At 37.3% G+C, this 57,671-nt stretch carries 57 protein-coding genes and 2 pseudogenes (2 of these 59 cut by a window edge); 39 read left to right on the top strand and 20 right to left on the bottom strand.

Features of this window, described 5'->3' with window-relative positions; genetic code table 11:
• Positions 1–419 carry the 3' portion of a YjjG family noncanonical pyrimidine nucleotidase gene (locus MKY81_RS00545; protein WP_341116188.1) on the top strand. Its footprint begins 286 nt before the window's first position, so only the last 419 of its 705 coding nucleotides appear in the window; its start codon lies beyond the left edge, outside the window; the stop codon is at positions 417–419.
• A gap of 111 nt (positions 420–530) precedes the next feature.
• Here the strand turns inward: MKY81_RS00545 and guaC are convergent, their stop codons facing one another.
• Complete coding sequence (guaC, locus tag MKY81_RS00540; RefSeq protein ID WP_341116186.1) at positions 531–1,514, bottom strand: GMP reductase; 984 nt, start codon at positions 1,512–1,514, stop codon at positions 531–533.
• Positions 1,515–1,884: 370 nt separating this feature from the next.
• Between guaC and MKY81_RS00535 the strand changes: the two genes are divergently transcribed.
• Positions 1,885–2,037 (top strand): hypothetical protein, encoded by a 153-nt coding sequence (locus MKY81_RS00535; protein WP_160331419.1) that lies wholly within the window; start codon positions 1,885–1,887, stop codon positions 2,035–2,037.
• A gap of 30 nt (positions 2,038–2,067) precedes the next feature.
• Here the strand turns inward: MKY81_RS00535 and MKY81_RS00530 are convergent, their stop codons facing one another.
• The gene (locus tag MKY81_RS00530) at positions 2,068–3,006 is read right to left on the bottom strand and encodes a bile acid:sodium symporter family protein (RefSeq protein ID WP_341116185.1); all 939 of its coding nucleotides are present in this window, start codon (positions 3,004–3,006) and stop codon (positions 2,068–2,070) included.
• Between the two features lie 198 nt (positions 3,007–3,204).
• Between MKY81_RS00530 and MKY81_RS00525 the strand changes: the two genes are divergently transcribed.
• From MKY81_RS00525 to MKY81_RS00470, 12 genes are all read left to right on the top strand, one after another.
• A complete protein-coding gene (locus MKY81_RS00525; protein ID WP_108073201.1) occupies positions 3,205–3,996 on the top strand; it encodes an IclR family transcriptional regulator in 792 nt (263 codons plus the stop codon).
• On the top strand, positions 3,997–5,010 hold the full coding sequence (locus MKY81_RS00520; RefSeq protein ID WP_107920474.1) for a DctP family TRAP transporter solute-binding subunit: 1,014 nt from the start codon (positions 3,997–3,999) through the stop codon (positions 5,008–5,010).
• 14 nt (positions 5,011–5,024) lie between these two features.
• Positions 5,025–5,513, top strand: coding sequence for a TRAP transporter small permease (locus MKY81_RS00515; RefSeq protein ID WP_107920473.1), 489 nt, complete (start codon positions 5,025–5,027; stop codon positions 5,511–5,513).
• Positions 5,510–6,847, top strand: a complete 1,338-nt coding sequence (locus MKY81_RS00510; protein WP_107920472.1) for a TRAP transporter large permease — start codon at positions 5,510–5,512, stop codon at positions 6,845–6,847. Before MKY81_RS00515 ends, MKY81_RS00510 begins: the two co-directional genes overlap by 4 nt.
• 56 nt (positions 6,848–6,903) lie before the next feature.
• Positions 6,904–7,674: an SDR family NAD(P)-dependent oxidoreductase gene (locus tag MKY81_RS00505; protein ID WP_107920471.1), complete on the top strand. Its 771-nt coding sequence runs from the start codon at positions 6,904–6,906 to the stop codon at positions 7,672–7,674.
• Positions 7,675–7,709: 35 nt separating this feature from the next.
• Positions 7,710–8,183, top strand: a complete 474-nt coding sequence (locus MKY81_RS00500) for a PPC domain-containing DNA-binding protein (RefSeq protein ID WP_107920470.1) — start codon at positions 7,710–7,712, stop codon at positions 8,181–8,183.
• Positions 8,184–9,665 (top strand): class I adenylate-forming enzyme family protein, encoded by a 1,482-nt coding sequence (locus MKY81_RS00495; protein ID WP_107920469.1) that lies wholly within the window; start codon positions 8,184–8,186, stop codon positions 9,663–9,665.
• On the top strand, positions 9,662–10,798 hold the full coding sequence (locus MKY81_RS00490) for a thiolase C-terminal domain-containing protein (RefSeq protein ID WP_107920468.1): 1,137 nt from the start codon (positions 9,662–9,664) through the stop codon (positions 10,796–10,798). The genes MKY81_RS00495 and MKY81_RS00490 overlap by 4 nt, the downstream gene beginning before the upstream one ends.
• Positions 10,799–10,802: 4 nt before the next feature.
• Positions 10,803–11,111, top strand: a complete 309-nt coding sequence (locus tag MKY81_RS00485; RefSeq protein ID WP_165797780.1) for a Zn-ribbon domain-containing OB-fold protein — start codon at positions 10,803–10,805, stop codon at positions 11,109–11,111.
• Positions 11,112–11,494: 383 nt separating this feature from the next.
• Complete coding sequence (locus MKY81_RS00480; RefSeq protein WP_341116168.1) at positions 11,495–11,905, top strand: hypothetical protein; 411 nt, start codon at positions 11,495–11,497, stop codon at positions 11,903–11,905.
• 273 nt (positions 11,906–12,178) lie between these two features.
• Complete coding sequence (locus MKY81_RS00475) at positions 12,179–13,459, top strand: MFS transporter (protein WP_341116166.1); 1,281 nt, start codon at positions 12,179–12,181, stop codon at positions 13,457–13,459.
• An 81-nt stretch (positions 13,460–13,540) separates the two neighbouring features.
• Positions 13,541–13,714, top strand: a complete 174-nt coding sequence (locus MKY81_RS00470; protein ID WP_341116165.1) for a hypothetical protein — start codon at positions 13,541–13,543, stop codon at positions 13,712–13,714.
• A 145-nt stretch (positions 13,715–13,859) separates the two neighbouring features.
• On the opposite strand, the gene MKY81_RS00465 is transcribed toward MKY81_RS00470, so the two are convergent.
• Positions 13,860–15,233 (bottom strand): sigma-54 interaction domain-containing protein, encoded by a 1,374-nt coding sequence (locus tag MKY81_RS00465; RefSeq protein ID WP_341116164.1) that lies wholly within the window; start codon positions 15,231–15,233, stop codon positions 13,860–13,862.
• Between the two features lie 197 nt (positions 15,234–15,430).
• Here MKY81_RS00465 and MKY81_RS00460 point away from each other — a divergent pair, with 197 nt between their 5' ends.
• From MKY81_RS00460 to MKY81_RS00435, 6 genes are all read left to right on the top strand, one after another.
• Positions 15,431–16,414 (top strand): proline racemase family protein, encoded by a 984-nt coding sequence (locus MKY81_RS00460; RefSeq protein WP_341116163.1) that lies wholly within the window; start codon positions 15,431–15,433, stop codon positions 16,412–16,414.
• Between the two features lie 15 nt (positions 16,415–16,429).
• Positions 16,430–17,419, top strand: a complete 990-nt coding sequence (locus MKY81_RS00455; protein ID WP_341116162.1) for a proline dehydrogenase family protein — start codon at positions 16,430–16,432, stop codon at positions 17,417–17,419.
• 113 nt (positions 17,420–17,532) lie between these two features.
• The gene (brnQ, locus tag MKY81_RS00450; RefSeq protein WP_107920760.1) at positions 17,533–18,888 is read left to right on the top strand and encodes a branched-chain amino acid transport system II carrier protein; all 1,356 of its coding nucleotides are present in this window, start codon (positions 17,533–17,535) and stop codon (positions 18,886–18,888) included.
• Positions 18,889–19,055: 167 nt separating this feature from the next.
• Positions 19,056–19,982, top strand: a complete 927-nt coding sequence (locus MKY81_RS00445; RefSeq protein ID WP_341116161.1) for a patatin-like phospholipase family protein — start codon at positions 19,056–19,058, stop codon at positions 19,980–19,982.
• Positions 19,983–20,092: 110 nt separating this feature from the next.
• Positions 20,093–21,688, top strand: a complete 1,596-nt coding sequence (locus tag MKY81_RS00440; RefSeq protein WP_341116160.1) for an amidohydrolase — start codon at positions 20,093–20,095, stop codon at positions 21,686–21,688.
• Between the two features lie 53 nt (positions 21,689–21,741).
• Positions 21,742–23,016, top strand: a complete 1,275-nt coding sequence (locus MKY81_RS00435) for a dicarboxylate/amino acid:cation symporter (protein WP_201030049.1) — start codon at positions 21,742–21,744, stop codon at positions 23,014–23,016.
• Between the two features lie 226 nt (positions 23,017–23,242).
• Here MKY81_RS00435 and MKY81_RS00430 read toward each other — a convergent pair whose 3' ends face one another.
• The 6 genes from MKY81_RS00430 to MKY81_RS00405 all read right to left on the bottom strand — a co-directional run bounded on the left by MKY81_RS00430 (position 23,243) and on the right by MKY81_RS00405 (position 28,919).
• Positions 23,243–23,584 (bottom strand): hypothetical protein, encoded by a 342-nt coding sequence (locus tag MKY81_RS00430; protein WP_107920763.1) that lies wholly within the window; start codon positions 23,582–23,584, stop codon positions 23,243–23,245.
• A 117-nt stretch (positions 23,585–23,701) separates the two neighbouring features.
• Positions 23,702–24,223, bottom strand: a complete 522-nt coding sequence (locus tag MKY81_RS00425) for a MerR family transcriptional regulator (protein WP_066228868.1) — start codon at positions 24,221–24,223, stop codon at positions 23,702–23,704.
• Between the two features lie 230 nt (positions 24,224–24,453).
• On the bottom strand, positions 24,454–25,866 hold the full coding sequence (locus tag MKY81_RS00420; RefSeq protein WP_341116155.1) for an Ig-like domain-containing protein: 1,413 nt from the start codon (positions 25,864–25,866) through the stop codon (positions 24,454–24,456).
• Positions 25,867–26,071: 205 nt separating this feature from the next.
• A complete protein-coding gene (locus tag MKY81_RS00415) occupies positions 26,072–26,965 on the bottom strand; it encodes a protein phosphatase 2C domain-containing protein (protein ID WP_341116153.1) in 894 nt (297 codons plus the stop codon).
• Positions 26,966–27,249: 284 nt separating this feature from the next.
• Positions 27,250–28,422, bottom strand: coding sequence for an aminotransferase (locus MKY81_RS00410; RefSeq protein ID WP_235598285.1), 1,173 nt, complete (start codon positions 28,420–28,422; stop codon positions 27,250–27,252).
• Complete coding sequence (locus MKY81_RS00405; RefSeq protein ID WP_066228876.1) at positions 28,419–28,919, bottom strand: Lrp/AsnC family transcriptional regulator; 501 nt, start codon at positions 28,917–28,919, stop codon at positions 28,419–28,421. Before MKY81_RS00405 ends, MKY81_RS00410 begins: the two co-directional genes overlap by 4 nt.
• Before the next feature lie 254 nt (positions 28,920–29,173).
• Between MKY81_RS00405 and MKY81_RS00400 the strand changes: the two genes are divergently transcribed.
• Entirely contained in the window at positions 29,174–30,907 is a 1,734-nt protein-coding gene (locus tag MKY81_RS00400) for a phospho-sugar mutase (protein ID WP_108073646.1), read from the top strand.
• A 394-nt stretch (positions 30,908–31,301) separates the two neighbouring features.
• On the opposite strand, the gene MKY81_RS00395 is transcribed toward MKY81_RS00400, so the two are convergent.
• Complete coding sequence (locus tag MKY81_RS00395; RefSeq protein WP_341116149.1) at positions 31,302–32,219, bottom strand: LCP family glycopolymer transferase; 918 nt, start codon at positions 32,217–32,219, stop codon at positions 31,302–31,304.
• Positions 32,220–32,517: 298 nt separating this feature from the next.
• Here MKY81_RS00395 and MKY81_RS00390 point away from each other — a divergent pair, with 298 nt between their 5' ends.
• Both MKY81_RS00390 and MKY81_RS00385 read left to right on the top strand, forming a co-directional pair.
• Positions 32,518–35,502, top strand: a complete 2,985-nt coding sequence (locus tag MKY81_RS00390; RefSeq protein WP_341116147.1) for an SH3 domain-containing protein — start codon at positions 32,518–32,520, stop codon at positions 35,500–35,502.
• Positions 35,503–35,678: 176 nt separating this feature from the next.
• Positions 35,679–36,350, top strand: coding sequence for a cell wall hydrolase (locus MKY81_RS00385; RefSeq protein ID WP_107920957.1), 672 nt, complete (start codon positions 35,679–35,681; stop codon positions 36,348–36,350).
• A 14-nt stretch (positions 36,351–36,364) separates the two neighbouring features.
• On the opposite strand, the gene MKY81_RS00380 is transcribed toward MKY81_RS00385, so the two are convergent.
• Positions 36,365–36,871: a hypothetical protein gene (locus MKY81_RS00380; protein WP_084347491.1), complete on the bottom strand. Its 507-nt coding sequence runs from the start codon at positions 36,869–36,871 to the stop codon at positions 36,365–36,367.
• Between the two features lie 321 nt (positions 36,872–37,192).
• Here MKY81_RS00380 and MKY81_RS00375 point away from each other — a divergent pair, with 321 nt between their 5' ends.
• The 4 genes from MKY81_RS00375 to MKY81_RS00360 all read left to right on the top strand — a co-directional run bounded on the left by MKY81_RS00375 (position 37,193) and on the right by MKY81_RS00360 (position 40,463).
• Positions 37,193–38,014, top strand: coding sequence for a basic amino acid ABC transporter substrate-binding protein (locus MKY81_RS00375; protein WP_341116146.1), 822 nt, complete (start codon positions 37,193–37,195; stop codon positions 38,012–38,014).
• Positions 38,015–38,093: 79 nt separating this feature from the next.
• Positions 38,094–38,750, top strand: a complete 657-nt coding sequence (locus tag MKY81_RS00370; RefSeq protein ID WP_108070233.1) for an amino acid ABC transporter permease — start codon at positions 38,094–38,096, stop codon at positions 38,748–38,750.
• Positions 38,747–39,469, top strand: a complete 723-nt coding sequence (locus MKY81_RS00365; RefSeq protein ID WP_108070231.1) for an amino acid ABC transporter ATP-binding protein — start codon at positions 38,747–38,749, stop codon at positions 39,467–39,469. Before MKY81_RS00370 ends, MKY81_RS00365 begins: the two co-directional genes overlap by 4 nt.
• Before the next feature lie 178 nt (positions 39,470–39,647).
• On the top strand, positions 39,648–40,463 hold the full coding sequence (locus MKY81_RS00360; protein WP_066228896.1) for a zinc ribbon domain-containing protein: 816 nt from the start codon (positions 39,648–39,650) through the stop codon (positions 40,461–40,463).
• Positions 40,464–40,498: 35 nt separating this feature from the next.
• On the opposite strand, the gene MKY81_RS00355 is transcribed toward MKY81_RS00360, so the two are convergent.
• The 3 genes from MKY81_RS00355 to ptsG are packed head-to-tail and all read right to left on the bottom strand — an operon-like array spanning position 40,499 to position 43,565.
• On the bottom strand, positions 40,499–41,314 hold the full coding sequence (locus tag MKY81_RS00355; protein WP_108070227.1) for a MurR/RpiR family transcriptional regulator: 816 nt from the start codon (positions 41,312–41,314) through the stop codon (positions 40,499–40,501).
• A 29-nt stretch (positions 41,315–41,343) separates the two neighbouring features.
• On the bottom strand, positions 41,344–42,027 hold the full coding sequence (locus MKY81_RS00350) for an N-acetylmannosamine-6-phosphate 2-epimerase (RefSeq protein WP_066229143.1): 684 nt from the start codon (positions 42,025–42,027) through the stop codon (positions 41,344–41,346).
• A gap of 2 nt (positions 42,028–42,029) precedes the next feature.
• The gene (gene ptsG / locus MKY81_RS00345) at positions 42,030–43,565 is read right to left on the bottom strand and encodes a glucose-specific PTS transporter subunit IIBC (protein WP_066228901.1); all 1,536 of its coding nucleotides are present in this window, start codon (positions 43,563–43,565) and stop codon (positions 42,030–42,032) included.
• A 186-nt stretch (positions 43,566–43,751) separates the two neighbouring features.
• Here ptsG and MKY81_RS00340 point away from each other — a divergent pair, with 186 nt between their 5' ends.
• Positions 43,752–44,246 (top strand): PTS sugar transporter subunit IIA, encoded by a 495-nt coding sequence (locus MKY81_RS00340; RefSeq protein WP_066228903.1) that lies wholly within the window; start codon positions 43,752–43,754, stop codon positions 44,244–44,246.
• Between the two features lie 89 nt (positions 44,247–44,335).
• Positions 44,336–45,088 (top strand): Cof-type HAD-IIB family hydrolase, encoded by a 753-nt coding sequence (locus MKY81_RS00335; protein ID WP_108070223.1) that lies wholly within the window; start codon positions 44,336–44,338, stop codon positions 45,086–45,088.
• A gap of 77 nt (positions 45,089–45,165) precedes the next feature.
• Here the strand turns inward: MKY81_RS00335 and MKY81_RS00330 are convergent, their stop codons facing one another.
• The gene (locus MKY81_RS00330) at positions 45,166–45,672 is read right to left on the bottom strand and encodes a DUF3189 family protein (protein WP_341116140.1); all 507 of its coding nucleotides are present in this window, start codon (positions 45,670–45,672) and stop codon (positions 45,166–45,168) included.
• A 270-nt stretch (positions 45,673–45,942) separates the two neighbouring features.
• Complete coding sequence (locus tag MKY81_RS00325) at positions 45,943–46,119, bottom strand: hypothetical protein (protein ID WP_181294587.1); 177 nt, start codon at positions 46,117–46,119, stop codon at positions 45,943–45,945.
• A 153-nt stretch (positions 46,120–46,272) separates the two neighbouring features.
• On the opposite strand from MKY81_RS00325, the gene MKY81_RS00320 reads away from it, so the two are divergent.
• On the top strand, positions 46,273–46,602 hold the full coding sequence (locus tag MKY81_RS00320) for a rhodanese-like domain-containing protein (RefSeq protein WP_066228908.1): 330 nt from the start codon (positions 46,273–46,275) through the stop codon (positions 46,600–46,602).
• Positions 46,595–46,957 (top strand): annotated as a pseudogene (locus MKY81_RS00315) (SDR family oxidoreductase); the annotation flags it as partial. The gene MKY81_RS00320 and the pseudogene MKY81_RS00315, both read left to right, overlap by 8 nt.
• 47 nt (positions 46,958–47,004) lie before the next feature.
• Here MKY81_RS00315 and MKY81_RS00310 read toward each other — a convergent pair.
• Together MKY81_RS00310 and MKY81_RS00305 are read right to left on the bottom strand one after the other, a co-directional pair.
• Positions 47,005–47,760, bottom strand: a complete 756-nt coding sequence (locus MKY81_RS00310; protein ID WP_341116139.1) for a MurR/RpiR family transcriptional regulator — start codon at positions 47,758–47,760, stop codon at positions 47,005–47,007.
• A gap of 539 nt (positions 47,761–48,299) precedes the next feature.
• Positions 48,300–49,742, bottom strand: coding sequence for a DDE-type integrase/transposase/recombinase (locus MKY81_RS00305; protein WP_108073408.1), 1,443 nt, complete (start codon positions 49,740–49,742; stop codon positions 48,300–48,302).
• Between the two features lie 167 nt (positions 49,743–49,909).
• Here MKY81_RS00305 and MKY81_RS00300 point away from each other — a divergent pair, with 167 nt between their 5' ends.
• The 6 genes from MKY81_RS00300 (at position 49,910) to MKY81_RS00275 (ending at position 54,744) form a co-directional block, all read left to right on the top strand.
• Positions 49,910–50,212, top strand: a complete 303-nt coding sequence (locus MKY81_RS00300) for a PTS sugar transporter subunit IIB (protein WP_066228914.1) — start codon at positions 49,910–49,912, stop codon at positions 50,210–50,212.
• A 76-nt stretch (positions 50,213–50,288) separates the two neighbouring features.
• On the top strand, positions 50,289–51,632 hold the full coding sequence (locus MKY81_RS00295) for a PTS sugar transporter subunit IIC (RefSeq protein WP_066228918.1): 1,344 nt from the start codon (positions 50,289–50,291) through the stop codon (positions 51,630–51,632).
• Positions 51,633–51,644: 12 nt separating this feature from the next.
• Complete coding sequence (locus MKY81_RS00290; protein ID WP_084347495.1) at positions 51,645–51,884, top strand: hypothetical protein; 240 nt, start codon at positions 51,645–51,647, stop codon at positions 51,882–51,884.
• 56 nt (positions 51,885–51,940) lie between these two features.
• Positions 51,941–52,837 (top strand): ROK family protein, encoded by an 897-nt coding sequence (locus tag MKY81_RS00285; RefSeq protein WP_181294586.1) that lies wholly within the window; start codon positions 51,941–51,943, stop codon positions 52,835–52,837.
• 179 nt (positions 52,838–53,016) lie between these two features.
• Positions 53,017–53,364 carry a PTS lactose/cellobiose transporter subunit IIA gene (locus tag MKY81_RS00280; RefSeq protein ID WP_066228924.1) on the top strand — a complete coding sequence of 116 codons (348 nt, stop codon included), beginning with the start codon at positions 53,017–53,019 and terminating at the stop codon, positions 53,362–53,364.
• 51 nt (positions 53,365–53,415) lie between these two features.
• On the top strand, positions 53,416–54,744 hold the full coding sequence (locus MKY81_RS00275) for a 6-phospho-beta-glucosidase (protein ID WP_341116132.1): 1,329 nt from the start codon (positions 53,416–53,418) through the stop codon (positions 54,742–54,744).
• 83 nt (positions 54,745–54,827) lie between these two features.
• Here MKY81_RS00275 and MKY81_RS00270 read toward each other — a convergent pair whose 3' ends face one another.
• Both MKY81_RS00270 and MKY81_RS00265 read right to left on the bottom strand, forming a co-directional pair.
• Entirely contained in the window at positions 54,828–55,043 is a 216-nt protein-coding gene (locus MKY81_RS00270) for a DUF3006 domain-containing protein (RefSeq protein WP_066228932.1), read from the bottom strand.
• Positions 55,044–55,374: 331 nt separating this feature from the next.
• Positions 55,375–56,205, bottom strand: a pseudogene (locus MKY81_RS00265) (ComEC/Rec2 family competence protein); the annotation flags it as partial.
• Positions 56,206–56,630: 425 nt separating this feature from the next.
• On the opposite strand from MKY81_RS00265, the gene MKY81_RS00260 reads away from it, so the two are divergent.
• Positions 56,631–57,413, top strand: a complete 783-nt coding sequence (locus MKY81_RS00260; protein ID WP_341116131.1) for a magnesium chelatase domain-containing protein — start codon at positions 56,631–56,633, stop codon at positions 57,411–57,413.
• Positions 57,376–57,671: the beginning of an ATP-binding protein gene (locus MKY81_RS00255; protein ID WP_341118723.1), read on the top strand. 499 nt of this gene lie beyond the right edge of the window; the window shows 296 of its 795 coding nt (coding positions 1–296); its start codon is at positions 57,376–57,378; its stop codon lies off the right edge, out of view. The genes MKY81_RS00260 and MKY81_RS00255 overlap by 38 nt, the downstream gene beginning before the upstream one ends.

The raw sequence follows: 57,671 nt of genomic DNA, 5'->3' as shown, positions 1-57,671 counted from the left end.
CTAAAGGACATCAGCTGATTGATGGAGCACTTGAACTAATAACTAATTTGCAGCAGCAATATGATCTCTATATAGTCACAAATGGTGTTTCTGAAACTCAATATAAACGCCTGCATGATTCTGGATTATATTCGCTGTTTAAGGATATTTTTGTTTCTGAAGATACCGGATATCAGAAACCAATGAAGGAATACTTTGATTATGTTTTTGCCAGAATTCCTCACTTCTCAAAGGAAAAAACGTTAATTATCGGGGATTCATTAAGTGCAGATATGCGGGGTGGATATGTTGCAGGAATAGACACATGCTGGTTTAATCCTAACATGAAGAGCAACAATACTGACGTTATACCAACGTATCAAATTCGGAAACTTGATGAATTATATCAAATTTTACAAGTAGAAATGAATGTCGTGTAAGGGGAAGGGCCTCAATCGACAATACTTGCTAGACAAATAGAAATGGGCACAGCTATTCTAAATGAAAAGTTGTGCCCGTTTGTATAATATAGGTCCAAACGATAAATAAATTTAGTACACCCGGTCCCCATTAAAGATTGAATTTTTTACAACGACATAGTCTACATTGCGGATAGCATCTAGTTTGCTTCCACCGGCGTATGAAATAGAGGATTGTAGATCCTGCTCCATTTCAATTAGTGTATCTTGTAATTTGCCTTTATGTTCTACGTGCATTTTCTTGCCTTCTACGTTTTTCTTTTCGCCCTTTTGAAATTCAGAAGCAGAGCCAAAGTATTCTTTATAAAGCTTTCCATCTTTCTCAAACGTCTCACCCGGAGATTCTTCGTGTCCCGCAAATAAGGATCCGATCATAACCATCGATGCACCGAAGCGAATCGATTTTGCAATATCCCCATGGGTACGAATACCGCCATCTGCAATAATTGGCTTGCTTGCTGCTTTTGCACACCAACGCAGCGCAGCTAATTGCCAACCACCTGTTCCAAACCCCGTTTTAATCTTTGTAATACAAACTTTTCCGGGCCCAATTCCGACTTTTGTAGCATCTGCACCCGCATTTTCCAGCTCTCTAACAGCCTCAGGAGTTCCAACATTTCCGGCAATCACAAAGCTTTCTGGCAAGTGTTTCTTAATATGCTGAATCATATTAATGACTGCATTGGAATGTCCATGTGCAATATCAATCGTAATATATTCAGGTACTAGGTTTTCTTCGGCAAGCTGTTGAATGAACTGATATTCTTCCTCTTTCACACCAACGCTAATCGACGCATACAACCCGCGAGATTTCATGTCCTTAATAAACGTTGATCGCTTTTCCGGTTGGAAACGATGCATAATATAAAAATAATCGTTTTCTGCTAAGAATAGGGCTACCTTTTCATCAATAATTGTCTGCATATTAGCAGGAACAACAGGAAGCCTAAATGTGCGTCCACCTAATTTTACTGATGTATCACACTCAGAACGGCTGTTTACCACACATTTTGCAGGAATTAATTGAATATCTTCGTAGTCAAATACATTTTCCATAAATAACACTCCTAAACACGAATATTGAAATCATTTTCATTAAAAATCATTCGTATATTTCTAATTTAAAACATTATCTTCATTATGTCAAAGTTTTTTAATTTTTATGTAAAAAGTGGCAGGTCATCTGAAATGGTCAGCTTCCTAAAAAAGTGAAAAGAAGAAGGAAAAAGCTGATATTTTGACGAATATTGTAAAAGTATAAAAAATTGTGGTACAATTACTGAAATTTAATTTAATAAAATGGCTGTCCATCATCTTTACTACACCATTCTTAATGGAATACATACAATAACTATGATTTAAACAATACGATAGACGGATAATAGTGAATTAAAATTTTTGTAAATAACTATTGGGGGACTATGTCATGGAAGAAAAGGATATAGAATTGCAATTTAAAAGAATACTAGACTTCGGATACCAAAAGGGAAACGAAGCAGGCATATCAGCTAATCAACTTATTGAAGAACTATCGGAGAAATTGAAAATACTTGTCCATTATGAACGTAAGGAAGACTAGTGGGAAAGTAAACTTGTTTATTTTCCCACACTAGTCCGACCTTCTGGCCGATACTTCCGTTTTGTCCCTATAGGATAACATGTTTGCAACAAGTGCGCCGATGGTTAGGTTGACGACCATATTGGCAACGGCTGGCACGGCGGCAACGGAGCTGATGTGTTGCATGGCAAGGGTTGAAGATAGGGCGGTATTGCAGATGCCTACATGAAAAAGAATGGATCTACTGCTTGGTTCTGCAATGTTAAAGTGCCGCGCGATCCAATAGCCGGCTATCATTGGAATCGATACTTGAAAAAAGACGGCGATAAAGATCAGCGGGAGCAACTCAATATGTTGGTGCAAGGATTGTTGCGCTCCCGAAATAACGGATAACACGACAATAAATAACGCAATAGTAGAAATAAATGACGTATAAGGTTGGACATACTTCACCTTATCGGACCACTTCCATTGCAAGAATAACCCAATAAAAAGAGGGATGAACACGATATAAATAATATTTAAAAATAATGGTAAAAAAGCAATTTCAATAAATTTTCCGGCAGAAACTTGGACAAGTGTTGGCGTCAAAAGTGGTGAGATGATTGTATCCATCGTGGCCATCGTGATGCTTAATGCAACTTCTCCTCCGGCAATAAATGTATATAAATTAGCGGATGTTCCACTAGGAACAGTACCAGCTAAAATGACCCCGGCTGCGATTTCAGGTTCTGTCCGAAAGAATAGAAAGGCAATCACGATTGTTACACCTACTGTAATGATCCATTTCAATGCGACCCCGATCAATGCATTTTTCGGCTTTTTCAATACAGACAAAATACTTTGACTTGAAAGTGACATCCCCATTAAAAGAAAAATAGTCCCTAATCCAATTCCTGTAAAGCTTCTAATCGAACGAAAAGTATTTGGAAAAACATAAGCAATAATCGACAACAAAACAATCCATAAAGGCAAAAACTTCGATAACATCCTCATGCAAAATTGGAAAATCTTCATAGAATTACCTCCGACTATTCCTTCCAACATATTAAATACTACCAATTTACTATACTTTCTATCTAATAAACAATAACTTTATCGTAAAAATATAAATATTAATAACATATTGACAATTTAAAAATATCTAATTTATAATAATCCCGTAAAATGTAACTAGGGTTCCGAATAATGAAACCAAATACGGGGGTGATTCCATTCGCAGAGGTTCTTAAAACTGTAGAGAAGGCATTCAAATTAGTAGAAATGCTTGCAGAGAAGCCAATGACATTTACCGAAATGGTAAGCAAAGCAAAGAGCAATAAAGCAACAATTCATCGTTTTCTTTCCACCTTTGACCAGTTAGGTTACATCACAAAAGACCATCAAGAGAAATATTACTTATCACAACAATGGTTACAAATTGCCCAAAAGGCATCTGACAACTTAGACCTCAACAGTATTGCACGACCATATCTCCAATCCATCGCAGAAAAAGTAAATGAAAGTACTTTCTTGGCACAGTTTGTAGGGGATCAAGTTCTTTATGTAGAAAAAATGGAAAGCCAATCAGCTGCCCGCATTGTATTGGGAGTTGGAAAACATGCACCATTATACTGTGTCGCATCCGGGAAACTATACTTAGCACATCTAACCGAAAAACAACTAGATTCATATTTTTTAAGAAACAAATTGGAAGCGCATACAGAGAATACGATTACGAGCAGGACTCAACTGATAGTTGAATTAGAAAAGGTTCGGAAAAATGGCTATGCCATTGACCGTGAAGAATGGGAGAAAGGATTAAAGGGAATTGCCTTCCCCATTTATAATGCGCGAAACGAATTGGCAGGTGCACTCTGTGTCGCCGGATTATCCTATCGATTTGATGATGAGGTAATGGAAAAAGCGATTATTCTTGGAAAACACGCAACAAAAGATCTTTCATTAAGACTAGGATTTATAAACAAGGGGGAATTGTAAATGAAGGGGAGAAAACTAGCACTAATCATTGTGAGCGCTATTTTGTTGGTTGCATTAGCGGGATGTGGCAGCTCAAAAAGCGCCTCTGGAGGGAAAAAAAGTTATAACCTAAAAATGTCTGTTACCGTTTCTGAATCTTCAACATGGTATAAAGCCGCGGAGAAATTCGCGAAGGAAGTAGAAGAGAAAACAGATGGAAGAATCAAAACAAAGGTTTATCCAAATGAACAATTATCCGGCGGCGATTCTGCCAAAGGTGTAGAAATGCTTGTAAAAGGATCAACCGATTTCAGCTATCATTCACCTATTATCTATTCTGTTCTCGACGCTCGTCTCGGTGTTGTCAGTGCCCCATTTCTATTTAAAGACTTAAATGAAGTTGATCAAAAAATGAATGGAAAAGGTGGAGAAGAGTTAAAGAAAATCCTCTCAGAAAAAGGCATCGAAACATTAGGCTTTGGTGAAAACGGCTTTAGACAAGTTACTAACAGTGTTCATCCAATTAAAACGCCTCCAGACTTGAAAGGATTAAAAATACGTATTCCAGGTATCAAAATGTATACCGATTTATGGAGAGGGTATGGAGCAGATCCAACGGCTATGACATTCTCTGAAGTATTTACAGCTTTACAGCAACATACGATTGATGGTCAAGAAAACCCAATTGACGTTATTTATTCTTCTAAGCTAAATGAAGTTCAAAAATACATCTCAATGTGGAATTATTCCTATGACCCGTTAATTTTCGGTATGAACAAAAAGAAATTCGACAGTATGAGTCCAGACGATCAAAAAATTATTAAAGAAGCTGCAAAAAATGCGAATGAGTATCAAATTAAATTAGCTCGTGAACAAGAAGAAAAACAAATTCAAGAATTAAAAGATTCTGGGATGGAATTTTATTATCCAACCGATGCTGAAATCGAACAATTTAAAAAAGCATCAGAAAATATTTATAAAACGTATGAAAAAGATTGGGGAGCTGACTTGTTGAAAGCCTTTCAAGAAAGCTAAGAGGGGGAACGTTCATGTCTAAGATAATTGCTTATATAGAAAATACTGTCTTAGCAGTTTCATTAGGTGTAATGAGTCTAGTAGCATTTGCTAATATCGTTTCACGCTATTTATTCCATTACTCTATTTCATTTACGGAAGAGGTGACCGTTAACCTATTTGTCCTGGTTACCTTTTTAGGTGCTGCGGCGGGGATTAGAAACAATGCCCATCTCGGTTTCTCTATGTTATTTGATAAGTTAACCGGCGTACCCAAAAAAGTGCTAATTGTTTTTAGCAGCACACTTATTTCCGTCATCTTTCTCGTTTTTGTCTACTTTGGCTATGACATGGTCAGTTTTCAAGTAGAATCGAATCAAATGACACCCGCACTGGGCTTGCATCAATGGATTTTTACATTAGGATTTCCGATTGGTTGTCTATTTGGTTTATATCGGGCGATTGAAGCTGGCTTCATTGAATGGAAAGAAACGAAAGCTAATGAAAGTGGGGTTAAAGCATGACAACACTTTTACTATTTGGGATCTTTGCCCTACTCGTTATCATTAGAATTCCGATCGCAATCTCCTTAGCGGTCTCCTCCATTGTTGTTCTCTTAGTAAGTGGAGGAATTGATAATCTTGCACTCGTACCGGATGTGTTATATTCCAGTGTTGCGAAATTCACACTTCTGGCAATTCCGTTCTTTGTCCTTGCCGGAGTCATTATGGATTATGCAGGGATTTCGAAGCGCTTGATTCATTTTGCTGATGTATGTGTCGGTCATCTTAAAGGCGGAATGATCTTTGTAACTGTCATAACAGCAATTTTCTTTGCTGCTATTTCGGGGTCTGGACCAGCTACGGTTGCTGCAATCGGAAGTATTCTCATTCCGGCCCTTGTGAAAAATGGAATGAAACGAGAATCGGCAAGTGCGTTGTTAGCAAGTTCCGGTTCTATTGGGATTGTTATCCCTCCAAGTATTGCCTTCATCGTTTTTGCCGTTGTTGCTGGTGATCAGATTAGTATTTCTATTGGACGTTTATTTGTTGCCGGAATTATTCCAGGATTATTAATGGGAATTGGTTTCATTATTTCGGCGCTTTATGTAAAAAACAGAGGCTTAGTTAGGCAGTCGATTGGCAATGAAGAGGTTGCTGCTACTTTAGAAAAAAGAGAAAGAGCATCTGGAAAGGAAGTTTTTAAAGCCTTCCGCAGTGCGATTTGGGGGCTTTTAATACCAGTCATTATTCTTGGCGGTATTTACGGAGGAATATTTACCCCAACAGAAGCAGCTGTTGTTGCTGTCTTTTACGGATTTATCGTCGGGATCTTTATTTATCGTGAATTGAGTATAAAAGATATTTTTAAAATTCTTTATGATGCGTCGATCCAAACAGCAGTTATCACATTTATTGTCAGTGCCGCATCCTTATTCGCGTATATCATTACAACTGAACAAATTGCACAAACAATGTCGGATTCGTTATTAGGTCTTTCATCCAGTCCAATTGTCTCACTATTAATCATCAATGTTATTTTGTTAATTGCTGGTGCATTTATCGATGCGATTTCTGCGTTCTATATTTTTGTTCCGATTTTAATTCCAGTGATTATACACTTCAATATTGATCCAACCGTGTTCGGTGTCTTTATGACAGTCAACCTTGCAATCGGATTATTTACACCGCCAGTCGGATTGAATTTATATGTAGCTAGCGGGATTGGAAATGTGAAGATCCATAAAATTTCAAAGGCTATCGTTCCATTTTTAATATCGGCTGTCATTGTTTTGCTTTTGATTACGTATATTCCAGCACTGTCAACATTTTTACCTAATTTAATGGGGATCAAATAATTATCGGCCCCTTTTCAGATTGAAAAGGGCCAACAAAATTAAAGGAGCTGTTCTAAATGGGGAAACTTGAAGGTCATGTAGCGATAATAACTGGTGCATCTGGTGGAATTGGCGGTGGATGTGCATATAGGCTTGCCCAAGAAGGTGCCAATATAGTGATTGTTGATTTAATCGATGCAAGTGAGATGGTAGAAAAAATCACATTGGAATTTCCGGAAAGCAAGGTTCGATCCCATCAAATCGACATTCGCGATAATGATGAAATTCAATCAGTTGTTGATCAAACGGTTGAAGAGTTTGGAAAAATCGATATTTTAATTAATAATGCAGGAACATGCGGACGTGTTGATATTGAAGAAATGACAGAAGAAATTTGGGATCGCGACTTAAACACAAATTTAAAAGCCACTTTCTTCTTTACGCAAAAGGTCCTTTATCCACATATGGTTTCTCGGGGATATGGACGAATTGTAAATATTAGTTCGATTTCGGGAATGAATGGCGGGCATATTTCCGGATTTGATGCAAATAGCTGGAAGGGAAGATCGGGACCTGCTTATGCTGCAAGTAAAGGTGGAGTAATTGCTTTAACGAAGTGGGTAGCAAAAGAGCTCGGTGCAAAGGGCATTACTTGTAATAGTGTGGCACCTGGTGCGGTCGAATCAAGAATTACAAGTGGGATCGCCTATAATCTGGATAATCAAGTTGTGAAGCGTATGGGGCAGCCGGAAGATATTGCTGAAGCAGTATGTTATTTTAGTACGCCAGAATCTAGCTATACTACTGGGCAAACACTTCGCGTATGTGGTGGTGCAGTATTTGCATAAGTAAGAAGAATGTGTAAACAAAGGGGGAAGAGAGCATGCGGCAGTCACATTCTCAATATAATGAAGAAAAAGGAATTTTATTAGGAAGTCTCGCGAAAGATGATGATTTGCTATTAGGTATTTTAAAGCAATGTGAAAAAAACAATATTCGAGCGGGAGCCTTTCATTGTATTGGCTCTTTGAAATCAGTGAATTATTGCATATTAGAAAAAGTGAACGGGGAATACACCTATACAACACCAATTAAGGAAAGTAAAACAGTCGAGCTTCTTAGTGGAAATGGCTTTATCGGTGTGAAAGAGGATGGCAGTCCAGACATTCATCTTCATGGAATTTTTATCGATGAGAAGGGCAAAATTGCCGGTGGTCACTTTCTTGAAGGTGGGAATTCGGTTGCTGTTACTGTTGAGTTTTCTGTTACTGCCTCTTCTGATGCAGTAGCAATTCGAGAGGCGATTCCCGGTACAGAATTTCGAGTTTTCAATTTTTATAAAGAGGGGGAAAAGTAGTTGGAAACAATCGCATCTTATGCAAAGAAAGCTTTTCTTACTTTTAAAAATACACCGGCTGTTAAATATAAAGATATTATCCACACATATGGAGAATTAGAAAGTAGAACATATAAAATTGTCTCATTTCTCCAAGGAAAAGGAGTTAAAAAAGGTGATCGGGTAGCGATCTTAATGTCAAACCGATCTGAACATATTGAGCTTGATTTGGCATGTGCATTTGGAGGATTTATCAAAGTTCCATTAAATTATAGACTGCACCCTTCAGAACATGAATATATGATTGAGCAGTCAGGTGCGATGATTCTCATCGGAGAAGTGGAATTACTCGATTGTATCTCGTTACATATCCCGAAAATAACGGTTGGAGACATGTATGAAACACTTATTAAAGAAGCAGATCAGTCTTTTCAAGAGGTAGATATTCAGGAAAATGATCATTTTGCGATTATGTACACATCTGGAACAACAGGCAAACCAAAAGGAGTCACATTATCACACCGCAATATCGTTTCTGGTGCCCTATCGTTATCGCTAGCTTGTGAGATTAGTTGGGATGATGTAATTGGGCATGTTGCTCCATTAACACATGGAAGTAATTTTCTCTCCCATGCTGCTTGGTTATTTGGGTTAACCCAAGTCATTTTCGATAAATTTGATCCGGAAGACTTTTTAGATGACATTTATAAGGAAAAAGTGAGCGTGATTTTCCTCGTACCAACGATTGTGAATTTACTCGTTCAAGGAAAAAACTTTGATCCGAAAAAATTAAAGCATGTAAAAAGCATTAATATGGCTGGTTCTCCAATTGCTGCAAGCAAATTACGCTTTGCATTGGATCAAGTTGGGGAGAAATTTGTCGAAACGTATGGTCAGGTGGAAGCTCCGATGGCGATTACAATTATGCCGCGGAAGGAACTAGGAAAGCGTCTGGAATCCTGTGGGATGACTGGACCGTTTGTTGAGATGAAAGTAGTGGACGAAAAAGGTATAGAAGTGAAGCAAGGTGATGTAGGAGAAGTTATCTGCAAAGGATCACTGGTCATGGAAGGTTATTGGAATAATCCAGAAGCAACGAAGGAAACACTTCAAGATGGCTGGCTTTACACAGGCGATTTAGGTTGGGTAGATGATCGTGGATTTTTGCATCTCGTTGATCGGAAAAAAGAAGTAATCATTTCGGGTGGATTAAATATTTATCCGAGGGAAATTGAAGAAGTGCTAAATAAACATACCTCCGTTAAAGAAACCTGTGTAATTGGACTTCCCGATGAAAAATGGGGTGAGATGGTTTCAGCTTTTATTGTCTTAAGGGAAGGACATACAGCGACAGAAGAAGAAATGCTGGAGCTATGTAAGCAGCATTTGGGCAGCTTTAAGAAGCCTAAGCTCATTCAATTTATTGATGAATTACCAAAAAGCTCCTATGGGAAAATTTTAAAAAAAGAAATGAAAAAAATATATGGAGGTGTTCATAGTTGAAACAGGTCACTGTTATCGGAACAGGAATGACGAAATTTGGAACACTAGCCGATAAATCTCTTAAACAATTACTGCTGGAAGCTAGTTTTCAAGCATTAAAGGAAGCTAGTTTTCCAAAAATAGATGCCGTTTTTATCGGGAATTTTATGTCTGGGGCCCTCGCTAATCAAGAAATATTAGGTTCATTAATTGCTCATGACTTAGGACTTGGACCGATTCCCACGGTAAAAATGGAAGGTGCTTGTGCAAGCGGCGGGATTGCTTTTCGCCATGCCTGTGAAATGATTGAGGCCGGTATTTACGATACGGTCCTTGTGGCAGGTGGAGAAAAAATGAAACATGCCCAATCCGATGTCGTTATGCAGGCAATTAATGCCGCAATGGATACGGATAGCAATGAGAAAAAAGCGGGATTATCGTTCCCAGGATTTTTTGGTATTCTTGCCAACCGTTATTTTTATGAAACAGAGGCTTCGAAAAAGCATCTGGCGTTGGTTGCATTGAAAAATCGTGAATATGCTAGAAATAATCCAAATGCACAATATCGTGATCCGGCTACTTTAGATGAAATTATGAATGCACGGATGATTACAGAACCGTTGGGATTATTCGATTGCTCACCGATAACAGATGGAGCAGCTGCCATTGTGCTAACCCGAGGGGATAAGGGAATTAGCGTTATCGCTTCTTCTCAAGCATCTGGTCCAACTCAAGCCCAAGAGGTGGAGGATTTATTAACTATTAGTGCGATCAATCAATCCGCTTCGATGGCTTATGAACAAGCAGGTCTTGGTCCGGATGATATTGATGTCATCGAACTTCACGATTGTTTTTCAATGACGGAAATATTGGCGATTGAAGCATTAGGATTGGCTAAACGTGGGGAAGGCTGGAAACTGATAGAAGCGGAACAAACCAAACATGGTGGAAAGGTTCCTGTCAATACAAGCGGCGGATTGCTTTCAAGAGGACATCCAATTGGTGCCACTGGCTTAGCGCAAATCTACCAAGTCGTTCAACAATTACGAGGAACTGCTTGTAATCAAGTGGAGGGAGCAAGAATTGCCCTTGCCCAAAATCTAGGTGGAACAGGATCGTATTCCACAGTCCACATTTTTACAAATGGGAGGTAAAAAAATGAAACTATCAATCTATGTTTGTGAATCATGTGGAAAAACGAGTGTACCCAAACGATTGATTTGCCCAGCCTGCAAATCAACTAATTTCACAACGAAAGAACTGGAAGGCGAGGGAAAAGTATATTCCTTCACAAAAATTAATGTCTCATCCGTTGAATTTAAACACTTAACCCCTTATTACGTCGTCTTAGTCGATCTCCCAACCGGGGAACGGATTACCGGACGAACATTGGATGACATTCAAATCGATGATACGCTCCAATTAGTTGACGTAGACAATGGCGCGTATATTTGGGCGAAAGGGTAGGTTAGATATAGTGCAGATTAGTCGGTGTATATCTACGAAAATGATCGGGTAGTGGAATTATGGGGGAAATTTAGGGTGTTAATCTCCCAAAATGTAATGAATAAGTAATTATGAGAGAAAAGTAAGGGTTAAATCTACAAAAATATCAGATTTAAGTAAAAATGGGAGATATATAAGGTGTTAATCTCCCAAAATGTAATTGTTGAGTAAAAATGGGAGATAAGCAAAGCTTAAATCTCCCATTTTTTTGTTTTATTAAGATAAAACCTTATTGAGGTATGGCATCTAACACTTAGCCTTTAAACGGCTCATTTTTTGCAAGAATAATTGAAATAGAAATTGGAAATGAATGAGGGATGGGGGTTTTTTTAGGGAGGGAAAAAATGTTTTCATTACGTGGAGATGCACATAAGGTTTATCTTCAATTAAAACGGAAAGGTTTAGAGCGTGCCCATTTTCTTACTGAAATTAAAGAAATTAAAGACTTCTATAATTCGATTGATACCGAAACATTAACGTTAATTTATTATCGAATGATTAAAGAGAGAAATGCCTCAGGTATCATTCCACTATTTGTCTCCTCCATTCCATGGCTTTTGTTTCTCTTCTCAACCCAATTACAGAAGTTTCTTTTCAAAGAAGGAAGTGTGTTATGGGCAATTTTTGGGGCAGTATATCTCCTCATTCTAGTCGTTTGTGTCCTTCTCCATTATCGTGAAAAGGCGTGGGCTGCCTTTCATATTGCTGTGATTGAAGGTATATTAAAGATGAGGAATGAAGAAAAAATGGAATAAATTTTTGAAATTACAGTAAAGGCTGTCTTCTAAAAGGCAGCCATTTTTTTATTGGGATTTTATCAAATATTAAAATTATACGGATAATTATAAAAATATTGAAAACTATCGATGCATAAATTATAATCACTTTGAAATATGTAACTAGAGTTTTACATAGTGAAACTAGAGGACGGGAGGTGGCTTACGGGTCGTTTAGAAAAGGATTGATAAATGTATTTATTTCCACTTTTTTTAACATTTTACGACAGTGGGTAAGGGGGAGAATGTTAGATGAAAAAAAGTCGGGTACTACTCGCAAGCTTAGTTGGTTCAGTAATTGAATGGTATGATTTTTATTTATACGGAACAGCAACCGGATTAGTTTTTACAAGTTTGTTTTTTCCGAATCATGATCCCGCTATTTCGCTACTTCTCGCATTTGTTACATTCGGTGCAGGTTACGCAGCACGACCAATTGGCAGCATATTGTTCGGTCATTTAGGCGATCGCATCGGAAGAAAGGCTGCGCTTATTTTTACCCTTGTTGGTATGGGCGGGAGTTCAATGCTTATCGGCGTTCTTCCAACTTACGAACAAGTCGGATTAATAGGTCCGATTTTACTAGTTATTTTGAGGCTAATCCAAGGAATTGCCTTAGGTGGTGAATGGGGAGGCGCTATTCTATTAGCAACAGAATATGCTCATAAAGGTGTACGTGGACTGTATGGATCAATCCCTCAATTAGGGGTTCCGATCGGATTAGTTGCAGGTTCATTTAGTCTTACCATTATAAACTACCTGACTACCGATAGTCAGTTCATTGCATGGGGATGGAGAATCCCATTTCTATTAAGTGGAGTGTTAATTGTCATTGCAATTTGGATTAGAAAAGGAATTGAAGAAACTCCAGACTTTCAACAACAAAAAGATAGCGGCGATATTGCAAGGGTGCCGATCATCGAAACCTTTCGTCATGACTGGAGAAATGTCGTACGGGCAATCGGGCTAAAAATTGGGGACGGCTATTTTAATGTATTTATTATGTCATTTATTTTGGTTTATGCTACTACTTATTTAGGATACTCCCGTGAAACTGCCCTTGGTGCCTTAACCGTTGGATGTGCGACGATGCTGTTAACCATCCCGATTGTTGGATATTTATCAGACTTTATCGGAAGAAAGGTCATCTATGTTGGTGGATTGATCTTAATGTTCCTTTTGGCGGTACCTTATTTTTCAATGATCAATAAAGGAAGTGCTTGGCTTTACATCATGGAGGTAGTTGTGCTCGGCGTTGTCTGGGGAGCGATATTTGCTACACAGGGAACACTATTCTCGGAGCTTTTCCCAGCAAAGGTTCGCTACACGGGTTTATCCGTCGGTTATCAAGTGGCTGCCGCAATTGTTGGATTCGGTCCAATGCTTTGGACAACTATGGCTGAATCGTATGGACCATCCCCTTGGGTTTTCGGTGGTTTCATGATGGCAGGGCTAGTACTCTCATTAGTATTTTGCCTCTTTACACCAAGCGTTAGGACGTCCGCTCATTCGGAGAAGCGAAAGACAGCTTAATTAATTGGACCCCCTTTTTGTAGGGGGTTAATTTTAGTTGAATTTTGCTTCTAAGGGGAGGTATGAACCGTAAGTTAATTAATGAAAGGAATCCTTCGCCAAGACAAAACCTATGGCATGATGAAACTTCCATCTGATTGGGTAGCGATTGTGGATTCATTAAATAAAGTTGAATCTGAGAAACATCCTGCGCCTTTATTTTCATCATTGTTCGCAAATCTATCAATCCAAATTAGTTGGTTCCCAGTGGATTGAGCAGGGAAAGAAAGTGAACTCATCAATCCTGTAAATAGCAATGGATATGAAGGTAATGTTTATTTTGTTCCTATTATGTAAAATGGGAAGTAATTATAGGGGGGAAAACAGCGGGGAGGGACAATGGACTGGGTCGATGTCCCGATTATAGGAGTAGATATTCCTTCATTTTCTTATAGAGGCTCACTCTCGAAATACCAAGTTTTTTGGCTGCGGCGGTTTTGTTTCCATATGTTTCAACGAGTATTTGTTTTATTCTTTCTTTTTCTAATTCGGCTTTTTCTTGGGCAAGTCCTAATTTCTTAATCTTTACATTTGTTGTAGGGGGAAAGATATCGACAAGATCCTCCGCATGGATGTTCGATTTATCGTTAAATATCATCATTCGTTCCACGATATTGCGCAATTCTCTAATATTTCCCGGCCACATGTAAGTTGTAAATAAGTCCATTGCGTTAGGCAACAAGTTGGGTAGCGTTTTATGATATTTTGACGCATATTCTTGAGTAAAATGATTCATCAAAATAGGGATGTCTAATGCCCTTTCTCGAAGAGGGGGGATGTGTAATGAAACAACATTTAAACGATAATATAAATCTTCACGGAAATCGCCGTTCTTTACCATTTCAGCCATATTGCTATTTGTGGCAGCTATAATTCGAATATTTACTCTTTTTGAAATATTCCCACCAATTCGTAGGACTTCTCTTTCTTGGAGCACTCTTAATAATTTTACCTGCATATCCAACGGTAACATACCAACTTCATCCAGGAAAAGCGTTCCCCCATCTGCCATTTCCACTTTTCCTGCTTTGCCGTTTTTATCCGCACCTGTAAAGGCGCCTTTTTCATAACCGAAAAATTCACTTTCAAACAACGCTTCTGGGATTGCCCCGCAGTTTATCGGGATGAACGGTTGAGTTTTTCTTTCGCTTACTTCATGAATCCCTTGAGCGAACAATTCCTTTCCAACACCGCTTTCTCCTTCAATTAATACAGTTGCATCTGTCTTAGCCACTTTAAGGGCTAAATTTTTCGCTTTTTGGATAGCGGGACTATTTCCTTTTATTTCTGACAAAGGTTCTTTTTGTTCTTGCCAATGAAATTGTTGCTTCATTTTTTGCAATTGTGAGGTTGTTACGGTTAGTTTTTCATTTAACTTCACGATGTTCGTAATATCCTGATCAATCGAAATGGCACCGATTAACTGATCATTTTGGTCAAATATCGGTGATGCACTAATTAGCACATGTTTGTCTGGACGAGGTTGATGGTACACATTGAAAACGGGCTTCTTCGTTTCTAGTATTTCTAATAATTTTAAATCCTCTTTATTAAAAAAATGACTAATTTTTTCCCCTTGAATTTTATTAAGCGGAATTCCGTAAATGTGTTCTGCATGTGTATTCCAAAATTGTACTTCTTCAGAGGCATTGATAATTGCAATTGCATTAGAACTAGTTTCGGTCAGTGTTTGCAAATAAAACATAGCATGCTCCTTTAAGATATCTTCTATCATAAAAACCCCCTTATAAAAATTAATTTTAATTGTAAATATACACTTTACAAAAGTGTAAATTAAATTATCACTTTTTATTATACGTAAATAAAAAATAATTACAATTTATCGAAATAATAGAGTTTTTGAAATTGGCACAAAACTTGCATGAGTAATTAGATAGATAGATTAAAATAATGGGAGGAATCATAACTTCTATGATTACGCATGAAAATTTTATTCATACAATTGATGCACATACGATGGGGGAAGCAGCAAGAATTGTCATTGAAGGTATTCCTGAAATTCGGGGAAACACGATGATGGAAAAAAAGAAATATATGCAATCAAAAATGGATTCGATTCGGAAACTGCTTATGCATGAGCCCCGTGGTCATTTAAATATGTTTGGTGCCATCATTACTCAACCATGTCATCCCGAGTGTGATCTTGGGGTCCTGTTTATGGATAGCGGTGGTTACTTAAATATGTGTGGACATGGAACGATTGCTTCTGTAACTCTAGCTATTAATAATGGTCTTATTGATAAAAAAAATCGAGTGTTACTAGACACACCTTCTGGCATGGTAGAATGCCATGTCACCTATAAAAATGAAAAAGTTGAAGAGGTTTCCTTTATTAATGTTCCAGCTTTTCAGCTAAATAAAGATGTAACCGTTTTAGTTGATGATATTGGTTCTGTAAAGATGGATATCGCATTTGGTGGAAGTTTCTTTGCTATTGTGGATGCAAATCAGTTTGATTTAAGGTTAACAATCGATGAACAAGAGCGTATTGCCAACCTTGGTGTAGCTATACGAAAAGCCGCTAATGAGCAGTTATCGATTCAACATCCTGAAATCCCGGAAATCAATACGATTGATCTTGTGGAGTTTAGCTTACCTATATCCGACAATCATTACCGAAATACGGTTGTTTTTGGAGATGGGCAAATTGATCGCTCCCCTTGCGGAACAGGGACATGTGCCAAATTATCAACATTGAACCTCACACCCGGACAACAAATTATTCAAGAAAGTATTATCAATTCTACTTTTAAAGGTACTGTAGTCGATTATACACAGGTGGCAAATTATGAAGCGATTATTCCGAAAATTACTGGATCTGCATGGATTACTGGAATACATAAATTTTTGCTAGATGACACAGATCCTTACACGGAAGGCTTTTTATTAAAATAATCAGGGGGAATTATAATGGGTTTAACAAAAGATTTTTTTATTCTATTATCACAAAACAAGGTACTTAATAGTGGTGCAAAACGTTGGGGATTGAAACTTGGAGCGCAATCTGTCGTAGCTGGAACGAATATTCATGAAATGATTGAAAGTGTAAAGGAATTGAATCGCTACGGCATTTCTGCCACAATCGATAATTTAGGTGAGTTTGTCTTTGAAAAAGAAGAAGCGATTCTGGCAAGAGATCAAATCCTTCAAGTAATTGAAGCTATCCATAAAAATCAAGTCGATGCGCATATATCATTGAAACCAACCCAATTGGGACTGGATATTGACTATGGATTTTGTTCCGACAATTTAAGAGAAATTGTAGCAAAAGCGCATAAACATAATATTTTTATTAATTTCGATATGGAAGACTACGGACATCTTGAGCCTTCATTTGATTTAATTGATGAACTTTCAAGAGAATACGATAATATCGGTACGGTCATTCAAGCGTATTTCTATCAATCGGAAGAAACTATTAAAAAATATAAAAACTATCGTTTAAGAATTGTCAAAGGGGCATACAAGGAGCCTGAAAACTTGGCATATCAAGACAAAAAGGATATTGATCAAAACTTTATTCAATTGATTGAGTATCACTTGCTGAATGGGAAATTCACATCAATTGCCACACATGATCATCGTGTTATCAATCATGTCAAAAGCTTTGTTAAGAAAAATAATATATCTACAGAAAAATTTGAATTTCAAATGCTTTATGGATTTCGAAGGGATTTGCAGCTTGAATTAGCAAAAGAAGGATATAATTTTTGTACATATGTCCCGTTTGGTAGCGATTGGTATGGGTATTTTATGCGTCGATTGGCAGAGCGTCCGCAAAACCTTAATCTAGTAGTGAAACAGGCATTTAATAAAAAAACGAACACTATGATTGGAATCGGAGCAGGGGCTTTTTTATTAGGAAGAATGAGTAAGCGAAATAAAGATAAACAAGGTTAAAAATAGGAACCTAAACATCATGTGATAGGTAGATAAATGTTCATTCCTATCACATGCATTAACCTTTTTTTACAAGAAGTACAGGAAAGTGATGAAAACAAGGGGGAGAAAGAATGAAGAAAACGTTACCATTTTCACAGGTCCTTGCTATTGGGTTTATGCTGTTTGCGATGTTTTTAGGAGCGGGAAATGTAATTTTCGCTCCAATGGTAGGCCAGCAGGCGGGAACGAATACATGGATTGCAATGAGCGGCTTTTTAATTACAGGTGTTGGTTTAGTATTATTGGCTATTATTGCATTAACACGTGGTGGAGGTACAGTAGAAAAACTTGCTGGAAGAGTACACCCGTTGTTCGCTACGATTTTCTCAGTTTTGCTTTTCTTAACATTAGGTCCTATTTATGTTATTCCGCGAACGACTTCCGTAGTTTATGAAATTGCCATTAATCCTTTAGTTAACGATAAGATAAATACAAGCCTTTATTTATTCGTTTTCTCAGCATTATTTATCATTTTAACGATATTCCTTTCCTGGAATACGACGAAATTTGTGGATCGCTTAGGTAAGTTGATCACACCTATTTTTGGAATTCTCCTTTTAATATTAATTTTGAAATCAATTATTACCCCAATGGGAAGTATCGGTGAGCCGCAGAAAAATTATTTGACAGGAATTTTTCTAAAAGGATTTACACAAGGCTATTATACAATGGATGTTTTAGCAGCCTTTGTTTTTGGTGGAATATTTATTAAATCAATTAGTACTTTAGGAATTAAATCCGAGAAAGAGGTTTCAAAATTATTTATTAAAGCTGGATTGATTACGATTATTGGATTAATTATTTTACAAATCTCAATGGCATGGATTGGTGCGTCAAGTGTAGAAGCGATAGGTTACAAGGATAATGGTGGAGAAGTATTGGCTCAAAGTGCAAAGGCACTTCTTGGACAGATGGGGATTTATATTATTGGAATAGTTATTTTCTTAACAGGGATAACGACAAATGTCGCCTGTCTTGCAGCTGTTTCTGAGTATTTTAATCGTATTTTTCCTTCAATTTCGTATAAAAAGTGGTTAATCTTGTTTTCAATTCTAAGTCTGACTATTACAAATTTTGGATTGAATACGATTTTGTCATTTGCTTCACCAATTTTGCTATTGCTTTATCCTTTAGCGATTGCGCTTATTGCATTAATATTCACAAACAATTTATTTAAAGGTCAACGGTCAGTCTATATTGGTACAATAATTGGTGTCGGAGTTGTTGCGATTCTGGACGCACTAAAGGATGCCAATGTGTCACCAAATACGATCAATAACATTTTCGAATTTATTCCATTATTCGAAAATGGCGCGGGCTGGATCATTACTGGCATAGTCGGGTCTATCATTGGTCTGATTGTTGCAAAGACGAGAAAAGAACCAGCTGTATTTATTAATATGGCGGGTCAAGAAATTAGAGATTAAGATCATATTATTTCTTATATAGGTAAAAGGGATGTCTCTATCGTTTCGAGACACCCTTTTTCTTATGTGAGAAGAAATGTTGGAAAAAGAAAGGGTTTATGAAAGAATTCTTGAATAAAGTAAAGGAAGGATTGGTTTTTAAATAATTAGTAAAGAGGTGGAATGGTATGCGGGCAGATGCTGTTTTTGAAGGTGGCGGTGTCAGAGGGATTGCTTTTGCCGGTGCTATCCAAGCGATGGAAGAGGCACATGTGGAATGGCAAAGGTTAGCCGGTACATCAGCGGGAGCGGTTGTAGCTGCGCTTTTAGCGAGTGGCTATAACAGTAGTGAAATTAAAACCGTAATGAGTGAATTAGATTTTTCAACTTTACGAGGAAAGACCATTCTCAATCGGATTCCGCTTGCTGGCAGTTTATTAGAGCTCATTATTCATCTTGGCATTTACAAAATTGATTATTTAGAAACATGGTTAGATGAACTCCTTTTAAAAAAAGGCATACGAACTTTTGCTGATCTTCCAGAAGGAAAATTGAAGATTATTGCATCAGATGTAACAAATGGACGAATCCTCATTTTACCTGATGATTTACATCGCTACCATATCACCCCTGCAGAATTAAAAGTATCAACAGCAGTTAAAATGAGTGCCTCACTGCCCTTTTTCTTCCGTCCAGTTAAATGGAAATCAAAAGATCAGCAAAAATCCTATATTTTAGATGGTGGCTTGCTGAGCAATTTCCCAATTTGGCTTTTCGATGTACCAAACCCACGTTTTCCAACATTCGGATTTTACTTTGTGAAAGATGAAGTAACGATTAATCCTGTCATCCCTACACCTATCCATTTATTCAAAAATATTTTTAAAACGATGCTCCAAGCCCATGATTTAAGATATATGAGTGCAGAAACACTTGAGCGAACGATTCAAATTCCAACAGGAACGATTAATACAACGGATTTTAAGCTAACTGAGAAAGAAACAGCCTTTCTTTATCAATCAGGGTATGAAGCGGCTAAGAAATTTTTATCCCAGTGGGATTTTGAAAAGCATAAAACGAATCGAAGTAAGAATGGGGCAATGGATCGATTCTGATGTCCCGAAATATTTTTATTTTGTTTTATGAAAGGAGAAAATTTTATCTAAAGCGAATATTCAATAAATAACGGGGATTAATTAATATTATTGAAAGGAGAGATGTAATAATGGTGAAAATTTATACGAATGGTTCTATCTATACATTCGATAAGATGTATCCAATCGTTCAGTCTGTTGTCGTTGACAATGGGAGATTTATTGATATGGGGACGACGGAAGATATGCTCTTACAATGGGGAAGACAGGATGCACTGGTCATCGATTTACAAGGAAAAACGGCAACACCCGGATTGATTGAAAGCCATGTCCATATCGGTGGCGTGGCTTTGAACTTTTTGAATTTGGATGTGACGGGGGTCAACTCTAAAAAAGCAATGCTAGCGAAAATCAAAGAAAGAGCAAACTCCCTTAAATCAGGTGAATGGCTTATTGGACGTGGCTGGGATGAAAATCTATTTACGGACGCGACAATCCCAACGCTTCAGGAGCTAGATCATGTCGCCCCTCATTGCCCGCTTTTTATCCCGAGAATTTGTGGACATGCCGCCTTAGTGAACAGTAAAGCCTTAGAGATATGCCAGTATCATCCTTCCATAACAGTGCCGGAGGGTGGGACAATCGTGAAAGATGAAAGAGGGAATCCAACCGGATTACTATTAGAATCAGCTACAGAAATTTTTCAAAAATATATCCCCGAAAAATCATACCCCGAATTAAAAAATGCCGTACGTCAAGCCGTCCAATTTGCGATGGAAAAAGGGTTAACGAGTGCCCATACGAATGATCCGACTTTCTTGAATGGATTGTATCAAACGTATCAAATTTATGATGAATTAATTAATCAAGAAAAGTTGGGACTAAGATGCAATCTATTAATTGATTATATGTATATGAAGGATCTCAGAGAAAACGGAATGTATGCAGGCTACGGAAATGATCATTTGCAAATCGGTGCGATTAAAATTTTTGCAGATGGAGCATTAGGGCGTCGAACAGCCCTTTTATCCAGTCCTTACCACGATGATCCAACAACAGTAGGCGATGCCATGATGGACCAGGAGACATTGTATTCGATCGTTCATGATGCCAGAATGCTTTCGATGCCAATTGCTGTCCATACGATTGGTGATCAGGCACTTGAAAATGTGCTAGATATATTGGACCAATTTCCATCAGTGGCTTACCGCGACCGATTGATTCATGTGCAAGTCCTTCGTGACGAGCTCATTCCTCGTCTCGTATCACCGAGTAGAATAGTAGATATTCAGCCGAGATTTATCGTTGGAGATTTCCCATGGGTTCAAGATAGATTAGGAGAATCACGCATTAAGCGATCCTATGCTTGGAAGACCTTATTATCTGCTGGGGTGAAGTGTGCAGGTGGCTCTGATGCCCCCGTTGAACCAATCGATCCGCTCCTAGGAATACATGCTGCAGTGACACGTAAAGCACCCGGCCAAGATCATAATGGCTGGAACCCATCCGAAAAATTAGCGATGGAAGAAGCTGTCAAGCTATTTACGATAGGTGGGGCATTTGCGACAAACGAGGAACATGTAAAGGGAACGATAACGAGAGGGAAATTTGCTGATATGACCGTCTACTCTACGAATATTTTTGAGCTTGAACATCCTGATGAATTACTAACAACAAAGATTGAAAAGACCATTATTGGTGGAGAAGTGGCTTATGAATCATTATAGGGAAAATGTAAGCGTTTAAATTTTTGTAAAATCAAATAAGGGGGAATTTCAAATTGGCTATTTGGAGATGGTATGCTCGTAAATCTTTTATTTTAAAAATTACGGTTGGATTCCTATTAGGAATTATCATCGGCGCTATTTTTGGACCTTCCGCAGATGTGTTATCGCCATTTGGAGATTTATTTTTAAGGCTTCTTAAAATGATTGTCGTTCCTTTAATTTTTCTTACATTAATTGTTTCTGTCAATAATTCAAGTCCGAAAGAATTAGGACGCATTGGCGGTAAAATATTTCCTTATTATCTTATTTCCACAGCAATTGCTGTAGGGCTTGGATTAGTTATTGCGAAATTAATCAACCCAGGCCTTGGGCTTCAAATGCCGAAAAACGCAACAATGGAGGTACCAGAGGCACCATCTATCATTGATATTATTCTTCAAATTGTCCCTTCCAATATTATTGATTCTATGGCAAAGGGTGATATTTTAAGTATTGTATTCGTAGCACTTATTATCGGATTTTCCATTTCATTTATTCGCCATTCAAAAGATCCGAAAATGAATGAATGGGGTAACTTGTTAATGAAGTTTACTGAGGCAGGCAGTGAAGTAACATTTCGAATCTTAAATGGGATTTTACAATATGCTCCTATCGGGGTCCTTGGAATTACAGCGACATCCATAGGAAATCAAGGAATGGATACATTACAATCTCTTGCTAAATATGTAGGGGCATCATATCTTGGTGTGGCCATTCAAATGCTAATCGTGTTCCCTCTTATTTTATTTTTATTTAAGGTACCTATTATTAAATTTTTCCTTCATACGCGGGAAGCAATAATGACTGCTTTTGTTACATGCAGCAGTCTAGGTACGCTTCCAGTTACGATTAAATGTGCATTAAAAGCAGGAATTAGTGATAGGGTAGCTAATTTTACCTTACCAATTGGTGCGACGGTAAACATGAATGGATCAGCTATTCATTTTGGTGTAGGGGTAGTGCTTGCTGCGGAAATCGTCGGTTATGATTTAAGCGTTGGGGCAATTATCGGAATTATCTTAACTGGAACACTGGCTGCGGTGGGAACCGCGGGAGTACCGGGTGCGGGATTAATTGGGATGTCCATCGTCTTCACTCAAGCAGGGCTTCCGATTGAAATTGTCGGACTTACAGCCGGAGTAAATGTCATTACCGACATGGTCTTTACGATGTGCAATGTGACAGGTGACATAGTAGGGGCCGCGATAGTTGATAAAAATGAACAGAGGGTGAAAGGGGAAATCGGGCGAACCTTGGAAAAGGAAAATCGTTCTGCAGCCGAATTGTAGATTCTTATATGTGGAAAGATAAGAGGCTGTCTTTTAATGACGGCCTCCTTTTTTAAATGCGAGTCATTAGGAGTTTGTTCAAAAATGTATTAATACTTTTTCCACTTTCTTTTTCAATCAACAATAAGTATGTTTCTTTCGTTAAGGTTGTTATCGTTAAGCAACCATCTGGATAAAAGGGATCTTTTAGCTCGGACCATTCTAGTTGATAGGTTTCAATTTCTTTTCAAGGAATTATTTTAGTGGAAAGGCAGATTCCATTTTCTCCAATTTTTGCTTGGCGAAATAAAGGTTGATACATGACCACACTAAGAGGAATACACATGTACAAAATAAGAAGGTTCTTTGGTTCGAAATAGAATAAGGAGAAGATATATATGATAAGAATGATTGCTACTATCATTCCGAAAATACGGCTTTCCAAGTTCTTTCCTTTTGTCCTAAATGCTTTTTTATGAATCGGTTTACATCGTCTCATTGAAAGAGAAATTCTGATTGCACGAATAAAAACATAGAGTAAAAATAAGATCCCGATAATATTTGCTGCAATTAAATATGATTTCTCCATTTTTCTCCCACCTTTTATTCCTAATACGAATAGAAGGGAAAAAAGTTTCAATGCTCGATTGAGTTTAAGTTGTCCTCTAAATCCTTACAAAAGACAAAAAAAAGAACACCATAGGTGCTAAAAGCCAAACAACATCATGAAAATATTTTTCTTTTTTCCTTTTCTTTTTTCATGGATTTGATTAAGGTTAGTGAGCTTGGCGGGAGCATTCGTTTGATTGACTTCTGATAATTTTTTTTCTAAAAGCTCAATCCGTTTATTGAGTTGAACCACTTGATTTTCTAATTCCTCGAGTTCTCTTCGATGGGAGAGAAGCTGATATGAAACAACATTATCTGCTTTTTCGTTTACTCTTCTATCTAGGTCATTTATTTTTTCAATTATCGTTTCCATTTCTGGATTTTGTACGGTATGGACTGCTTTTCCTTTACGTGTCTTTTTGGGTGGGAGTACTACATCTTGGAGAAGGATTCCTTTTTGAACCTGTTCTTGAATCTGTTTCAACATAGAAATTTCCTCTTCAGTAAAATCAAAATGCCCAAGATCATTGCGACTCATATCAAGGTCAAGCTGTTTAATCCAGCGTTGAACCGTACTCTTCGAAACACCTAATAAATTTGCAACACCTGTCGTATTCAAAACTATTCCCTCCTTTTCTCTCAATATTCGATGCCGCCATTCCAAAATCCTCCGGCTTTGACAAAACAAGAAAAACTTCGGCAAAAGAAGTGAAAATTCAACCCTTCTCGATAAAACCATCAAAAAAATGCATAAATGGTGTCAGGCACCGTTTATGCATTTTCTTGAATAAATATTTGAGAATTTGAATATTTGGTGCCTGACACTTCTCGTTGATTTTAATTAGATGTTCAGTATTTTACTACTTTTTTTACTACTTTTGCGCTAACGTTTCCAGCTTTATCTTTTGCGGTAATGGTTAGTTTTGTTCCAGCCTTTTGAGCTTTGATTTTAACAGAGAATGTTCCTTTTGAGGAAGCTTTAGCAGAACCAAGAACCTTGCTTCCTTTTTTGACCATGGCGGTTGAGTTAGCTTCGGCTTTACCAGTTACCACCTTCGATTTATTGGTGACTCTATTTACTGTTGGCTTCGCGGGTGGAATAACATCTTTCACTGTGACGGATGCTCCGGCGCTAACATTTCCAGCCTTGTCTTTAGCGGAAATAGTTAATTTTGATCCTGCTTTTTGAGCTTTGATTTTAACAGAAAATGAGCCTTTTGAGGAGGCTTTGGCGGAACCAAGAACCTTGCTTCCATTTTTGACCGTGACGGTTACGTTGGCTTCGGCTTTACCAGTTACCACCTTTGATTTATTGGTGATTTTATTTACAGTTGGTTTCGCAGGTGGAATAGCATCTTTTACTGTGACGGATGCTCCGGCGCTAACATTTCCAGCCTTGTCTTTAGCAGAAACGGTTAGTTTCGTTCCAGCTTTTTGAGCACTGATCTTAACAGAAAATTCGCCTTTCGAAGAGGCTTTGCTAGAACCAAGAACTTTTTTTCCACTTTTTACAGTGACTGCAGAGTTAGCTTCGGCTTTACCTGTAACTGTTTTCGATTTATTTGTCACATTATTGACAATAGGTCTAGATGGAGCAACGGTATCGACATAGGTAGCCATTAGTCCATATAGATCCTCTACAGAATTATCATCAATATCATATTCATCATCACCATCTAAAGCAACAATATAATAGGTTCCGGCCTTTTTCACATCGTAGACATGAATTAATACGCCTGTTGAAGGATCATAGTCGTTGCCTAAGTATTCTAAGTAGCCATGATCCTTAAAGTCTTTTTCAAGTGCACCAAATACCAAATCAATAGCATATGAATTGGTTAGCCCAGCGACTAATAATGTTCCCTTTTCAACTTTAACTTTGTACAAATCGACATCGTATAATGGAAGTAATTGACCAACCATCAAGTTATCATAAGGCAACTTATTTGCTGAAGGAAAATCATCATTTGGCTCTTGTTCAAATAAAGAATTGTCATTACTATTATAACTATTCAAAGTACGGCTGATTCTCGGAAGTTTATAAGATTGCAATTTTTTAAAAGCGTGAATTTGTTTTGAATATGCTTCTAATGTATGTAACTTATAAGGACTCCTTTTTTGAAGTAACTGTCCTTGTTGATTCAGGGCTTTCTTTGTTAATTCAAATTGATTTGTTTTTGTTTCCGCATGCACAGAACTTACGGATAATGAGAATGCCAATATCCCTGCGCTTAAAAGTGACAAAACCGTCTTTTTCCCCATATTATCTCCCCTTTTTTGTAGGACTATCATACTATTAATATCATAAGCAACTATTCAAGCGGATTCCAGTTTTATCCTTCGACAAATTTTTTAACATCCTTTTTAGGAATGCGAGGAAATGTTCAATATAATACATAGTGCCTGACACCATTTATACATTTTCCTGTATTATTATTCGCCATTTTGAATATTTGGTGCCTGACACCTATTCAAATGTGAGGAGGATGCCGGTTTTGTCGTCGTGTTTTTTTAGGCGAGGGTATTCGATACATGCAGGGTCGTTTTTTTCAATTTGGATGATTTGTTTATATAATTCGTTGATTCCATGGTTAAAGGCGATGGTGGCACTTTGTTCCCAGCTATTTTTATGTGTTTTAGTGTCCTGTTGGTGGGTATGCATTTTCAACCCATCTGTAAGGAGCAGAATTTGTTTAATATTAATGAAAGGAATAACCCCATATTCCATAAAATATAAAGCTTCTTCACTTCCATCAATGATTCCATATCCTTCAAAAGTATTTAATTTGCTTCGGTTTTCATGTAGGAGAATTTTTATTTTGTCTTTCTTTTCCTGTAAAAGGGATAAAATCTTTTCTTCTGGTAATTGATTTAAATCGATTCCCTTTTCAGTCTCTTCTTCTAATAACATTCGATGGACAATTTTAATTGCTTGTGAATCTAATACATCTACATGATCATGGGTAACGATACGAATGGAATGATCTTTATATTGTAAAATGAGCATGCAATCACCATAAGATACGTACTCCAAATATTGATTTCCGTTCAATTGTATTGCTGCCAGACTGCAGGTGCTTCTTTCAAGTTTAGAAATGCTAGTAAGTGGAAGGTTCTTTAATTCCTCCGTTTTTAGTCGCAATTTTGTATTTCCTTCCTCCACTTTTTCTCGAAGGGAGCGCTCGGAAACCTTTTCCAAACTTTGTTTAATAATATTCGACGCAATATCTCCAGAAAGACCTCCTAAACCGGTAGCTCCATCAATAGCAGCGAAAATGTGATTTTCTCGATTAATGACATAAGCATCTTCATTATGATTTTGCGAGCCATTCTTATAAATAAAATCCATTGAACGGATCATCTGAATCCTCCTTACTGTTTTCAATATGATATTCAAAAAGTAAAAATTGAAACTTTTTGTATTAAAGCGGGATAAAAAACTCTAACTATGAAAAACTATCAATATTGTATCAAGCGAATGTTTGAATCCAAAAAAATGCCCCTTCACTAGAAAACTCTAACTCATAAAAATATATGATTTAAGCGTTAACTTACACAATTGTACCTAAATGAACAAAGTGCCTGACACCATTTATTCAAAAATGCGCATGTTTATGCCGAAAAATGAATAAATGGTGCCTGACACTATTTGAGGAAGTTTTTGATGCGGGTGATGGCTTCTTGGAGTTGGTCGATGTTGGTTGCGTAGCTGCATCGGATGTAGCCTTCACCGCTTGCGCCGAAGACGGATCCTGGGACGACGGCGACTTGTTGTTCGATCAGGAGTTTTTCGGCAAATTCTTCACTTGTTAAGCCGGTGGGTGTTATATTTGGGAAGACGTAGAAAGCTCCACCAGGTATATGACAAGGGAGGCCAATTTCGTTCAACTCTTCTACCATATAGTTTCTTCTACTATGGTAGCTTCGGATCATTTTCTTCATTTCCGTATGACCATTTTTTAATGCCTCGATAGCAGCGAATTGGGACATTGTAGGTGCACACATAATGGCATATTGATGAATTTTTAACATGGCTTGTAAAATTTCTTTTGGACCGCAAACGAAGCCTAATCTCCAGCCAGTCATGGCAAATGCTTTCGAGAAGCCATTCATTACAATGGTTTGATCCCGCATTTCGGGTAAGGAAGCAATACTCGTATAAGGCTCATCATAAGAAAGCTCCGCATAAATTTCATCTGAAAAAACGAGGAGATTATGCTTCAACGCAACAGCAGCTATTCCTTCTAAATCCTGTTTATTTAAAACCGTTCCAGTTGGATTATTAGGTGAACAAATAATTATCCCTTTTGTTTTTTCAGTAATTAATGCTTCGATTTGCTCCGGTTGAATTTTAAAATCATATTCAGGTAAAGCCTGAACGGTCACTGCTTTTCCACCAGCAAGTTCAACGATTGGAACGTAAGATACAAAGCATGGTTCCACTACAATAATTTCCTCACCCGGATTTAAAGTAGCTCTTAATGCAATATCAAGCGCTTCAGAGGCTCCGACCGTTACGATTATTTCATTCTTTGAAGAGTACTGAACAGAAAAGCGCTGCTCCATATAAGTAGATATTTCTTGGCGTAATTCAAGTAATCCAGCATTAGGCGAATAGGCAGTAAACCCTTCTTCCAATGATAAAATACTCGCTTCACGATAATTCCAAGGTGTGACAAAATCAGGCTCGCCAACACCTAATGAAATAACATTTTCCATTTGTGAGGCGAGATCGAAGAAACGGCGAATTCCTGAAGGTTTAATTATTTTGACATTTTCAGATAAAAAATGGGATGGATTCATTAATTCAGTTTTCATGGTTGTATAATCATCCTTCGATCTTTTTCATTTTCACCAAGTATTACGCCGTCGTGTTTAAACTTTTTTAAAATAAAATGAGTAGAAGTGGAAATCACAGAATCGATTGTCGCTAATTTATCCGAGACAAAACTTGCAACCTCCAGCATCGTTTTTCCTTCTACTTCAACAGACAGGTCGAATGCGCCACTCATTAAATAAACAGACTTTACTTGTGGAAAACGATAAATTCGTTCAGCCACATCATCAAAACCAACACCACGCTTTGGTGTTACCTTCACATCAATCAACGCAGTAACCATTTCCTGCTCCGTCAACTTTGACCAATTAATAACAGAAACATAGCTTGCTATAATGTTCCTTTTTTCTAAATCCTTAATAATCTCGGTTACATCAGCTTCCGACAAATTCACCATTTTCGCTAATGTACTTAAAGGAATTCGTGCATTATTTTCAATAATCTCCAAAACTCTTATGACTTTTTCATCCAAGTTAATAAATCCTCTCTATGTATAATAAGCGTTAGTCGCAGTGCCTCCAAAGGGTCCAACATCGTATATCCGCTTTGCTTAGTAGTATTATAACAAAGAAAAGCCTGTGTTTAAGTAAGAAATTATATTGTAAAGTAATGATAATGTCCCCAATTGCTTTCTTCAAAGAATAATTAATAAAAAATTCCCATTAGACTTTGCTAAAAAATGTATAATATTATACTGTTAATATAAGAATTACTTTTTTGGAGGAATACATAATGAGTTGGAAATCATCCTATGAAAAATGGAGTCAATTTGACGATTTAAATCAGGATTTAAAAGATCAGCTAAATGAAATTACGGGAAATGAAAAAGAGCTTGAGGACCGCTTCTATAAAAATTTAGAATTTGGAACTGGCGGCATGCGCGGTGAACTAGGGGTTGGGACCAATCGCATGAATATTTATACTGTCCGTAAAGCTGCAGAAGGACTTGCTAAATATATTGAGGAACAAGGGGATATAGCGAAGTCACGTGGGGTAGTTATTGCCTACGATAGTCGTCATCAATCACCAGAGTTTGCTTTAGAGGTAGCGAAAACAGTTGGAAAACATGGAATTAAAGCGTATCTTTTTAAAGAATTACACCCTACACCGATGTTATCCTTTGCGGTTCGGTATTTACACGCATTTTCAGGTGTTGTTATTACGGCAAGTCACAACCCGCCTGAATACAATGGATTTAAAGTATACGGCCAAGATGGAGGACAACTGCCACCAAAACAGGCGGATGAATTAGTAGAATACGTTAATAAAGTAGAAAATGAGCTAGTCATTCAAGTTGCAGATGAGTCGGAACTTCTAAAAAATGAAATATTGACATACATAGGAGAACAAGTAGACCAAGCATATTTACAAGCATTGCGAAGTATTGGACAAGATAAGGAACTTATTCAATCTGTTGCCGACTCGTTAAAAATCGTGTACACCCCTTTACATGGGACAGGTAATATCCCTGTTCGAAAAGGACTTGAAGCGTTTGGTTTCCGAAATGTTACCGTCGTCAAAGAACAGGAGTTGCCTGATTCGAATTTTTCAACAGTCACTTCTCCAAATCCTGAAGAACATGCCGCATTTGAATTAGCCATTCAATATGGCAAGCAAAACGATGCAGATGTTCTAATTGGAACTGATCCGGATACGGACCGCATTGGGGTAGCTGTGAAAAATCATGTTGGTGAGTATCAAGTTTTAACAGGAAATCAATTAGGTGCCTTAATGCTTCATTATTTATTAACGAAGATGAAGGAGAAACAAACTCTTCCGTCAAACGGAATTGTGATTAAGACGATCGTGACATCTGAAATTGGCCGTGAGATTGCCAAATCCTTCGGTATTTCAACGCTTGATACACTAACTGGATTTAAATTTATAGGAGAAAAAATTAAAGAGTATGAACAATCCGGTGAGTATACATTCCTTTTTGGTTATGAAGAAAGCTATGGATATCTAATTGGAGATTTTGTTCGCGATAAAGATGCAGTACAATCTGCAGTGTTTGCAGCTGAAGTTGCCGCTTATTATAAAAAACAGGGGAAATCGTTATATGATGGTCTTTTAGACATATTTGCCCAATATGGTTATTATATTGAATCTTTACGCTCTTTAACGTTAAAGGGGAAAGAAGGAACAGAAAAGATTGCGGAAATTCTAAATACATTCCGTAAGAATCCGCCAACAAAAATTGCGGGATTAAAGGTCGCAGCCGTAGAAGATTATCAAATGAGCGAACGTAAAAATTTACTAACCGAAGAAACAACAAATATTCAATTACCAAAATCAAATGTGCTGAAATATTATTTAGAAGACGGTTCATGGTTCTGCCTACGTCCATCAGGAACCGAGCCAAAAGCGAAGTTTTATTTCGGTGTTAAGGCGGATTCAATGGAAAAAAGTCAGGAATTAAATAAGAAGTTACAAGACGATGTAATGGATCTTGTTGGGAGAATGTAGGTTAGAATAGTAATCAAAAAAATGAAGCATCCTTAATATGGGATGCTTCATTTTACATAATCATGGGGCATACGTTCTTTAAAAGGTAATGTTCCTTAAAAGTATCTGCTTTGTCTAGCTCCAGCGCCTAGCCCCTCGAGGTCAAATGTACATTGGCAATAAAAGCCAAAGAGCAGACTTTTTTTGCCGATGTACATTTGCTTGTCGGGGCTGAGCAAGGCGCTTCCGCTTTTCTATTTGTCTAGCTCCAGCGCCTATCGACTAGAAAACTTCAGGACTTTTCCCTACGATAAGTCAACATCGATTCGCCTTTCAGGCTCATCGTGTTTCCTTTATCTCAGTCAAAGTCCCTCCAGTTTTTACGTCGATGAGCAAGGCGCTTCCGCTTTTCTCATTAGCTCTTCTTTAAGTTGTCCTTTAACATTTTCGTTACTTTTGACTTTTCTTCATCAGGAACACTTAAATAGTAGATACCGCCGATTTTACCACCTACACCTTTTACTTCATACTGCGTGATATTATTTCGGCAATTGCGATAGTTTTTTTGAATATCCATCATATCATCGAAGGTCATATTTGTTTTCACATTGTCCCCTAATGCATTTAGAATATCATCGAAGCGGGTAACGGATGAAATGCTTGCTGCTTTGTTTACAATTGCAGCGATAACTTGACGTTGACGTTCGTTACGGCCAAAATCACCATTCGGATCGAAATGTCTCATACGTACATATCCGAGCGCTTTTTTTCCATCGAGTTCAACATCCCCTTTTGCAAAGTGGTAGCCTTTTTTATAAATCCCTTCGTCAATCCAATCCAGTTTATTTTGGACTGTTACACCACCAACTGCATCAACCAACTCACTAAGGGCTTCCATATTCACACGAATAAAGTAATCCATTTGGACACCAGTAAAGTTTTCCACTGTTTCGATGGCCATTTTTGGTCCACCAAAAGCATAGGCATGATTGATTTTGTCCGTTGTCCCGTGACCGATAATTTCTGTTCTCGTATCACGTGGAATGCTCACCATCTGCATATTCCCTTTTTTCGGGTTAAGGGTCATTGCGATTAACGTATCTGAACGGCCACGGTCACCTTTACGTTCATCCACACCCATTAATAAAATAGAAATCGGCTGACTATTTTTACTAATATCCGGTTTTTGATGAGGACGATCTAATTTTACCTCTTCATGCATTTTGTTTGCAGTATCCTTTACAGAACTGTAAAGATAGTACGCATATCCGCCAATTCCTATAATCAATACTCCTATAATACTAGAAATAATAATAAGAATTTTTTTCTTCATAAATGAACCTCACTTTTTGTAAACTTTTTCTTACAAATTATAACACGATTTTACAATATTAATAGATTTAATTATGATTTAATAATGTGAATTATTGGGAAAGACTTAAGAAGTAGTTACTAGGTATTTAGAAATTGATATTTTTAGAAAAAAAGATCGTTTTCCAAGAAAGATATAGAACAAAAGACCTATTGCTCGCTGAAAATCTAAGTGAATTTGACAATTTTCGATTTTAAAAGTGTTGCAATATGTTAGAATTAAATTAAGATAATTTAGATTTTAGGAGGGAGAGAAAAAATTGAAGAAAAGTGTCATCATTCCGGGATTGTGTTTTGCTGCACTATCTACCATTGCGTTTGAAAAAACTGTTCTGGCTGCGGAACCTCCGAGTGTGTTAACTTCACAAAATGTAGTAAAGTCAGTTAATGTGGATGCGGGTTCAACATTGAATGTACGCAGTAAACCATCAACGAATGCTTCTATTATTATGAAACTAGTAAAAGGTACAAATGTTACGGTGTTATCCGAGTCCAAAGGCTGGTCAAAAATTCAAGCAAATGGGAAAACAGGATATGTAAGCAGTAAGTATTTGGCTGCGAATACAAGGAAACCAAGTTCCGTGTCCAAACCAACAACAAATCCACCAAAGAAACCGTCATCAGCAAAAACCGTTACGAAGTATGTTGAAGTAGATGCAGGATCATCGTTGAATATGCGAAATAAAGCGGCAACGAATGGAACTATCATTGCCAAACTAGCAAAAGGTGCAAAAGTTACTGTTTTATCCGAGTCTAACGGTTGGTCAAAAATTCAAGCAAATGGGAAAACAGGATATGTAAGCAGTAAGTATTTGGCTGCGAATACAAGGAAACCAAGTTCCGTGTCCAAACCAACAACAAATCCACCAAAGAAACCGTCATCAGCAAAAACCGTTACGAAGTATGTTGAAGTAGATGCAGGATCATCGTTGAATATGCGAAATAAAGCGGCAACGAATGGAACTATCATTGCCAAACTAGCAAAAGGTGCAAAAGTTACTGTTTTATCCGAGTCTAACGGTTGGTCAAAAATCCAAGCAAACGGGAAAACAGGATATGTAAGCAGTAAGTATTTGGCTGCGAATACAAGGAAACCAAGTTCCGTGTCCAAACCAACAACAAATCCACCAAAGAAACCGTCATCAGCAAAAACCGTTACGAAGTATGTTGAAGTAGATGCAGGATCATCGTTGAATATGCGAAATAAAGCGGCAACGAATGGAACTATCATTGCCAAACTAGCAAAAGGTGCAAAAGTTACTGTTTTATCCGAGTCTAACGGTTGGTCAAAAATCCAAGCAAACGGGAAAACAGGATATGTAAGCAGTAAGTTTTTAACCGATAAAAAAGTTCAATCGAAACCAAAGGAAAAGACACCAGCGAAAACAGTCACGAAATATGTAGATGTCGATACAGACTCTACACTGAATATGCGAAGTAAGGCATCAACAAGTGGATCAATCGTGGCGAAACTAAAAAAAGGCACGAAAGTTACCGTCCAATCCGAATCCAATGGTTGGTCAAAAATTACTGCAAGTGGTAAAACGGGTTATGTAAGCAGCAAGTATTTAACGGATAAAAACACGCAATCCAAACCAACGAAGAACCCACCAAAACAAACGACACCAACGAAAACGGTCACGAAATATGTGGAAGTCGATGCAGGTTCAACGTTGAATATGCGAAATAAGGCATCAACAAGTGGATCAATCGTGGCGAAACTAAAAAAAGGCATAGAAGTTACCGTCCTATCCGAATCTAATGGCTGGTCAAAAATTACTGTTAACGGAAAAACAGGGTATGTAAGCAGCCAATATTTAGTTACATCAAAGCAAACAGAAACTACTACTCCAAAAACAAAATATGTCAACATCGCATCGGTTTCTGGAATAAGCATGTATGCAAGCCCATCAACGAACGCATCCGTTATCGTTAATATTGGTAAAGGGGTAGCTGTTCTTGTCTACTCGGAGTCCAATGGCTGGTCAAAAATTAAAGTATACGATCAAATCGGCTATGTGAAGTCAGAACTTTTATCAGCTACAAAACCAATTTCAAATAATAATGATCAAGGAAATCAAAATGGTGGAGTAGCCACTGGAACAATAATGTATGTAAATGTGGATGCGGGAACGAATTTAAATATGCGTTCATCAGCCTCTACAAATGGCACAATCATTGCCAAATTAACAAGAGGAACAGCTGTCACTTTTCTTTCAGAAAGTAATGGGTGGGCGAAAATCACCGCAAATGGAAAAACAGGTTATGTAAGTGCAAAATTTTTAACTACTAAATTACAGAATGCAAACAAAGATTCGAAAACGACGTACAGTGAGTATAATCTTACTTTAGATGAAATGGTTAAAATTCAAATGGCTGCAAATCCGCAAACAGATAATAAATACCGTACATATATTAGAGAAGATGCTTTGAAATTGAATTCTTCCTCTAAACCAACGGTAGGTGTTGTTCAAGGCAGCGGCTGGAACGTTAGAGGCGGCGCAGGGACGAATTTTTGGAGTGTTGGTCAAGTTTCTAAAGGGACAAGCCTGACGATTCTTTCGTCTAAAAAAGGTTCAGATGGTTATACTTGGTACGAAGTAAAATATAATAAAACATGGGTTAATGCTAGTCCTGACGATATCAAGTATTACTTAGATCCAAGTAATTTTGTTAACGATCCAATTAAATCATTACAATTTATTAATCTATCAAAAACGACCAATGTTCAAGCTGCAGAAGTAAATGATCGAATTCTAGCTGGAAAAGGAATATTGAGTGGAAAAGCTTCTGCATTCATTACAGCAGGAAATACGTATGGAATCAATGAGCTGTATTTAATCTCACATGCCTTGCTTGAAACAGGTAATGGTAAGTCCACACTGGCTAATGGTGTAAAAGTAAACGGAAAAACCGTATACAATATGTATGGAATCGGCGCTTTTGACTCAGACCCAGTTAAAGCAGGTGCAAATTTTGCTTACAATGCAGGCTGGTTCACACCGGAACAAGCCATCATCGGCGGAGCAGAGTTTATCGCTAAAGGCTATATCAATGCTGGACAAAATACATTATATAAAATGAGATGGAATCCGGATGCTGCAAGCTCATCACGTAAGGCAACTCACCAATACGCAACAGACATCGGGTGGGCCGTAAAACAAATCGCCCAAATTCATAATCTATATAGTCTAGTTAGTTCCTATTCACTCATATTTGACATACCAGTTTATCGAATTTTGTAAGGGTCACACAACAATTAGGTCAATTGTCCTAATTGTAGGAAAAAGGTCATATTTGTTTTCGTTTTGTAATGTTGTCATGTAATTAAAAAGAAATGTAATCATTGTGTTCTGTATATGGATAAATGGATATGTTAGGGTATGTACCATACTGTAAAAAACATCAGGAGGTAGCACCCATGAAAAACATATTATTGAAATCCATCGTTGTAGCATGTGTAGCTACAACTGCTTTTATAGGAATACAAAACCGAACTGCTGAAGCATTTACTGGTCAACGAGTAGTGAAATCCGAAAATGTTTGGGATACTGAGCAACAACAAAACAAAGGAAACTTTTCAAATATAAATAAAGGACAAAAGAATAATCAATCTGATGTTCAAATCAAAAAAATGGCACAAATACCTGATAAAACAAAGGTATTAGCCAAAAAGTCGGTTAAACAATTCATGAAAAATCGTGAAAAACATAAAAGTGTATCTATTTCTGCAAATGAGGAAGCTCTATTAGCCCGCTTAGTAGAAGCGGAAGCGAAGGGTGAATCTTACAAAGGAAAAGTAGCAGTTGCGACTGTCGTTTTAAATCGCGTCGATTCACCAAATTTTCCGGACACAGTTACAAGTGTAATAAAACAGGTAGTGGGACATGCTTATGCTTTTTCACCTGTTCAAAATGGTGCAATAAACAAACCCGCATCATCGGAAGCAAAACAAGCAGTAAAACAGGCATTAACTAGAAAAAATCGATTACACGGCTCAGTTTATTTTTATAATCCAAAAATTGCCACAGATAAATGGATTCAATCCCGTAAAGTAGTAACCACAATCGGAAATCATGTATTTCTAAAATAAAATGGACGAGGGGTCTAGCTCCTCGTCCTTTTATTTTGTTGTAAAGGAATACTTGACGGAGTAGGCACAACGCCCTTTCCTTTATCCATCAATCGCTGAAATCCGTAATTCAAAAAGGAAAATGAGAATGAAGTCAAAAAGAGATGAATCGGTTTAAACTTTTTTAGTTTGTAGAGACCAAATTTATCAAACAAAAAATTCAGTGGATATGCTAGCATCATATCCATTAATAAGTTAATTAGTGTATATAACCAAAACTTCCGATAAGTTAAATGAAATATCCATATGTTACCTACAAAAAAAGGACCAAAGATAAATGTAAGTGCATTATTTGCCGACGCTTTGGCTCCCCCTTTCACCTTCCACCATTTATAAGAAGTTCCCAAAACATTTTCAACTAAAAGAATGCATGCCGAAAAAAACGTCACGGGAAGAAATTTAATAAAAGATTTTTTCGGAAGAAAGATTGCCGTAAGCCAAGAAATCACAACAAGGCTTATTCGAATAATTGATACCATCATTTTTATCACTCCGTTAGTTTTCTTTAGTATGGATAAAACAGAAATCGTTTATTCTTATAGAACAATCGTGTTTCACCAAATAACAACACTTTAAGGAAAAAACTACATTTAATCCCAAATAAGTACCTGACACCAATTATGCAAAACCTGAATAAATATTCCAAAAATGCATAAATGGTGTCAGGCACCTTTTGGGGAAAGGGTCGAAAGTTATCAGAATATAAAATAAATGATCGAAATATTTAAAATATTTACTCTTTAGGTATAAGGTTCTATCATATATAATTTTAAGTATTAAGAAAATTGCTAGGGGGAAATAGGATGAAGAAAAAGACATGGAGAGCTGCTCTCTTTTCACTGGCCATTGGACTGCTTATGCTTGTTTCGGCTTGTGGAAGTACTGAAAAAGTAAATAGTGGAGGAGCGGATTCGAAGGAAAAGCAGAAATTAAGAGTTGTAACAGATGCGGCTTATGCTCCAATGGAATCAATGGATGGGGATAAAATCGTTGGTTTTGATGTAGATATTGTCGATGCGGTTCTAAAAGAGGCCGGCTATGATTATGAGCTTGTCCATGTAGGATGGGACCCGTTATTTGTCGAGCTTAAAAGTAAAAGAGCCGATATTGGAATTTCATCAATCACAATTGATGAAGACCGAAAGCAAACCTATGATTTTTCTTTACCATACTTTGAATCAATTAATAAAATCCTCGTCCCTGAAGATAGTAGCATTCAAAGTGGCGCCGATTTAAAAGGGAAAACTGTTGCAGTGCAAAACGGTACAACTGGCCAAGCGGTGGCGGAAGGGATTCTTGGAAAAAACAACAAGGATATTAAAAAATTTGAAAACAATGTTTTAGCGATTATGGAGCTTTTGAAGGGTGGAGCAGATGCAGTCGTTGCAGATAATGCAGTCGTCGAAGAATATGTAAAAAACAACCCAAATAAAAAACTAAAAGTAATAACCGATTCTTCCTTTCCATCCGAATTTTACGGAATGATGCTCCCTAAAGGCAGCAAAATTAAAGAAGATCTCGATAAGGCGATAAAGAAAATTGTTGAAAATGGAACATATGCAGACATCTATAAGAAAGTATTTGGTTCTGAACCGAATCTTCAAGAACTTGAGAAACAGTATTAAGCTATTTTTTTCAAAAACAGCCACATGAAAAATTGCGTTTAATTACGCAATTTTTCATGTCCAGTAAAGGAGATGTCTCATGGATTTTCGTTTTGATCTAATAGCCGATTATTTACCACTTTTTTTACGAGGTACACTTATAACAATCGAAGTTTCTGTTTTGGGTATATTGTTTGGAACCGTCCTCGGTCTGTTTATCGGTCTCGGAAAAATGACGAAGAATAAATATATTAGACTACCATTTGTTTGGTATATTAACTTTTTCCGTGGCACGCCATTATTTTTACAAATCCTTCTTGTACATTTTGGTGTCATCCCAGCGATTATCAATGATACGAACGCATTTATTGCATTAGTCACTGCCTTATCGTTGAATTCCGCAGCCTATATAGCAGAAATATTCCGCGCTGGCATTCAATCGATTGATCGGGGACAAATGGAGGCCGCACGATCGTTAGGTATGAATCATAAACAAGCGATGCGCAATGTTATTTTACCTCAAGCGTTTAAGCGAATGATCCCTCCACTTGGCAACGAGTTTGTCGTTTTAATTAAAGATTCTTCACTAGGAGCCATCATCGCAGCTCCTGAATTGATGTATTGGGGACGCGCGATGCAAGGGCAATACTATCGTCCATGGGAACCATATCTGACAACTGCACTCATTTACTTAATTTTAACTTTGACCTTATCCTATGTATTGGAATACGTTGAACGGAAGGTGAAAACGGAATGATTGTCGTAAAGAATTTAAAAAAATCCTTTGGTAAAAATGAAGTTCTTAAAGATATAAGTATTAACGTAAAACCGCAGGAAGTCATTGTTGTTATCGGACCATCCGGTTCGGGGAAATCAACCTTTTTAAGATGCCTAAACTTACTTGAGACGATCACCGATGGTAACGTTATCATCGAAGGGGTCGATCTTACTGATAAAAAAACCGATATTAATCTCATTCGAACAGAAGTTGGAATGGTCTTTCAGCAATTCAATTTGTTTCCGCATAAATCAGTGATTGAAAATATTATGATGGCACCGATGAAGGTAAGGAAAAAGAGTAAGGAAGAGGCGAGGCGGAAAGGGATGGAACTCCTTAAAAAAGTTGGTCTCGCTGATAAAGCGGAAAGCTATCCCGACTCTTTGTCCGGAGGTCAAAAACAACGTGTCGCCATTGCCCGTGCTTTAGCGATGGAACCGAAAATTATGTTGTTTGATGAGCCGACATCCGCCCTCGATCCGGAAATGGTTGGTGAAGTATTAGAAGTTATGAAGCAACTTGCGAAGGAAGGGATGACGATGGTTGTCGTCACCCATGAAATGGGATTTGCGCGTGAAGTGGGCGATCGTGTTTTGTTCATGGATGGCGGCTATATCGTTGAGGAGAACATTCCATCCCAATTATTTGATCATCCGCAAAACGAAAGAACAAAAGCATTTTTGAGTAAAGTGTTATGAGAAGACCAAATCGCATGATTTGGTCTTTCTCGGCCACCAACTTGCATGTCGCTGTCGCTTAATCAATACTTTCCATCAAAAGTAAGAATGGCATCAATATAATTCGAATATTTTATATTGTTTTGCTAGTGTATTTGTAATAAAATGTTTAAAGGTTTAACTTTAAGGGGGTTATTATGTGAAATGTCCAAATTGTCAACATGAAAATGAGGGAGGGAATTTTTGCGAAAATTGTGGAACGAGGTTATTAGAGCAAGCAGGAAATGAAGTTGCCGCATCAGCTACACATCCAATTCAAACTCCATCTGAAAAAGCCCAATCCAATCAATATGTTGAAGCAACTAAGAAAATTTCCAAACAATATTTTCAATACTTTATTCAAGTGTTAAAGAAACCGTATGCGAACAGTCACTCCGTCGGTGAGGAACATTTTGTTAATGGAATTATTACAATTATTTTATACAGCCTATTTATACCTTTTATCCTATACTTCGGTGTAAAAATCCTCTTTTCCGGTATCAATCGTTTTGGTTCATTATTTGGTGCTAATATAAATGCAGGTCCGCCATTCGCGGAAACAGTAATTATACCGTTTTTCGGGTATCTTGTACTAACTATTCTAGTCATCACCTTTACCTTTGCCGCCATTAGATTAGGAAAAGTGCAAGTGGGGTACAAGGAAGTATTGGCACGTTTTAGCTCATTTTTAATTCCTTTCGTTGCAATTTTACTTATCGGATTAATTTTTGCAATCATAAAAATAAAATTTTTCCTAGCAATATTTTTATTAGGTTTTTTCGGTTCAATCCTAATGGTTCCCCCATTAGTCATCGCCAGTTATAAAAAAGAAAACCATGAAGGATTAGATGTTATTTTCGGCTCTTTGATTATCTACGTGTTAACTTACCTATCCATTCTAATTATGGGAGATTTACTATTTAACGCACTAAAAGTGGCTTTTAATAGTATGTTTGGTGGTTTTTTAGGATTATAGAATTAAGCAAAATAAGCTACCCAAAGGAGGGTAGCTTATTCTTTAAGATGATTTAAGTGTGACAGGCTTTTTATAATCGATACCGTCTGGGTATACGTATCATTCCTTGCAGGATCCTGCAGTAAGTGAGTAGTCATTCTATCGATTAAAAAAAGTGCGCTTAAATCAAGACCGGGGGAGAAAATCCCATTTCTAATCGGATGAATCGTCCATAATACTTCATCGGAAAGTGCTGTTAATGGGGTGTCACCATAAGCTGTGAAAGAGACAATTTTTACACCATTTTCCCTTGCCTTTTCAATTGACATTAATAGGTCCCTTGTCTGCCCTGAACGAGAAAATGTAAGAAGAAGATCGCCTTCCTTTAACAAAGCACTTCTAATCACCATAAGATGTGGGTCAGTAACAGCTTCTGAAGTAAACCCCATCCGGCTTAAACGATAGTTTAATTCCTGTGAGGCAAGTCCTGAACTGCCTAGGCCATAAATGAAAATTCGATTTGCCTCTTGTATCATTGTTAAAACACGCATAAAGGATTCTTTTTCTGATAGTGCCCGAATATCTTTAAACATGTCTCGATATTGTTGCTGTAAGGCTTCATCAATATCATCGCTTTTTTCTATATGGGTTTGTTGAGCTAATTTTAATTTTAACTCGACAAAGTTGCGACACGAAACTTTTTTGGCAAATCTAGTAATAGAGGCTACTGAAACACCTGTCTTCGATGCAATCTCCTTAATATGGCTTTGTGAAGCTTCATCAGGTGACGAAAGTAAATAATCCGCAATTTGTCGTTCTTTATCAGAAAAGGAAGAGTACCTTGACTGAATGTCCTTTAATAATGAGGTCACAAAGAGCTCCTTTCTCCTTCGGAAACAGGCTATCCCTTTTGAATCTTTTCAACAAATCGAGCAGTAATTTGTTGTGGTCTAGATATAGCACCGCCAACTACAACTGAATGCGCCCCAAGGTCTAACACCTGTTTAGCCATTTCAGGTGTCATGACATTTCCTTCTGCGATTACAGGAATAGAAACGGATTGAAGGACTTTTTTCAAAAAATAAAACTCATTATCAAATAGTTTACTACCTTTTGTATCATTTGTGTATCCAAAAAGTGTAGTAGAAATACAATCAAAACCGAGTGTTTCGGCATTGACTGCCTCTTTTACTGTTGAGATATCAGCCATTAATTGTACATTTGGCGCTTTTTCTTTGATATAGGATACCAATTCTTCTAATGTTTCACCATTTGGCCGAACACGTAATGTAGCATCGAGTGCGATCATTTCACACTTACTTTCAAGTAATTGATCCACTTCACGCTTTGTAGCAGTAATAAACACATCACTATTAGGATAATCTTGTTTGACGATTCCAATGACAGGTAGATCGATTTCCTGTTTTATTGCGATAATATCTTCTTTGGAATTGGCACGTATCCCACAAGCGCCGCCTTGTTTAGCAGCTAAAGCCATTTTTGCCATAATAAATGAGCTATGAAGTGGTTCATCTGGAAGCGCTTGACAAGAAGCAACAAGCCCTTTTTTTATGGTTTCTAACATTATTATTCGCCTACCATTTCTTCTATTTCATTTTTTATAATTGTCACATCAGGTCCATAGATTACTTGAATTCCTTTACCTTTTGAGATAACCCCTCTTGCACCTGTTTTCTTCAATAAATCTTCATTTACAACAGTTTCATTTTTGACCGTTACACGTAATCGAGTAGCACAGCAATCAACATTATCTAAGTTTTCTAGTCCGCCCAATGCATCAACAATGACTTGAGCACGTTCACTTTTACTATTAATTGATACTGCCGCTTCTCCCTTTTCTTCACGACCAGGTGTTTTAAAATTGAACTTTTTAATAAGGAAGCTGAAGGAAAAGAAGTATAGGAAGAACCAAATGATTCCTACGATAGGGACAAGTACCCAATTTGTTTTTGCATTACCTTGTAAAATACCAAATAAAATAAAATCAATAAAACCGCCGGAAAATGTTTGACCAATCGTAATATGAAGAATATGAGCCATCATAAACGCTAAGCCATCGAAAAAGGCATGTAAAACATATAGTACTGGTGCAACAAACAAGAATGAAAATTCAAGTGGCTCTGTTATTCCTGTTAAGAAAGAAGTTAAGGCAGCTGACCCCATTAACCCTGCCACAATTTTTTTATTTTGAGGCTTCGCTGTTCGGTAAATTGCATAAGCTGCACCTAGTAATCCGAACATCATCGTGATAAAACGACCAGACATGAAACGAGAAGTTCCAACATAGAATTCTTTTGTATCTGGATCTGCAAGCTGAGCAAAGAAAATTCGTTGTGTCCCTTCAACTAAATGACCATCCACGACAAGTGAACCGCCAAGGCTTGTTGTCCAAAAAGGCATATAAAAAATATGATGAAGTCCAAAAGGTCCAAGTAAACGGAGGACAAAGCCGTATATGAAGGTTCCTATATAACCAGTTGCTTCAACTAAACCACCCATTTTGAAAATTCCACTTTGAATAAACGGCCATACAATAAACATAACAACACCGAGAATAATTGCAGCAAAAGATGAAATAATCGGTACAAAACGTGAACCACTAAAGAAACCTAGGAATGGTGGTAATTGAGTTTTGTTGTAGCGATTGTGCAGCCATGACGCTAAAATTCCAACAACTACCCCGCCGAACACACCTGTTTCTAATGATTGAATCCCAAGTACCATGCCTTGCCCGGCGGCAGCGGGATTGTCTACATTCATTTTTCCCGTAATTGTAAGTAGGGCGGACATCGTCGCATTCATAACTAAAAATGCTAGAACTCCAGCTAAACCGGCAGTTCCTTTATCCGACTTCGCTAATCCGACAGCAAGACCTACTGCAAACAGTAATGCAAGATTAGCAAAGACAATATTGCCCGCACTCGACATAATCGTGAAAATGCCCTGTAACCATGATACATCCAAAAAAGGATAGGCTTTGATCGTATTAGGATTTGATAATGCACCACCAATACCTAAAAGAAGACCTGCTGCAGGTAAAACAGCTATCGGCAACATGAACGATTTTCCGAATTGCTGTGCTTTTTCGAAGAAACTATTCATCATTATACCCCCAAACGTGAAAATTATTTACAAGTTTAGTATAAAGTATTACAATAAAAAAAATCAACAAAAAAATAAGCGTTTTCATTACTTGTTAAAAGTAACCGAAAAAACGTTATCATTTGGAATGAAGTATTTAAGTATGTTACGTTTTTTCTATGTTAAAAAAGGAAGGAGAAATGATAAATGTTTAAATCATTATTTAAAAAAGAAAATAAGTCCATTACAATAACTGCCCCATTTAATGGGAAGGCAGTTTCAATAGAAGAGGTACCAGACCAAGTTTTTTCTGAAAAAATGATGGGGGACGGCATGGCAATTATCCCAAGCGATGGTTCGTTAGTCTCTCCAATCGATGGTGAAGTGGTGGATGTATTTCCAACAAAGCATGCGATTACTCTCCGCTCAAAAGAAGGCGCCGAAATATTAATACACATGGGACTGGAAACAGTAAACCTTAAAGGTGAGGGTTTTGATATTGGGATTACGGGGGGAGATAAGATCAGAAAAGGAGATTCCCTTGCAAAATTTGATATCGAAAAAGTTAAAGAGTTAGGGTATCAAGTGATTACACCGATCGTTCTATTAAATGGTGACGACTTTGACATTCAACAACGAATGTCAAATGAAAAAACTGTTAATCACAAAGATGTAATTATGGAGATTAGGAAAAAAGCTTAACGTCGCAAGCCTATGCATCGTGTGATTTGCTTGCTCACCGTATAAAAGATATAGTGGTAGGTGAGTGAACGGGAGAAAGGAAGAGTGAATTGACTGAAAGGATACAGAATCGTGATATTCGTCTAATTGCTTTAGATATGGATGGAACATTATTGAACAGTAAAGAGGAAATTTCTGAAGAAAATAAGCGGGTGATTGCCCGAGCGAAAGAAAATGGAATTCATATTGTATTAAGTACCGGTCGTAATTTTGCAACCGTCCACGAGTTTGCCGAGGATTTAGAGCTAAATTCCTTTTTAGTCACTGTAAATGGCGGTGAAATTTGGGATTCATCAGGCAAATTATTGGAGCGGAATTTGTTGCAGGTGGAACAAATCAAAATGATGTGGGATTTGAAAAATCTTCACAACACGAAGTTCTGGGCTATTACTGTTGACAAAGTCTATCGAGATGAGTTTCCGGACGAAAACACCTTTGCGGATTATGAATGGTTAAAGTTTGGCTTCGATGTAGAAGATGACCACGCAAGAAAAATCATCATGGAAGAATTAGAAAAAAACAAGCTACAAGTAACAAACTCTAGCCCGACCAATCTGGAAGTAAACCCATACGGAATCAGCAAAGCAAAAGCACTTGAAAAAGTTTGCGAACGAATCGGAATCACAATGGAAAATGTTATGGCAATGGGCGACAGTATGAACGACATCGCTATGATAACAACTGCAGGAATAGGCGTAGCAATGGGAAATGCGCAAGCTATCGTAAAGGAAGCCGCGGATTGGATAACAGATACGAATGATAATGATGGAGTGGCAAAGGCTATTCAGCGGTGGGTTCTATAGTGGGATAGTTAATTTATTCTAAGTCAATTGGCTCCTTTAGAAAAAGGAGCCAATTGAAAATTTAAAACGTAGTCATTTCATTTAAATTCTTTATTATCTAACACTATTACTTTATCCTTCTGTTGTTTACCGGATTGTTTTGTATGTTCGACCAAGCGAATAATATCCTTCGTGCAAATTTTTGCCCCTGCTACTAACAACGGTACACCTAAGAAATCAATTTTTAAACCTCTAGAAAGAAATCCTCCGATCGACATTGGAAAGGGAACGGTAGGAGAGGTATTTGAAAAAATGATCTTTTCTTCTTCGCCATATCTTTTTTGTAAGAGAAGACCAAGTTCTTTCATTGCAGGAATAACAAATTTTTGATTCTTCCTGCCTATTGTATACACTGGATTTTCGTCTTCATCTGTTCCGTGAAAAATCAATTTGCCAAAATCAGAAGAAGTTAATTTATTGAAGTAGGGAATCGCTAGTATTTCTTCCTTTGTCAGTTCACGATCTGTTGGCAGCTTTTTTAAATGAAAGGCTGCTGCCATAGACGTCGTATGGGTTCCGCCGTAATCGTTATATATATATATCACCATATCAACCTTCTTTATTATTTCTGTTAGCAGTTACTATTCCCACTAAAATTTATTTCATTCTTAAACAACGATAGTTAACGAAAACTTTTCACTCGCTTTCAATATTACATTCTTTATTCATGATAATTTGCAGTAAAGTTAATAATAATGACATGAAGGAGAAGTTGTCACTTCGTCTAGTTTTGTTGAAAAGTTGGTATTAACTCAACACCTCAAAAAAATTATACACAGTGTTTCTGTAGTTATCCACGAGAATTGGTGGATAATTCACAATTTATCCACAGTATTATCCACTACTTCATCTCTTTGATCGTGATCATTTAAATAACCATTTTCCTTCGTCGCAAAATTGACGGAAAGAAGACTCATTTCCGGCTCTATACCATACATTTTTTTTATTAATGCATCTTCTTGTTTATCATGTTCAAATGGGTTTTTAGCCATTTTTCTTTCCACTCCCTTGATATAGCTTGTAATTTAGAATTTACAAATCGATAACTTTTATCCACAGAAAAGTATGTATAGAAATTGAATTTTAACTAAAAAAGGTTAATACTGTATATAGGTTACTTCTATCAATGGAAAGCGGGGATACTTATGGAAATCCGAACACTTACACCTAAGGAATTGGATAGTCGATTAAAAGGAAATAAAGATGTTTTCGTTTTAGATGTTCGATCCGAAGACAAATTTAATGAATATCATCTTAAACATTCGATGAATATTCCTAAAACGACCATTTTTGAAATGGAAGATGCGGAAAATGTTAAAGACATCACACTTCCTAAGGATAAGGAAATCATTATTGCCTGTACGACTGGAAATTCTGCAGCAAAATGTGCAAACATTTTAGCGAAGAAAAATTTTAACGTTACTGTTTTAGAAGGCGGTCTAACCGCATGGAAAGAGTATTCGAAATCGAAATGAAAAGGGTGGGGCGATCGTAAATATGGCCTCTACACGTGCATTTATGTCCGAATCAAATTCCGAAGGCTATGCTGCTTCAAAAGGTGGAATCATTGCCCTTACACATGCAATGGCCATTTCCTTAGGTCAGTTAGGCATTCGCGTAAATTCGATTACTCCGGGCAGGATTGAAACAAAAGACTACGAAAGTTTAAGTTTTTCTGATCATGCACAACAACCCGCCAATCGCGTCGGAAAGCCAGTTGATATTGCAAAAGCATGTTTTTATTTAACTGATTTTGAAAACGATTTTGTCACTGGCCAAAATATTGTTGTCGATGGGGGAATGACGAAAAAAATGATGTATGAAGTGTGAAGAACAATAAAAAGGACAGTATTGGAAAAATAGTACCCGGACCTAGTTCAGGTACTATTTTTTTTCATTTGGTGACGTAGTTTGTTGATGTTTCGGATCATATGCGCGGTTTCCTCTAAGATGTAGATGACAGGGATTTGAGTGGTGATGTTAGCTTCTCCTAGGTGAACTTCTGTAACGTAATAGGCGATATTAATATCAGACATTTTTGCTAATGTACAGTTTTTGCTGTTCGTAATGCTTATGATTTTACTTCCTTCTTCTTTTAATAGATTGGCAAGTCTTAACGTAAAATCAGTTTCGCCGGAAACCGATAAGATGATTGCCGCACTATCGTTTAGGTCTTTACTATTAATAGGGTAGAAAGGATCTTTAATAAAAGAAGAGAATTTGCCTAAACTTGAGAAATATCTGGCACCAAATTCCGCTAGAATTCCAGAGCTTCCTGTTCCCACAAAAATGACTTTTTCAGCATGGGCAACTAGTTCCGCCGTTTCTTGTATATATGATTCGAAATTCCCTTTCATCGTGCGTTCCACAAATTCTGAAAGATAATGTTTCGTTGATTTTAAGTTGGCTTCCTCATTTCGATCCAAATGAAGCTTTAGTTTTACCTTAAATTCAGAGAATCCTTCACAATTTAGTTTTCGACAAAAACGCAAAATGGTTGATGTTGAGACATGGGTTTGATCAGCTAGCTCACGGATCCTCATGTAAATCACTTTGTCACTATGTTTTGTGATGTAATTATATAGTGAAATTTCTAAATCATTAAATGATGAAATCACCTCATTTGTAAACAATCCTCACACACCACCTTATATTAATAAACTTAAAATTTAGACAACTATTAAAGTAGTTAAATCATATCACGAATCATTCAACAAAAAAACAAGATGTTTCAAAAATGTAACAAGTTCCTTTTAGCGGAAAAACGGACTAAATGCTTATTTTTGCTTACAGAAAAAATGAAAGCGGGTACAATTCAATTAAAGAGGAGGGAGCGTGGGATCAAGACGGAGAAAAATTATTTTTGGTATAAAAAGACATTGAAACAAGTGGGAAGAGGACTATCCACTAACATCTTGGTATTGTAAAAAGTTCTATGAAAACTAAATAGTTGTTTAGGTTACTTTCCATTTATTAGGTGGGGAGCTCCCGCAATCGCTCTTGACAAACACGCCAATGGTTTGATCCAAGGTTAACAAGGGCGAAGGGGACAAAAAGAAGGCATACCAAATAAGCCCTTGGTATTTTCATTTTAAACCATTGGCAAGTTCGGTTTGTCAAGAGTTCGCTCCGCCGATTGCTAAATGGTCCAAGGGCTCTGCTAAACAAAAAGTTAGGCGGATCTTTGTTCGACTATCCATCGTTGAGCTAACTCGATGAGCTTTGTCCAACGCGCAGGCATGGTAGGAAGTCCTGATAACTTTGGATTCACAACGGGTACCTTGCCCTCTAGGGATGCATGTGGTCGTAGAAAGTTAAAATACGCCGCAAACAAGGTGACAAAAGAAACAGATCCATGATCCGATCCAAATCCTTGTGTAGAGCGATAATTTCCTTTAAATGTGCGATTCAGTCTTTCGATAATCTGTTTTAACGGTCTGTATTCGGTTGAGATGGGATCTTCATTTGTCAGCCCGATTACTTGCTTCACATCGAAAGAAATATCATTCTGAGCGAAGAAATGCTGGGCTAGAAGATAGATTGGATTTCCATCTACTACGAATGTAAGGTTTTCAGGGATCTCTTCCATCTTCAGTAGGACGTCGTTTATCGCTTGAATGGCGGATGCTGTATCACGATTAGGCGACACTCGGTACGAAAGGACGATCTTTTTCACCGCGTCAAAGAAGAAAAAGAGATAATGCCATTTTCCATTGACCCGGATATAGGTTTCGTCACCACAGAATTGATCTGAAAGCTCATAAGGATAGTGATCCACGTAAGGTTTAAGTAAAAGAGCCACACTATTTTCGTAGTTCAATATCGTCTGATGAGAAATAGCTACACCGTGAACATCCTGCATAAGGGCAGCGGTCCTTCTTGCGGAAAGACCGTAATTCACATGGTAGGTCAATATCAAACCTAACGTATGCGGAGAAGCATAGATTCTAGACAGATCAACAACTGGCAACTCCGGTGAATTCTTGGATAATGGTTGAAAATCAATGTGGAATTGGCGAAAAATATACCTTAACTTAAACGACTGGGGATCCTTTTTAAACTGTTTCTTTTCTTTGGAAGACATACCGTTTAATTTCTTTTGATAATACGGACAGTCGTCGTTTTTACACTTAAACACATCGAAATCTTTTCGCTCCTTGATCTTATCGAGTGTTTTAGAACAATGAGGACATTTCAAAATGGCCTCTTTCGAAAAACGATTCTTATCGCTGAAAAGGCAAGAACATACCTTGCATTGATACTGTCCCTTATCACCATTATTGGCATAAAGATAATCAGATGGTGCACCACACTTAGGACATTTCATTCCTTTAGGTACCGACACTTTTGCGTTCTTGTGTCTTCGAACGGGTTTAAGAGATTTCCCATGCTTCTCTTGGTACTCCGTTAGGAGATTTCGATAATTCAGCTTTTCTGGGATTTCGATAATGGGAAGATCATCAACTTGTAGTTTTCGATAAGGTTTGTTAACAGGCTGCTGATCTTTCGGTTTATCAAACATACTCTTCCCAATAAGTAGGGTGAGTAATGTTCGAATTATTTGTTCTTGGAATTTTATAAAAGTTAGTAAATAGGTTATAATTTGAGGGTACAACTTGTCACTTCCTTTTCTAAGGTTGTTGGGTGTGTGGTAACCTCAATTATCCTTAGATTTAGGGGGGTGGCAATTTTTTTGCTCAAAAATCCCTCTATTAAGGTAGTTTATAGCCTATTTTATATAAAAGTTTTGACAAAACGAACATCTTACAGGGGGGTTACCATGTGAAAAAGCTTTTATTAGTTTGTGCAGCAGGAATGTCTACGAGTTTACTAGTTAATAAGATGAAAGATGCAGCAAAAGAAAAAGGTTTGGAGCTTGAAATCTTTGCATTGCCTGTATCTGAGTGTGAAAGTGTGGCGAGTGAAGTGGATGTTGTTTTATTAGGACCACAAGTTCGCTATCAAAAGCCACAAGTTGATGCGATCATTGAAGGCAGGGTACCAGTTGAAGTAATTGACATGAGGGATTACGGGACAATGAATGGAAAGGCGGTTCTTGAGAAAGCGTTAAATCTTATTAGGTAAGATTACTTTGGCTTACACACAAAGGGGAGCACGGTGTAAATTGATTAACCATTTTACTATTTAGGGGGAATTTTTTATGGGGTTTATGGCTACTTTTGAAAAGGTCGCCGAAAAGGCACTTGTTCCTATCGCGACAAAATTAAATTCACAAAGGCATATTATAGCTATCCGTGATGCTTTCATATTGGCATTTCCAATTACATTGGCGGGATCATTAATTGTTCTTTTAAACTTTGCTATTTTGGCACCAGATGGTTTTATTGCAAAAATTTTATTTTTGCATAAATTATTTCCGAATTTGGCAGATCTTCAGTCAGTCTTTTCACCAGTACTAAATGGGTCTACGAATATTTTATCAATGTTTATCGTGTTTCTAGTGGCGAGGAATATGGCTATATCCTTGAAGGCCGATGAATTATTATGTGGTTTAACTGGATTATCTACATTTTTTATTATCTATCCACCATATAAAGTGGTAGATGGCGCAAGCTTTTTATCGACACAATGGGTAGGTGCACAAGGACTATTTGTTGCTCTAATCGTAGGATTGGTTGTTGGTGAATTATTCAGTCGACTATCCAGGTCTAAAAAATTGCAAATTAATATGCCTGCATCAGTTCCACCGGCAGTATCACGTTCGTTTAAAGTGTTATTCCCAATTATTATTATTACTGTTCTATTTGCAATTGGAAACGCTATCATAAATGCATTATATCCAAATGGGTTACACGAATTTATTTATGCGGTACTTCAGACCCCTTTAAAACATTTGGGAACAAATATCTTCTCACTTGTTGTATTATGTATTGTTTCCAATCTATTATGGGTCTTTGGTATTCATGGACCAAACACGGTTGCGGCCATTCGTGAAGCGATGTTTGCGGAAGCAAACTTAGAAAACTTGAATTATGTTGCGGCACACGGTACCGCATGGGATGCTCCATATCCTGTTACTTGGGCTATCAACGATGCTTTCGCTAACTATGGTGGTTCGGGTATGACACTAGGATTATTAATTGCGATATTCATTGTATCTAGGCGGAAGGATTATCGAGAGATTGGTAAATTATCCATAGCTCCCGGACTTTTTAACATTAATGAGCCCGTTATCTTTGGTCTTCCCGTTGTATTAAATCCAATTTTGATTTTACCATTTATTATCGTTCCAGCGGTTAATGTCATTATTGGTTATTTAGCAATATCAACGGGCTTAATCCCTGCCATTGCCTACGCTGTACCATGGACGACACCGGGACCATTAATTGCGTTTCTCGGTACTGGAGGTAACTGGGTAGCTTTAATTATTGGATTTGTCTGTCTAGCGGTGTCAACAATTATTTACTTACCGTTCGTCATTGCCTCTAACAAAGCAGCTAGCAGCGGTTATAACAGCAGTTCAGAATCGGAAAAAACAGCGTAAGGAAAGAAAATGATGATGAATGAAATATACGTTGAAATTTCATGTGGTCAAATTAAATTTATTAGAGAGTTTTTTAAAGAATACGAGGATGAAAGTGTTTCAGTTAAATTAACTAAGTCAGAAAAAATTAAATCCGTTTTTCTAGTAACAACTAACTTATCATCAGATGATACAGTTAGACATTTGAAAAATGTTTTTAAAGAAACACCTCATGGTACAGCATTGCACTATGCTATGCGAGTGTTAGAGTAGTGTATTAAACAAATCTTATATAAGTATTTTTTCTAAGAAGAAACGAGGTGTTGCTTTTGAAACAATATATTTCTTTCGATATCGGTGGCACAGATACTAAATTTGCAGTTTTAGATGAAAATGGAGCTTTCCTTCAAAAAGGAAAGTTCCCAACAAATCGATATTCCGGCCAATCAATTTTAAATCATTTAATAGAGGTTACAAAGGAGCAAAATGATCTAACTGGGGTGGCATTAAGTGTTCCCGGCTTCGTCAATGTTGAAAATGGATATATTGAAGTAGGGGGAGCCATTTCCGATTTTAATAAATTCAATATAAAGGATTATTTAGAGGCGGAATTACAATTGCCTGTTAGTGTAGAAAATGATGTGAATTGTGTTGCCTTAGCTGAAAAGTGGAAGGGGAATGCACAGCATGAAACGGATTTTTTATGTATGACAATTGGTACGGGGATAGGCGGCGCTTGTTACTTGAATAATCAATTATACCGCGGATCATCTTATATGGCTGGGGAATTTGGTTATATGATAACTAATGGTTTGCAAAATAATACTGTAGGAAGATGCACATTAAGCAGTACTGGCGGGTTGTGGGGATTGCGGGAACGATTTGCCCATTATAAAGGAGTTGCTGTCGAAGAGGTGTCAGGATTAGATGTTTTTGAGGCATATGAGAAGGGAGACCCCCATGCATTGCATGAGGTGAACCAGTTTTACGATAGCCTTTCTATTGCGATTTACAATCTATTTTTTCTCTTTAATCCGAATAAGATTCTCCTAGGCGGAGCCATTAGCCAAAGGGATGATTTAATAAATGAACTAACATGGCGCATCCAGCGGCTCCCTTCATATCGGGGAGAGGTACCAATTGAATGTTGCTTTTTAAAGAATGATGCAGGTGTACTCGGTGCTTTATATCACCATTTTGAAATGTACCAATCATTAACAGAATAGGTGCTTTATTCGCGATATTTGTAGTTTTTGGTTAAAACACAAAGATTGGAGCGGAAGCTGCGAAGAGGCTCCCGAACCTCTCGCGGAAAGCGAGAATCTGGAGCAGAACTTAACAGTCAAGGATATAGCTCCTATTTGAAAGATTTCCATTTTAATAGATAGAAAGGGGGAATAAATGGATGGAAGGAATGGAGTTAGTTGCTTTTAATATTATTAGTAATGCGGGAACAGCAAAAAGTTTAGTGATGGAAGCATTGTATGCTGCAAGAGAAGGTCGATATGAAGAAGCTGAGGACAAGTTGAAAGAATCCCGCCAGTATTTAACGGAGGGGCATAAAGCACATCACCAGCTCATTCAAGAAGAAGCATCAGGGAATAACTTTACTTTTTCGCTACTTATCATGCACGCGGAGGATCAAATGATGAGTGTCGAAACAATAAATGATTTAGTAAAAGAAATGATTCGAATGTATAAAGATATTCATTATTTGAAAGGTGAAATTAGCAAAAATTCAGTAGTGAAATAATTAACTATCACATTTAAAATTCAAACCTTTCATAATCTAGAGGAGGTAAACATGACTAAAGGGATAAAAATTGTAACGATTGGTGGAGGATCTAGTTATACTCCGGAGTTAATTGAGGGTTTTATTAAAAGATATGATGAGCTTCCGGTTCAAGAGCTCTGGCTAGTAGATATTGAGGAAGGAAAGGAAAAGCTGGAGATAATCGGAAACTTGGCTAAGCGTATGGTTCAAAAAGCGGGAATTCCGATTGAAATTCATTTAACACTCGATCGGAGAGAAGCGTTAAAAGATGCCGATTTTGTAACGACACAATTCCGTGTAGGCTCATTGGACGCTCGTGCAAAGGATGAACGCATTCCACTAAAATACAATGTCATTGGGCAGGAAACAAATGGTCCAGGTGGATTATTTAAAGGACTTCGAACAATTCCAGTCATTTTAGATATATGCAAAGATATTGAAGAGTTATGTCCCGACGCATGGCTTGTGAATTTTACAAATCCTGCTGGTATGGTGACAGAAGCGGTACTTCGTTACAGTAATATTAAGAAAGTTGTAGGCTTGTGTAATGTTCCAATCGGAATGAGAATGGGAATTGCAAAAGTATTAGAAGTCGATCCAAGTCGCATACATGTTGATTTTGCAGGTTTGAACCACATGGTTTTTGGTTTAAATGTTTATTTAGATGGTGTGAGTATACTAGATTCTGTCATTGACAGCATGGCTGATCCGAAGAATGAAATGACAATGAAAAATATATCCGGATTAGCATGGGAGCCTGATTTTATCCGAGCATTAGGGGTTATACCATGTGGCTATCATCGTTATTATTATAAAACCGGTGATATGCTGACGGAGGAGCTTGAAGCGGCAGAAACTGTTGGTACGAGAGCAGAAGTCGTTCAAAAGTTAGAAAAGGATCTATTCGAATTATATAAAAATCCTGAATTAGATATGAAGCCTCCACAATTAGAAAAACGCGGTGGTGCTTATTATAGTGATGCAGCATGCAGCCTTATTAATTCAATCTATAATGACAAACGCGATATTCAGCCAGTAAATACAAGAAATAATGGAGCGATTGCAAGTATTCCAGCTGATTCGGCTGTTGAGGTGAACTGTGTCATCACAAAAGATGGTCCTAGACCGATTTCAGTTGGGGATATTCCAGTTGCCGCAAGAGGTCTTGTCCAGCAAATTAAATCGTTCGAACGTGTTGCGGCAGAGGCTGCGGTGACGGGAGATTACAAAACGGCTTTATTAGCAATGACAATAAATCCACTTGTCCCATCTGACAAAATAGCCAAACAAATACTAGACGAAATGCTAGAAGCACATAAACAACACCTGCCACAATTCACACAAGCAATAAAAGCATAAATCATAAAAAGTGTCAGGCACCGCTCATGGACAAACAACTATGTTTTCCACGGTGCCTGACACTTTGTGTAGTTGTTCACATTTTAATCGTCCCAGACTTCGTTCATAAGTTTTTTGATTTCTTTTCTTCTTTGTTGGGTTGATTTTTGATCAATTTCAAGCTGACCTTTGACTAGGATTAATACGTCGCCAATTTTAGCTTTTGCGGGAATGGAACGTTTATCAATCTCAATCATTTTTCCTTCTTCTGTTTCACAAACAGCGATTTCACCTTCAAAGCGGTCAATAATATATTTCATTTGAAAACCTTCCTTATTTAGGAATAAATGAAGTTTGCGTTTTATATGATTTCCCTTTATATTTTGCGGTTACATCAATTTTTACTCGAAAACTTGTAGATGCACGGCTAATTTTTACAGGAAGGGGCTTTCCGATTTTTCCATTATAAATGGTGTCTTTACTTTTATAATGAAATACAGCTTTGTATGTACCGCTCGGAATACCCTTTACAGTTAAATGTACCGTACTGTATTGCTTTGGTCTTGTTTTATCTAATTTTGCAGATAACTTATAGGAAGCTTTCCCTTTTTTACTAGATTTGGACACACTAGACGTTGAACTAACCGGTTTGGTGTTAAAAGAGAGAGACTTTCCATCCGTTTTTGCAATGATTGTTCCTTGTTTATCAGTTCGAAATACTTTCACTTTATTGCTGTTTAATCGATTTAGAACAGTGGATGTTGGATGTCCATAGTGATTTCCTTTTCCAACAGAAATAACAGCATAGGTTGGGTGAACAGCTTTTAAAAATGCCGTACTAGTGGATGTGCTTGCCCCGTGGTGTCCTACCTTCAATACATCTGCTCTTAACGATTGCTTTGAATGAATCATATCTGTTTCGGATTTTATTTCGGCGTCACCTGTAAATATAAATGATTTTTTTCCGTATGTAAGTTTTAAAACAGCACTCCAATCATTTAAATCACTTTTGCTATAGGTTTTTACTGGTGCAATAAATTTTGCTGATACACCTTTAATAGGGAGTGAGACCCCTTTAGTAGCAGATTTAATTTTTAGCCCCTCATGCTTAACAGCCGTTAAAAATTCTTTAAATGCCTTTGTTGTATGGCTTACCTTTGGTGCATATACTGACTTCACTTTAAATGCTTTTAGTACTTCATCGAGTCCACCTATATGGTCTGCATCAGGATGAGTGGATATCATTACTTCAATATCCTTTACTTTTTGTTTTTTTAAATAAGCTACAACATCACTGCCGTCACGATTTCCTCCATCAATTAAGATATCATCACCCTTAGGCGTCTTAATATAGATACTATCGCCCTGTCCAACATTAATAAAATGAACATAAAGATCCTTACTTGCCCCATGGGTCGTGCTAGGGAAAAGAGCAAAGGAAAGTAATAAAATAAAACTAATAACTACTTTTTGTATTTTCATAGTTTCGCCTCCTTCAATAATTTACCACCATTTAAGTTAAGATGGAAGAAGTTTTGGCGAAAAATCTGAAAATGACAAAAAACCCTAAATTGACTTAAAAGCTGAATTTTCCAATGACGGTACCTGACACTATGTGTAGTTTTTCACATTTTAATCGATGAATTTGTTAGAGGGAAGCAGAATTTTTTTTAAAGTTTTGAAGGGTTTTAGTAGTTTTTGTCGAAAGGTTTTAAGGTGGACGTCTTCTCTTTAATTTCTATAATCTTTATAAACTCTTTAATCTTTGTAACCCCCTCTATCCTTATGTTATCTATCCCGTTACATGTCACTTATTTGTATCCTCTTAAAATCAAATATTCATAATTGTTATCCCAATGTGTTTTGTCTTTTCTACTTAAAATCATTATTTTATAAGGAGATGAAAAATGGCTTCTACAGTATATACTTTTACATTATCAGGGGTTGAGGGGAATGTCGTTGAAGTAGAGACTGATGTTCTTATCGGTACGCCTTCAGTGTCTATTGTAGGATTAGGAGATAAGGCGATTAAGGAAGCTAGGGAGAGGCTGGAAGCAGCTATCATGCACGCTAATTATCACTTCCCTCTGCAACGAGTTATTTTTAATTTGGCACCTTCTGATATGAAAAAAACCGGTACTCATTTTGATTTAGCAATGGCGATTGGTCTACTCCTTCGAACGAATCAAATTAAAGCAAAGCAAATAAAACAGACAGGTTTCATCGGCGAGCTCTCATTAAATTCTTCCATCCGCCCTGTTTCGGGAATTTTGCCAATGGCAATGAAGGCAAAGGAAGAGAACATTACAAAATTGATAGTAGCAAAAGAAAATGTTAAGGAATCGAAATTAGTAAAAGGGATCGATGTTTACGGATGTAATACATTAACAGAAGTTATTTCCCTCCTCAATAATGATTCACCACCAACAATAGATGACTCCTTAGATTTAGTAGACTCCCAATCTTCAGATACATCATTAGATTTCCAAGATGTAAAAGGACAAGAATGGTTGATCAATTTCATTACTATTGCCGCGGCAGGCGGTCATAATTTTCTTATGATTGGCCCGCCAGGATGCGGCAAGTCAATGATAGCTAAAGCGAATTCCCACTATTTTACCTTCCTTATCAGAAGAAGAGTCATTGGAAGTAATGAAAATCTACAGTGTTGCAAATTTATTAAAGAATAGTAATCGAATGATGACGGAAAGACCCTTTAGAGCTCCTCACCATAATGCATCAACGAATTCGATTATAGGCGGTGGTCCTTTTGCTAAGCCTGGTGAAATATCACTAGCCCATCATGGAGTTTTGTTTTTAGATGAATTGGGGGAATTTAGTAGAAAGACATTAGATTCATTAAGGCAGCCATTAGAAGATAAAACAGTTACAATCTCACGTGTGTGGGGAACCCATACCTATCCAGCCAATTTTATGCTTGTTGGTGC

Origin of the sequence: Heyndrickxia sp. FSL W8-0423 (genome assembly GCF_038009395.1) — a bacterium.
Classification (GTDB): Bacteria; Bacillota; Bacilli; order Bacillales; family Bacillaceae_C; genus Heyndrickxia; species Heyndrickxia sporothermodurans.
This window is presented reverse-complemented; position numbering and strand designations above follow the sequence as displayed.

Coding starts and splice junctions, on each gene's coding strand:
- guaC (WP_341116186.1), bottom strand. CDS start 1,514: ATGGAAAATGTATTTGACTACGAAGATATTCAATTAATTCCTGCAAAA.
- MKY81_RS00535 (WP_160331419.1), top strand. CDS start 1,885: ATGGAAGAAAAGGATATAGAATTGCAATTTAAAAGAATACTAGACTTC.
- MKY81_RS00530 (WP_341116185.1), bottom strand. CDS start 3,006: ATGTTATCGAAGTTTTTGCCTTTATGGATTGTTTTGTTGTCGATTATT.
- MKY81_RS00525 (WP_108073201.1), top strand. CDS start 3,205: ATGAAACCAAATACGGGGGTGATTCCATTCGCAGAGGTTCTTAAAACT.
- MKY81_RS00520 (WP_107920474.1), top strand. CDS start 3,997: ATGAAGGGGAGAAAACTAGCACTAATCATTGTGAGCGCTATTTTGTTG.
- MKY81_RS00515 (WP_107920473.1), top strand. CDS start 5,025: ATGTCTAAGATAATTGCTTATATAGAAAATACTGTCTTAGCAGTTTCA.
- MKY81_RS00510 (WP_107920472.1), top strand. CDS start 5,510: ATGACAACACTTTTACTATTTGGGATCTTTGCCCTACTCGTTATCATT.
- MKY81_RS00505 (WP_107920471.1), top strand. CDS start 6,904: ATGGGGAAACTTGAAGGTCATGTAGCGATAATAACTGGTGCATCTGGT.
- MKY81_RS00500 (WP_107920470.1), top strand. CDS start 7,710: ATGCGGCAGTCACATTCTCAATATAATGAAGAAAAAGGAATTTTATTA.
- MKY81_RS00485 (WP_165797780.1), top strand. CDS start 10,803: ATGAAACTATCAATCTATGTTTGTGAATCATGTGGAAAAACGAGTGTA.
- MKY81_RS00480 (WP_341116168.1), top strand. CDS start 11,495: ATGTTTTCATTACGTGGAGATGCACATAAGGTTTATCTTCAATTAAAA.
- MKY81_RS00475 (WP_341116166.1), top strand. CDS start 12,179: ATGAAAAAAAGTCGGGTACTACTCGCAAGCTTAGTTGGTTCAGTAATT.
- MKY81_RS00470 (WP_341116165.1), top strand. CDS start 13,541: ATGAAAGGAATCCTTCGCCAAGACAAAACCTATGGCATGATGAAACTT.
- MKY81_RS00465 (WP_341116164.1), bottom strand. CDS start 15,233: ATGATAGAAGATATCTTAAAGGAGCATGCTATGTTTTATTTGCAAACA.
- MKY81_RS00460 (WP_341116163.1), top strand. CDS start 15,431: ATGATTACGCATGAAAATTTTATTCATACAATTGATGCACATACGATG.
- MKY81_RS00455 (WP_341116162.1), top strand. CDS start 16,430: ATGGGTTTAACAAAAGATTTTTTTATTCTATTATCACAAAACAAGGTA.
- brnQ (WP_107920760.1), top strand. CDS start 17,533: ATGAAGAAAACGTTACCATTTTCACAGGTCCTTGCTATTGGGTTTATG.
- MKY81_RS00445 (WP_341116161.1), top strand. CDS start 19,056: ATGCGGGCAGATGCTGTTTTTGAAGGTGGCGGTGTCAGAGGGATTGCT.
- MKY81_RS00440 (WP_341116160.1), top strand. CDS start 20,093: ATGGTGAAAATTTATACGAATGGTTCTATCTATACATTCGATAAGATG.
- MKY81_RS00430 (WP_107920763.1), bottom strand. CDS start 23,584: ATGGAGAAATCATATTTAATTGCAGCAAATATTATCGGGATCTTATTT.
- MKY81_RS00420 (WP_341116155.1), bottom strand. CDS start 25,866: ATGGGGAAAAAGACGGTTTTGTCACTTTTAAGCGCAGGGATATTGGCA.
- MKY81_RS00415 (WP_341116153.1), bottom strand. CDS start 26,965: ATGATCCGTTCAATGGATTTTATTTATAAGAATGGCTCGCAAAATCAT.
- MKY81_RS00410 (WP_235598285.1), bottom strand. CDS start 28,422: ATGAAAACTGAATTAATGAATCCATCCCATTTTTTATCTGAAAATGTC.
- MKY81_RS00400 (WP_108073646.1), top strand. CDS start 29,174: ATGAGTTGGAAATCATCCTATGAAAAATGGAGTCAATTTGACGATTTA.
- MKY81_RS00395 (WP_341116149.1), bottom strand. CDS start 32,219: ATGAAGAAAAAAATTCTTATTATTATTTCTAGTATTATAGGAGTATTG.
- MKY81_RS00385 (WP_107920957.1), top strand. CDS start 35,679: ATGAAAAACATATTATTGAAATCCATCGTTGTAGCATGTGTAGCTACA.
- MKY81_RS00380 (WP_084347491.1), bottom strand. CDS start 36,871: ATGATGGTATCAATTATTCGAATAAGCCTTGTTGTGATTTCTTGGCTT.
- MKY81_RS00375 (WP_341116146.1), top strand. CDS start 37,193: ATGAAGAAAAAGACATGGAGAGCTGCTCTCTTTTCACTGGCCATTGGA.
- MKY81_RS00370 (WP_108070233.1), top strand. CDS start 38,094: ATGGATTTTCGTTTTGATCTAATAGCCGATTATTTACCACTTTTTTTA.
- MKY81_RS00365 (WP_108070231.1), top strand. CDS start 38,747: ATGATTGTCGTAAAGAATTTAAAAAAATCCTTTGGTAAAAATGAAGTT.
- MKY81_RS00350 (WP_066229143.1), bottom strand. CDS start 42,027: ATGTTAGAAACCATAAAAAAAGGGCTTGTTGCTTCTTGTCAAGCGCTT.
- ptsG (WP_066228901.1), bottom strand. CDS start 43,565: ATGAATAGTTTCTTCGAAAAAGCACAGCAATTCGGAAAATCGTTCATG.
- MKY81_RS00340 (WP_066228903.1), top strand. CDS start 43,752: ATGTTTAAATCATTATTTAAAAAAGAAAATAAGTCCATTACAATAACT.
- MKY81_RS00325 (WP_181294587.1), bottom strand. CDS start 46,119: ATGGCTAAAAACCCATTTGAACATGATAAACAAGAAGATGCATTAATA.
- MKY81_RS00320 (WP_066228908.1), top strand. CDS start 46,273: ATGGAAATCCGAACACTTACACCTAAGGAATTGGATAGTCGATTAAAA.
- MKY81_RS00295 (WP_066228918.1), top strand. CDS start 50,289: ATGGGGTTTATGGCTACTTTTGAAAAGGTCGCCGAAAAGGCACTTGTT.
- MKY81_RS00290 (WP_084347495.1), top strand. CDS start 51,645: ATGATGAATGAAATATACGTTGAAATTTCATGTGGTCAAATTAAATTT.
- MKY81_RS00280 (WP_066228924.1), top strand. CDS start 53,017: ATGGAAGGAATGGAGTTAGTTGCTTTTAATATTATTAGTAATGCGGGA.
- MKY81_RS00275 (WP_341116132.1), top strand. CDS start 53,416: ATGACTAAAGGGATAAAAATTGTAACGATTGGTGGAGGATCTAGTTAT.
- MKY81_RS00270 (WP_066228932.1), bottom strand. CDS start 55,043: ATGAAATATATTATTGACCGCTTTGAAGGTGAAATCGCTGTTTGTGAA.
- MKY81_RS00260 (WP_341116131.1), top strand. CDS start 56,631: ATGGCTTCTACAGTATATACTTTTACATTATCAGGGGTTGAGGGGAAT.